Annotated in this window: 45 protein-coding genes; 23 read left to right on the top strand and 22 right to left on the bottom strand. The window is 50.6% G+C overall.

From position 1 onward, the window contains the following. Positions 1-570 (top strand): phospholipase D-like domain-containing protein (locus IQ256_RS14115; protein WP_193856178.1); only part of this gene is annotated, 570 nt, incomplete at its 5' end. A 164-nt stretch (positions 571-734) separates the two neighbouring features. Beyond that, positions 735-1,070 carry a diacylglycerol kinase gene (locus tag IQ256_RS14110; protein ID WP_193856177.1) on the top strand — a complete coding sequence of 112 codons (336 nt, stop codon included), beginning with the start codon at positions 735-737 and terminating at the stop codon, positions 1,068-1,070. 35 nt (positions 1,071-1,105) lie between these two features. On the opposite strand, the gene murG is transcribed toward IQ256_RS14110, so the two are convergent. After that, positions 1,106-2,233 (bottom strand): undecaprenyldiphospho-muramoylpentapeptide beta-N-acetylglucosaminyltransferase, encoded by a 1,128-nt coding sequence (murG, locus tag IQ256_RS14105; RefSeq protein ID WP_193856176.1) that lies wholly within the window; start codon positions 2,231-2,233, stop codon positions 1,106-1,108. A 187-nt stretch (positions 2,234-2,420) separates the two neighbouring features. Between murG and IQ256_RS14100 the strand changes: the two genes are divergently transcribed. Then, entirely contained in the window at positions 2,421-3,248 is an 828-nt protein-coding gene (locus IQ256_RS14100; protein WP_228024874.1) for a nuclear transport factor 2 family protein, read from the top strand. Positions 3,249-3,325: 77 nt separating this feature from the next. Here IQ256_RS14100 and IQ256_RS14095 read toward each other — a convergent pair whose 3' ends face one another. From IQ256_RS14095 to purS, 3 genes are all read right to left on the bottom strand, one after another. After that, positions 3,326-4,105 (bottom strand): hypothetical protein, encoded by a 780-nt coding sequence (locus tag IQ256_RS14095; RefSeq protein ID WP_193856175.1) that lies wholly within the window; start codon positions 4,103-4,105, stop codon positions 3,326-3,328. Positions 4,106-4,300: 195 nt separating this feature from the next. After that, entirely contained in the window at positions 4,301-4,999 is a 699-nt protein-coding gene (gene purQ / locus IQ256_RS14090) for a phosphoribosylformylglycinamidine synthase subunit PurQ (protein WP_193856174.1), read from the bottom strand. Between the two features lie 12 nt (positions 5,000-5,011). Next, a complete protein-coding gene (gene purS / locus IQ256_RS14085; RefSeq protein ID WP_193856173.1) occupies positions 5,012-5,287 on the bottom strand; it encodes a phosphoribosylformylglycinamidine synthase subunit PurS in 276 nt (91 codons plus the stop codon). A gap of 261 nt (positions 5,288-5,548) precedes the next feature. On the opposite strand from purS, the gene IQ256_RS14080 reads away from it, so the two are divergent. Then, positions 5,549-5,983 (top strand): Fur family transcriptional regulator, encoded by a 435-nt coding sequence (locus IQ256_RS14080; RefSeq protein WP_193856172.1) that lies wholly within the window; start codon positions 5,549-5,551, stop codon positions 5,981-5,983. Here the strand turns inward: IQ256_RS14080 and IQ256_RS14075 are convergent. Then, positions 5,929-6,534, bottom strand: coding sequence for a PadR family transcriptional regulator (locus tag IQ256_RS14075; protein ID WP_193856171.1), 606 nt, complete (start codon positions 6,532-6,534; stop codon positions 5,929-5,931). The genes IQ256_RS14080 and IQ256_RS14075 overlap by 55 nt on opposite strands. A gap of 195 nt (positions 6,535-6,729) precedes the next feature. Here IQ256_RS14075 and acs point away from each other — a divergent pair, with 195 nt between their 5' ends. The 5 genes from acs (at position 6,730) to IQ256_RS14050 (ending at position 11,553) form a co-directional block, all read left to right on the top strand. Then, entirely contained in the window at positions 6,730-8,700 is a 1,971-nt protein-coding gene (gene acs / locus IQ256_RS14070; protein WP_193856170.1) for an acetate--CoA ligase, read from the top strand. A gap of 145 nt (positions 8,701-8,845) precedes the next feature. Further along, the gene (locus IQ256_RS14065) at positions 8,846-9,217 is read left to right on the top strand and encodes a hypothetical protein (RefSeq protein WP_193856169.1); all 372 of its coding nucleotides are present in this window, start codon (positions 8,846-8,848) and stop codon (positions 9,215-9,217) included. A 164-nt stretch (positions 9,218-9,381) separates the two neighbouring features. Then, positions 9,382-10,539, top strand: a complete 1,158-nt coding sequence (locus IQ256_RS14060) for a DegT/DnrJ/EryC1/StrS family aminotransferase (protein ID WP_193856168.1) — start codon at positions 9,382-9,384, stop codon at positions 10,537-10,539. A 185-nt stretch (positions 10,540-10,724) separates the two neighbouring features. Next, a complete protein-coding gene (locus IQ256_RS14055; protein ID WP_193856167.1) occupies positions 10,725-11,114 on the top strand; it encodes a hypothetical protein in 390 nt (129 codons plus the stop codon). 94 nt (positions 11,115-11,208) lie between these two features. Next, complete coding sequence (locus IQ256_RS14050) at positions 11,209-11,553, top strand: histidine triad nucleotide-binding protein (protein ID WP_193856166.1); 345 nt, start codon at positions 11,209-11,211, stop codon at positions 11,551-11,553. 88 nt (positions 11,554-11,641) lie between these two features. Here the strand turns inward: IQ256_RS14050 and rnhA are convergent, their stop codons facing one another. The 4 genes from rnhA to cruF form a co-directional block, all read right to left on the bottom strand. Next, entirely contained in the window at positions 11,642-12,574 is a 933-nt protein-coding gene (gene rnhA, locus IQ256_RS14045; RefSeq protein ID WP_193856165.1) for a ribonuclease HI, read from the bottom strand. Between the two features lie 54 nt (positions 12,575-12,628). Beyond that, entirely contained in the window at positions 12,629-13,375 is a 747-nt protein-coding gene (locus tag IQ256_RS14040; RefSeq protein WP_193856164.1) for a succinate dehydrogenase/fumarate reductase iron-sulfur subunit, read from the bottom strand. A 361-nt stretch (positions 13,376-13,736) separates the two neighbouring features. Further along, a complete protein-coding gene (locus IQ256_RS14035; protein WP_370623448.1) occupies positions 13,737-14,987 on the bottom strand; it encodes a glycosyltransferase family 2 protein in 1,251 nt (416 codons plus the stop codon). Continuing rightward, complete coding sequence (cruF, locus tag IQ256_RS14030; protein WP_193856163.1) at positions 14,988-15,875, bottom strand: gamma-carotene 1'-hydroxylase CruF; 888 nt, start codon at positions 15,873-15,875, stop codon at positions 14,988-14,990. It lies immediately after the preceding gene. 599 nt (positions 15,876-16,474) lie between these two features. Here cruF and IQ256_RS14025 point away from each other — a divergent pair. Next, positions 16,475-16,975, top strand: coding sequence for an META domain-containing protein (locus IQ256_RS14025; protein ID WP_193856162.1), 501 nt, complete (start codon positions 16,475-16,477; stop codon positions 16,973-16,975). 65 nt (positions 16,976-17,040) lie between these two features. On the opposite strand, the gene IQ256_RS14020 is transcribed toward IQ256_RS14025, so the two are convergent. From IQ256_RS14020 to IQ256_RS14005, 4 genes are all read right to left on the bottom strand, one after another. Further along, positions 17,041-18,954 carry a fumarate reductase/succinate dehydrogenase flavoprotein subunit gene (locus IQ256_RS14020; protein WP_193856161.1) on the bottom strand — a complete coding sequence of 638 codons (1,914 nt, stop codon included), beginning with the start codon at positions 18,952-18,954 and terminating at the stop codon, positions 17,041-17,043. Then, positions 18,954-19,649 (bottom strand): succinate dehydrogenase cytochrome b subunit, encoded by a 696-nt coding sequence (locus IQ256_RS14015; protein ID WP_193856160.1) that lies wholly within the window; start codon positions 19,647-19,649, stop codon positions 18,954-18,956. The genes IQ256_RS14020 and IQ256_RS14015 overlap by 1 nt, the downstream gene beginning before the upstream one ends. A gap of 163 nt (positions 19,650-19,812) precedes the next feature. Next, positions 19,813-20,232: a peptidylprolyl isomerase gene (locus IQ256_RS14010; RefSeq protein ID WP_193856159.1), complete on the bottom strand. Its 420-nt coding sequence runs from the start codon at positions 20,230-20,232 to the stop codon at positions 19,813-19,815. 119 nt (positions 20,233-20,351) lie between these two features. Next, positions 20,352-20,678: a hypothetical protein gene (locus tag IQ256_RS14005; protein ID WP_193856158.1), complete on the bottom strand. Its 327-nt coding sequence runs from the start codon at positions 20,676-20,678 to the stop codon at positions 20,352-20,354. 289 nt (positions 20,679-20,967) lie between these two features. On the opposite strand from IQ256_RS14005, the gene rsfS reads away from it, so the two are divergent. The 4 genes from rsfS (at position 20,968) to IQ256_RS13985 (ending at position 24,291) form a co-directional block, all read left to right on the top strand. Beyond that, complete coding sequence (gene rsfS / locus IQ256_RS14000; RefSeq protein WP_193856157.1) at positions 20,968-21,453, top strand: ribosome silencing factor; 486 nt, start codon at positions 20,968-20,970, stop codon at positions 21,451-21,453. 253 nt (positions 21,454-21,706) lie between these two features. Further along, positions 21,707-22,222 (top strand): CGLD27 family protein, encoded by a 516-nt coding sequence (locus IQ256_RS13995; RefSeq protein WP_193856156.1) that lies wholly within the window; start codon positions 21,707-21,709, stop codon positions 22,220-22,222. An 80-nt stretch (positions 22,223-22,302) separates the two neighbouring features. Next, a complete protein-coding gene (locus tag IQ256_RS13990; protein ID WP_193856155.1) occupies positions 22,303-23,256 on the top strand; it encodes an asparaginase in 954 nt (317 codons plus the stop codon). Between the two features lie 459 nt (positions 23,257-23,715). Beyond that, positions 23,716-24,291, top strand: coding sequence for a group I intron-associated PD-(D/E)XK endonuclease (locus IQ256_RS13985; RefSeq protein ID WP_228024873.1), 576 nt, complete (start codon positions 23,716-23,718; stop codon positions 24,289-24,291). A 12-nt stretch (positions 24,292-24,303) separates the two neighbouring features. On the opposite strand, the gene IQ256_RS13980 is transcribed toward IQ256_RS13985, so the two are convergent. Then, on the bottom strand, positions 24,304-25,047 hold the full coding sequence (locus IQ256_RS13980) for a DUF554 domain-containing protein (protein ID WP_193856154.1): 744 nt from the start codon (positions 25,045-25,047) through the stop codon (positions 24,304-24,306). A gap of 68 nt (positions 25,048-25,115) precedes the next feature. Between IQ256_RS13980 and IQ256_RS13975 the strand changes: the two genes are divergently transcribed. Next, positions 25,116-26,075, top strand: coding sequence for a DUF362 domain-containing protein (locus IQ256_RS13975; protein WP_193856153.1), 960 nt, complete (start codon positions 25,116-25,118; stop codon positions 26,073-26,075). A 90-nt stretch (positions 26,076-26,165) separates the two neighbouring features. On the opposite strand, the gene IQ256_RS13970 is transcribed toward IQ256_RS13975, so the two are convergent. From IQ256_RS13970 to rimI, 3 genes are all read right to left on the bottom strand, one after another. Then, on the bottom strand, positions 26,166-26,822 hold the full coding sequence (locus tag IQ256_RS13970) for a hypothetical protein (RefSeq protein WP_193856152.1): 657 nt from the start codon (positions 26,820-26,822) through the stop codon (positions 26,166-26,168). 306 nt (positions 26,823-27,128) lie between these two features. Then, positions 27,129-29,609, bottom strand: a complete 2,481-nt coding sequence (locus tag IQ256_RS13965) for an ATP-dependent Clp protease ATP-binding subunit (RefSeq protein WP_193856151.1) — start codon at positions 29,607-29,609, stop codon at positions 27,129-27,131. Between the two features lie 293 nt (positions 29,610-29,902). Then, positions 29,903-30,703 (bottom strand): ribosomal protein S18-alanine N-acetyltransferase, encoded by an 801-nt coding sequence (gene rimI / locus IQ256_RS13960; RefSeq protein WP_228024872.1) that lies wholly within the window; start codon positions 30,701-30,703, stop codon positions 29,903-29,905. 185 nt (positions 30,704-30,888) lie between these two features. Between rimI and lysA the strand changes: the two genes are divergently transcribed. From lysA to IQ256_RS13945, 3 genes are read left to right on the top strand one after another with little or no spacing between them, the layout of a single operon-like run. Further along, positions 30,889-32,337, top strand: a complete 1,449-nt coding sequence (gene lysA / locus IQ256_RS13955; protein ID WP_193856150.1) for a diaminopimelate decarboxylase — start codon at positions 30,889-30,891, stop codon at positions 32,335-32,337. 59 nt (positions 32,338-32,396) lie between these two features. Continuing rightward, positions 32,397-33,293, top strand: a complete 897-nt coding sequence (cdaA, locus tag IQ256_RS13950; RefSeq protein WP_193856149.1) for a diadenylate cyclase CdaA — start codon at positions 32,397-32,399, stop codon at positions 33,291-33,293. Continuing rightward, complete coding sequence (locus tag IQ256_RS13945) at positions 33,290-34,042, top strand: isoprenyl transferase (protein WP_193856148.1); 753 nt, start codon at positions 33,290-33,292, stop codon at positions 34,040-34,042. Before cdaA ends, IQ256_RS13945 begins: the two co-directional genes overlap by 4 nt. 55 nt (positions 34,043-34,097) lie before the next feature. Here IQ256_RS13945 and IQ256_RS13940 read toward each other — a convergent pair whose 3' ends face one another. From IQ256_RS13940 to IQ256_RS13925, 4 genes are all read right to left on the bottom strand, one after another. After that, positions 34,098-34,286 carry a DUF2949 domain-containing protein gene (locus IQ256_RS13940; protein WP_193856147.1) on the bottom strand — a complete coding sequence of 63 codons (189 nt, stop codon included), beginning with the start codon at positions 34,284-34,286 and terminating at the stop codon, positions 34,098-34,100. Between the two features lie 209 nt (positions 34,287-34,495). Beyond that, positions 34,496-35,116, bottom strand: coding sequence for a DUF192 domain-containing protein (locus IQ256_RS13935; protein WP_228024871.1), 621 nt, complete (start codon positions 35,114-35,116; stop codon positions 34,496-34,498). Between the two features lie 152 nt (positions 35,117-35,268). Continuing rightward, positions 35,269-36,000 (bottom strand): response regulator transcription factor NblR, encoded by a 732-nt coding sequence (gene nblR / locus IQ256_RS13930; RefSeq protein WP_193856146.1) that lies wholly within the window; start codon positions 35,998-36,000, stop codon positions 35,269-35,271. Positions 36,001-36,109: 109 nt separating this feature from the next. After that, the gene (locus tag IQ256_RS13925; protein ID WP_193856145.1) at positions 36,110-37,027 is read right to left on the bottom strand and encodes an NAD(+) kinase; all 918 of its coding nucleotides are present in this window, start codon (positions 37,025-37,027) and stop codon (positions 36,110-36,112) included. A 277-nt stretch (positions 37,028-37,304) separates the two neighbouring features. Between IQ256_RS13925 and IQ256_RS13920 the strand changes: the two genes are divergently transcribed. Then, entirely contained in the window at positions 37,305-37,571 is a 267-nt protein-coding gene (locus IQ256_RS13920) for a DUF3146 family protein (protein WP_193856144.1), read from the top strand. A 17-nt stretch (positions 37,572-37,588) separates the two neighbouring features. Here the strand turns inward: IQ256_RS13920 and IQ256_RS13915 are convergent, their stop codons facing one another. Then, the gene (locus tag IQ256_RS13915; protein ID WP_193856143.1) at positions 37,589-38,035 is read right to left on the bottom strand and encodes a pre-16S rRNA-processing nuclease YqgF; all 447 of its coding nucleotides are present in this window, start codon (positions 38,033-38,035) and stop codon (positions 37,589-37,591) included. Positions 38,036-38,349: 314 nt separating this feature from the next. Between IQ256_RS13915 and smc the strand changes: the two genes are divergently transcribed. The 4 genes from smc (at position 38,350) to IQ256_RS13895 (ending at position 45,074) form a co-directional block, all read left to right on the top strand. Beyond that, on the top strand, positions 38,350-42,168 hold the full coding sequence (gene smc, locus IQ256_RS13910) for a chromosome segregation protein SMC (RefSeq protein WP_193856142.1): 3,819 nt from the start codon (positions 38,350-38,352) through the stop codon (positions 42,166-42,168). 220 nt (positions 42,169-42,388) lie between these two features. Next, entirely contained in the window at positions 42,389-43,357 is a 969-nt protein-coding gene (locus tag IQ256_RS13905; protein ID WP_193856141.1) for a PRC-barrel domain-containing protein, read from the top strand. A gap of 55 nt (positions 43,358-43,412) precedes the next feature. Then, a complete protein-coding gene (locus IQ256_RS13900; RefSeq protein WP_370623446.1) occupies positions 43,413-44,177 on the top strand; it encodes a WecB/TagA/CpsF family glycosyltransferase in 765 nt (254 codons plus the stop codon). 66 nt (positions 44,178-44,243) lie between these two features. Continuing rightward, positions 44,244-45,074 carry a transporter substrate-binding domain-containing protein gene (locus IQ256_RS13895; RefSeq protein ID WP_193856140.1) on the top strand — a complete coding sequence of 277 codons (831 nt, stop codon included), beginning with the start codon at positions 44,244-44,246 and terminating at the stop codon, positions 45,072-45,074. The last annotated feature ends 266 nt before the right edge of the window (positions 45,075-45,340 follow it).

Here is a 45,340-nt window from a genome sequence, read left to right as displayed (position 1 = left end):
GTCACTGTTCAATTCTCTCCGACCACTTCAAAATCGCCTTGGCAACAAAGCGTCAACGGACTTATCTCTCGTACTTTGGCCAGGGCCAATAGCAGCATCGACCTAGCCCTCTTTGTCTTTTCAGACCAGGGCATCGCCAACCAGTTAGAAACAGAAGTCAAAGCTGGCACCAAACTTCGCCTTTTAATTGATCCTGGGTTCGTCTATCGCAACTACAGCGAAGCCCTAGACATGCTAGGCATTACGCTACCCGACCACCGCTGCAAAATCGAAGCGCAAAATCGCCCCTGGCAAACGCCCATCCCATCAGTGGGCTCCCCACGGCTCCCAGCAGGCGACAAACTTCACCATAAATTTGCCGTTATTGACAATACCACCGTCATCGTCGGCTCCCAAAACTGGAGCCATGCTGCCAACACAAAAAATGATGAAACGCTCCTGGTCATTCGCAATCCCACCGTCGCGGCGCACTTCGATCGAGAATTCGAGCGACTTTACAGACAGCCCTACTTAGGAGACACCCCACTTCTGCAAAGAAAAATAGAAGAGAGCAAACAGAAATGCCCTTAACCTTGAGCGGAGGATAGGTTAGCTGATAATGATCGATGGAATGAGCGCCTTGATAAGGTAATGGAGAGAAAAAGCGATATCTGTCGCAAAGAGCCAGACGTAAAGAGCCAGACGTAAAGAGCAAGACCCTGTCCATGAACCCGTCCACAAGGTAGAGCGCCGATATGAAACGATTGTGGTCTGCTTTTCTTAATTCAGTTGATGGACTGGCTGCCGCATGGCGCGACGAAGCAGCTTTTCGGCAGGAAGCTATTGCTGCTGTTCTGCTTATTCCACTTGCAATATTGATTGCACCAGACACCGTATCGATGGCGCTGCTGATTAGTTCGGTACTGATTGTACTAGCTGTTGAACTGATTAATACGGCAGTCGAGTCGGCGATTGATCGCATTGGATTACACCGCGATGATTTAGCCAAGAAAGCAAAGGATACCGCCAGTGCTGCGGTGCTGGTGGCGCTGATTAATGCTTTGATAGTTTGGATTGTCGTTCTGCTCTGACACCGGCACGCTGCGTGACTAGACAGATAGTCGAATTAAGCGAAGAGTTGAGCTGAGATAATTTCAGCCATCTTGGCTGCACTGTCCACGGTCGACAGGCTGCGTGCTGCTTGAGACATATGCTCTAGTCTGCTAGGGGATGCTAATAGATCGAGTACTAAGCCCTGAAGCTTCTGCTCTTCTAGTTCTGATTGCTGATGGAGTTCTGCTGCTCCAGCTTTTTGAAAGGCGATCGCATTAAATGTCTGGTGATCCTCGGCTGCAAATGGATAAGGAATTAAAATCGAAGGCGTGCCCGTTACCGCTAGCTCAATCAAAGTTCCGGCTCCGGCTCGGCTGATCACCAGGTTCGCTCGGCTAAACAATGCCGCCATATTGCTGTAGAAAGGCCGGTGAACGTAGCACGCATGTTCAAAGCTATCTGCTTCTGGATCGTTTGTTCCGGTAATATGCACAATCCAAGCGCCAGAGTCTAACCAGGCAGGAGCAGCGTTTCGCACCAACTGATTGACCGCAACCGCTCCTTGACTGCCGCCGACGACGACAATCAACGGCACATCAGCCGGGATATCCAAATTGGCTAAGCTATCTGGTTCATTATCTAAAGCCGATAGGAACTGCGATCGCACTGGCGTCCCTACCACCACTGTCTGCGCCTTCGGCAAATGTGCCACCGCCTCCTCGAATCCTACGGCTACCGTTGTACACCAAGTGCTTAAGAACCGAGTCACCTTACCCGGCAGCGCATTCGACTCATGCAGTACGGCAGGTAATCCCAAAGACCGCGCTGCCAAAATTGCAGGTGCCGCAATGTATCCACCCGTTGTAAAGACGCCCTGAAACTGACCGCGCTTTAGCAGCCGCCGTACCTGCATCGTTGCCATTGCAAACCGCGCTAGCTGCTTAGCTGCATCGAGGCCTAATCCGCTTTGAACGCCGCCCATCTTCACCGTATGAAGTTTGTAATCAGCAGGCACTAGCTCTGTCTCTAGGCGATCGGGCACGCCTAGCCACTCAATCTCGCAGTCGGCAAGTTGCTGAGCCGTTGCGATCGCCGGAAATAAATGGCCGCCTGTGCCGCTAGCTGCAATCAAAAGCTTTGGCCTTCGCCTAGTCTTGCTAGTGGTCTCACTCGTCTTCTGTACCAGTAGCCCCTCGCTCATAAAACTGACCCCTTACAGCGGCACATGCTAGTCAAATACCGTATTAATACAATTTTCAGGTTACCTTGGTTTAAGGTACTATCTGCCAACCAATCCACCAATTTACTATTCACTTTTACTCCCTAGAATTAGTTTCTAAAAACATTAGCTGCTAGAAAAACTCTCAAAACGAAGGACACGCAAATTCATGGCCCTACGCCGCTCCTGGCCTCAACTTCGGTCTATCTCATTTCGGTTTAGATGTCAGCAGATAGTCGCTCCCCTAGTCATCGGCATAGCCAGTGGATTAGCTATCAGTATCGGCGCTGCCTCTGCTGCTAAAGCGGCTCCCGCCGAGAGCGCCCCGCCAGAGCTGACTGCCGCTATTGAAAATATGGAGACCGCTGCTTCTGAGCGAGATCTGACCGCTGTGATGGATGGCTACAGCCCCTCTTTTTCCAACGAAGACGGCTTTACCTACGAAACCCTAGAAACCGCCCTACAGACTTTCTGGGATCGCTATACCACCCTTTCATATCGGGTAGAGCTGCAGTCATGGGAGCCTACCTCAACCGGATTTTTGGCTGAAACGGTAACCTACGTCAGCGGCACCCAAATTGATAACGGTCAGAGTAGAGAACTAGAATCTATCATTCGTTCGCGGCAGGCTTACCAGGACGGCAAAATTATTTCCCAAGAGACTCTATCGGAGCGCAACCAGATGACATCAGGTGAAAAGCCGCCCTCTGTCTCTGTGATTTTAGCTGAGCAGGTAGAGAGTGGTGAGCAATATGACTTCGATGCAATTGTCCTAGAACCGCTTGGCAATCGCTACTTGCTCGGTGGGGTGATCGATGAGGGTGTGACCTCGACTGATTTCTTTGCTGGTCGCCCGGTTGAGCTAGAGCTGCTTTCCGCCGGGGGCCTGTTCAAGATTGGAGAAGCGCCTGATACGCCAGATAGTCGCTGGGTGTCGGCGCTGCTGGTGCGCGAAGACGGTGTCACTATTGTTACTAGAAGGTTGCAGGTCAACTAGTCGTCGATCGGCTAGTCCTAGATTCGGTTGACTGTGATCTTAGTCAAAGACAGTCGTGCGACAATGGTGTGCGATCGCTATCTGGATATTGCTCTGCTTCGCTTTTTAGCCACGCTGCTTTTGCCTTCTAAAACGATCTGCATTCCATCTAGGTAGGTGCTGATATAGAGCAGCAGCGCATGGATGAAAACAACAGTGCCGATTTTTTCTAGGGCTTCTTCGAGCGTAGTCAGCAGCGTGTAAGTCCAGGTTTGATCACCATTGAGATAGTGTTGATAGCCTGAGAGAGTTTCTAACCCCACCGCCCCCGACAGAAAAATGATAGCCGCCATGATGAACAGGGTTCTTACCTGCGGTGGCAGACGAGTGACAAAGCGAAGGTAGGCCAGAAAAAACAAGATCAGTAGCGGAATAGCGACAATAACCCAAGCATAGTTAAACACTTCTCTCTGGGTCGGGGCTAAACTTTCTAGGTCTGAGACTAGCCACTGGGCGATATTTTGACCTACTACAGCTCCCATCCGCTCGTGAATCTTGGCAATCTCATCAATAGAAAGCACGTAGAAAATAAGGCTAAGTACTGTCCAGTGCTTAGCGTATGTGTCATGCTGTCGCTGTTTGGCACGCGCGATCAGCGACAGTAAAATAGCGCTAAGCAGCAAAATACTCGCGGCGTACCAGGTTGGAAGACTGGACTCCGATCCCATTTTTAAGATAGACGTTCTGCCCACAAGGGATTCGATCAAACTAAGCCCGGTCAGAACGGCCACGACAACGAACAATAGGCGCGTGATTTGCTGTGGACGTAGCAAAACGCTATTCACCTGATCAAAACCTTCGTCGGAAGCTCTACGCACAAATCTAGCTCGTTGCAAGTGAGGACGTAACTGGTTGCCGCTGCACGTCTTTAGCCTGTCTGCCTCGTGTGCGATTGACTATAGCACTGGTTGCTTATCCCAGTACATTATCTCGCTACACTAGTAGCGCTAAAATCACTGACAACAGAGGCCCTAACGATAGCTGAGAGCCTCAATTTGGACTATTTGTCGCGCTCAGACTGCAGCCATCGCCGTTTGTAATAGCCCTTGAAACAAAGCAAGTCCATCGGTATTGCCAAGTGCTTTGTCTGCGGCTCTTTCGGGATGGGGCATCATGCCTAGGACGTTACCAGCCTGGTTACAGATGCCAGCGATGTTGTTGAGCGAGCCGTTAGGGTTAGCCGCTTCGTTGACTTCCCCTAGCGCGTCGCAATAGCGAAAAAGGATCTGGTTGTTGTCTTCTAGGGATTTGATAGTGTCGGCTTCTGCAAAGTAGCAGCCTTCACCATGCGCGATCGGCAGGGTAATGATGTGGCCTGGACTGTAGCCTTGAGTCCAAGGCAAATCGGTGCGTTCTACTCGCACAGGAGTGCGATCGCATACAAAGTGCAAATCCCGATTCCTAACTAGCGCCCCAGGTAATAGGCCCATCTCGGTCAGTACTTGAAAGCCGTTGCAGATGCCCATCACCTGTTTGCCCTGTTTGGCGTGGTCGACGGTAGCTCGCATCGCTGGGGAGAACTGGGCGATCGCCCCGCAGCGCAGATAATCGCCATAGCTAAATCCACCGGGTACGACGATCACATCTAGCTCAGAAAGATCGCTCTCTTCATGCCAGACCATACGGGTGGGCTGACCCAGGATGTCACGAAGGATATAGGCAATATCGCGATCACAATTTGCCCCCGGAAAAACGATGACGCCAAAATTCATAGAGTTACCTTCCTACGCTGCTTCAAAAACTTCCACGCAGTAATTTTCGATCACCGGATTCGCCAGTAGTTGATCGCAGATCTTGTCTAGCTGTTCCTGCGCCGACACCTTACTCTGAGCGGTCAAGTCGACCTCAATGTACTTGCCAATCCGCACTTTAGACACATTGTCGTGGCCCATATGGCTCAAGCCAGAGCGCACAGCCGTTCCCGCTGGGTCTAACACAGAAGGCCGCAAAGTCACATAGACCTTTGCTTGGTAGGATTGAACATCAGCAGATTGTGTCACCGCAACGGCCCCAAAAGAACACAAGTGATCCTACCTTATTTAATCTCACCCTCAATATTCTTCTATAGCGTCTGCCACGGCGCTGAATTCTCCGCTGCTGACTAAAGCTTTGCAGAATCACCGACCCAGCGATCGGTCGATACGTAGTCTTCAGCCTTCTTTTCGAGTCTGCAATCGCACGCTGCTATATAGCTTAAAGTGTAGTAAGACGCTCTCGCGTCAATCTTTTTGCAAAATCTCTTAAGGCTAAACAAAAGGCGAATGAAAAGCCGTCGTACCCGAAGCCAAACCCAAATTTTCGAGCTGATCAAGCGGCTTAAAGAAGCAGTCTCAGCTCAAGACCTCTATATTCATCTAAGGCAAGAAAAAAGCAGCATTGGCCTAGCCACCGTCTACCGTGCCCTAGAGTCTCTAAAACAAGAAGGCGTGATTCAAGTCCGCACGCTGCCCAGTGGCGAATCTCTCTATAGCCTTGTCCAGGCAGACACCCATCACCTTACCTGTGTTCGCTGCGGCCACTCCGCTGAAATGGCTGAATGTCCGGTTCATGGCTTAGAAACCCATCTTACCGAGTCTCACCACTTCCAAATTTTTTATCACACCTTAGAATTCTTTGGCCTGTGCGAACAGTGTCAGCAGCTTCAGCCAGATACAGAGGTCTCTCTACTCGACTCACCACGAACGGCTACTGGCTGAGTGATTGGCTGCTCTGCAGGTTGTCCTAAAAAGCTCATCACCTCTTCACACCAGGCCACCCAAGCTAGCTGCTGCCGAATGCCCGCTCGCAGTGCTAGGTACTGGAACTGACTTTCCCGAGACATTTGCGGCAGTTGTTCATACTGCCTAGCCACACTCTGATAGCTCTTCAGCCGTTCTCGGTGCTGTTGATAGTAGGCGTCTAGCATCGTTAATAGCGTTTCTGTCGGCACCGCGTGACCTACCGAAAGCTTCACCAGCAGCTCTGACTTCAGCGGCGCGATCTCTTCCTCTGTCTCACCAATCCACGCCTGTAGAAGCTGCCGTCCGCTCTCGGTGACGGTATACAGCTTCTTATTCGGTCGATTTTCCTGTTCAATTTTCTCAGAAGAAATATGCTCGTCTTCTTCTAGCTTGGCTAGTGCCTTATATATTTGCTGATGGCTAGCGCTCCAAAAGCACTCTACCGACTTATTGAAGCGTTTAACTAGGTCATAGCCGCTACAGGATTCGTTGAACAGCGCGGCCAAAATTGCGTGAGGAAGAGACATGTTTAAGGCCGAGAATATTCACCTATAGACATAGTAAATCAATTGATCCCCACTATGGTATGCGGTTGTAGTGGGCGATCGCCAAGCAAGGGAATGAGCCAAACTTTAAGAAACGAGACTTTGGCGGCGAAGCTGCAGGCAAACGCAGTATGGTTTTGAAAGATTTTCCAGCGCTGATAGTAGGCAAGCATCCACATGGCAGATTCCACCATCGAATCGATACTACAGGAGCAACGGGTATTCGAACCGCCCGCAGCGTTTTCTGCGGCAGCGCGGATACCGAGTATGGAGGCTTATCAGCAGCTCTATGACGAGGCGGCGGCTGATCCTGCTGCGTTCTGGGCGAAGCTCGCTGAAGAAGAGCTTGATTGGTTTGAGAAGTGGGATACCGTGTTGGACTGGCAGCCGCCGTTTGCGAAGTGGTTTGTCGGTGGCAAGATCAATATTTCGTATAACTGTTTGGACCGGCACCTGACGACAGATAAGCGGGACAAGACGGCGCTGATCTGGGAGGGTGAACCGGGTGATTCTCGGACGCTGACGTACGCTGAGCTGCATGCAGAAGTGTGTCAGATGGCAAATGTGCTCAAGGATATGGGCGTGCAGAAGGGCGATCGCGTTGGCCTATACATGCCGATGATTCCAGAAGCGGCGATGGCAATGCTGGCCTGTGCCCGAATTGGCGCAGCGCATACGGTGATATTTGGTGGGTTTAGTGCAGAGGCTCTGCGCGATCGCCTCAACGACGCCGAAGCGAAAGTCGTAATCACCGCAGATGGGGGCTTCCGCAAAGATAAACCGATGGGCCTCAAGCCCGCAGTGGACGCCGCCCTCGAAGATAATGCAGTGCCGTCGGTTACTAACGTTCTAGTCGTACAGCGCACCCAGCAAGCAATCGACTGGACAGAAGGCCGCGACGTGTGGTGGCACGATGTCAAGCCGTCGGCCTCTACCGACTGCCCAGCCGAGCCCATGGACAGCGAAGATCTGCTCTTTATCCTCTACACCAGCGGCACCACCGGCAAACCCAAAGGCGTCGTCCACACCACGGCTGGCTACAACCTCTATACCCACATGACCTTCAAGTGGACTTTTGATATCAAAGAAGAGGATATCTATTGGTGTACGGCAGACGTTGGCTGGATTACAGGCCATAGCTACATCGTGTATGGTCCGCTTTCTAATGGCGCAACCACGCTGATGTACGAAGGTGCGCCTAGGCCGTCTAACCCTGGGGCCTTTTGGGATGTAGTAGAAAAGTACAAAGTTTCTATCTTCTACACCGCGCCGACGGCAATTCGCGCCTTCATGAAGATGGGTAACAAGGAGCCAAATGCTCGCGATCTATCCTCTCTGCGGATCTTGGGCACGGTGGGCGAGCCGATCAACCCCGAAGCCTGGATGTGGTATCGCCAGGTAATTGGTGGCGATAACTGTCCGATTGTGGATACCTGGTGGCAAACCGAGACAGGCGGCTTTATGCTGACGCCGCTGCCAGGCGCAACGCCCACTAAACCTGGATCTGCGACTAAGCCCTTCCCTGGGATTGTGGCGGATGTGGTTGATGGCGAGGGGAACCCGGTGGGCGCAAACGAAGGCGGCTACCTGGTAGTGAAGTACCCCTGGCCGAGCATGATGCGTACGGTCTATGGGGACGATGCGCGCTTCCGGCGGACGTATTGGGAGCATATTCCCCCCAAAGATGGACAGTATTTATATTTTGCAGGCGATGGAGCACGAAAGGACGCCGATGGCTATTTTTGGGTGATGGGCCGGACGGATGATGTGCTCAATGTGTCGGGTCATCGACTGGGCACGATGGAGATTGAGTCGGCCTTGGTGTCGCATCCAGCGGTAGCTGAGGCGGCGGTAGTCGGTCGCAAGGATGAGATCAAAGGTGAAGACGTGTATGCGTTTGTGACCTTGGAGTCTACCTATTCGGCCAGCGATCAGCTAAATACTGAGCTGAAGCAGCACGTAGTCAAGGAGATTGGTGCGATCGCCCGCCCTGGTGAAATCCAATTTACCGACGCCCTACCCAAGACCCGATCTGGCAAAATCATTCGCCGCTTCTTACGCAACCTAGCTAGCGGCGAAGACGTTGTGGGTGACGCAACGACAATGGAAGATCAGAGCGTATTAGAAAAACTGCGCCAGGGTTCGTAACACGCTTGCCAAGATGCTCTAAATGAATAGTCGAGTCAATTGCACGCCTGGTACTGAGGAATTTTTCTTTAGGTAGACCCAGACTAAGGGGTCAGGCGGTAAGTTGGTACCAACACTGTCTTCACTGCTTTTATCCTAATCGACTATGCTAAGTCTCTTTAAATCGCAAAAAACGTCGGCTGTGGTTCGCGAACAGCAGATAGAAGACGATCGGATGCGAGATGTAGAGCTGTTGCTGGAAAGTCTTTTTTTGAGAGAGGAAGTGACACTGCGGCTGATAATGGACTGTCTGTATGATGTGGGCTCGATAAATCTGGTGAATCGGCGGGTGCGATCGCGCCCACTAAACCGAATTATGAAGCTGATTGCTCGCCATTCCAAGCCGGTATTTCGTCCGTTCATGCTGCGCTGGAGCCGTAAGAACTGCCCTCGTCTGATCACGGGATGGCTGCATTCGCAAGTTAGATTTAGACCCAAAGAAGTCGTTTTGCCAGAGGTCTACGAACCGCAGAAGTAGGCTAGTCAATTTTAGCTGCGGCTACTCAGATGAGCGTAGACGGGCATGATAGAGTTTGAGACGAATGATTGACAATTGTGTCAGGTACTCGTTGGTGAGATCACACCAATATTTATCTGGAATGTTTATCTGTTCTGACTGCCTACGAGAGAGAAAAAGCTAACGTGAGCTCAATCAAGATTCCGATCTTAGATCTCAAGCCTCAGTACCAAGCGATCAAATCAGAAATCCAAGCCGCTATCGATGCGGTGCTTGAGTCGGGCCAGTTTGTTCTAGGGCCGACGGTTGCAAACTTTGAAGCTGAAGCTGCCAGGTACTTAGGGGTCAAGCATGCTATCGGCGTAAACTCGGGCACGGATGCTTTGATCATTGGCCTTAGGGCCCTGGGTATAGAAGCTGGCGATGAGGTGATTACAACCTGCTTTAGTTTCTTTGCGACTGCGGAATCGATTAGTAACATTGGGGCAAAGCCGGTGTTCGTCGATATCCAGGCCGATAGCTTTAACATCAACCCTGACCTGATCGAGGCGGCAGTCACAGCCAAAACTAAGGCGATTATGCCGGTGCATCTGTATGGCAATCCGGCAGCGATGGCGAAAATCAGGGCGATCGCAGCAAAACACAATCTCAAAATTATCGAAGACTGTGCCCAATCTTTTGGGGCGGTCTACAAGGGTAATTGTGATGGCTGTGAAGATACCTGTGACGATGCAATTCGCCAGCCGCTGATGGGAAGGCGCGCCGGCAGTCTGGGTGATGTGGGTGCCTTCTCATTTTTTCCGACTAAAAATTTGGGGGCCTATGGCGATGGGGGCTTGATCACCACCGACGACGATCGGCTAGCAGAACTCGCCATCATGCTGAGAATGCACGGTTCTAAGCAGAAGTACTGCAATGAAATGCTGGGCTATAACTCCCGTCTTGACGCGATTCAAGCCGCTATTTTGCAGGTCAAGCTTCACTATATTGATCTGTGGAATCAGCAGCGCCGACAGGTTGCTAAGACGTATAGCCAGCTTTTAGAAGGTGTCGCTGATGTAATTACGCCAGCGCTAAGTGATGGCCATGTTTTTCATCAGTACACCATCCGCATCTTGGGTGGCAAACGAGACCATGTAAAGAAGTCACTGGCCGATGCGGGCGTTGGCAGTATGGTCTACTATCCTTTCCCTCAAGATCGCTTGCCGATCTATGACGGACAATATCCCGCTAATCCAGTGAGTGATGAGCTAGGTAAACAGGTTTTGAGTTTGCCAATATGGCCAGAGCTATCGGCTGAAACAAGCCAGTTTGTCGTGAAGACATTACGAGCAAGCTTGTAGGCTGGCGTAAAAGAGAATGCTGAGCGCCTTATGGTTCAATTCTTGGTGCTCAAATCTTGGTGTTCAAAGTCAGTAGATCGATCAGTGCTTTCTACTATCTAGATAGCTAAATCGGTAAATTCCGCCTGTTACACCGTGTTCCTGCTGAGTAGCCTATATCTATACAATATCTTCTCTTCATGCTTATGCTCTTCAAAGCGTCTGTTGGTCGTTTGATTTTGAGCTGTACTATCGGATTAGCTTGTCTGGTTACTGGGGTAAAGACAGCCTACGCAGAACCGCTATTGGCAGAGGTGATTTCTCTATCGCCGTCGGAGTCTAGTCAGTTTGAGACGCAGCGCTCAGAGCTTGGTTTGAGTGCGATCGCCCAGAATATCAATACGGGTGTCGAAGTTCGTCGCCAGCAAGCAGAAAACGCTGCTAAAGCAGGTACGCTTGATTTTGCCGATCTGCCGCTAATCGGTTCTCTCTTAGAAAATGGAGGCAAACTTAGTACGGGTGGCAATTCGCCGATGTCTTTTAGCGTGGGTAGCGTGATGGGTTCTTATGGCGTAGTAATGAATGCTGATTTCTGACAATATTTGAAGCGAAGTCGTAGATACGGATAGATACTATAAGATAAGGCTGCTCTGTCAAAGGTCGCTGCAGTGGCGACAGAAAGCTTGCCTTATGCCAGAAGATACTCTCTTCAGTAAGATTATTCGCAAAGAGATTCCCGCTGATATCGTCTACGAAGACGACCAGTGTTTAGCCTTTCGAGATATTGCGCCTCAAGCACCGACGCATATCTTAGTCATTCCTAAGAAGCCACTTCCCAAGCTGTCAGACGCTCAAGCAGAAGATAAGGCTCTGCTAGGTCATTTGCTGTTTGTTGTGAGCGATATCGCTAGAGAGCAGCAGCTAGAGAAGGGCTATCGAGTGGTTATTAATACGGGCGAAGACGGGGGCCAGACCGTGTTTCATCTACATTTACACCTGCTGGGTGGACGAGCGCTAGGCTGGCCGCCAGGTTAGCGGAAGGTGAAGCTGGCCGACAGTGCCCTGCTGACTATTCCTGAGGGATTAGACTTCCTATTAGATACTTACCTGGCTACTCATCTGGCTATTCATCAATTCGCTCTAGCTGCCAGAGGATTTGATTCCCTTCACGACGAATGCGAGAGACGGTCCAGTTACGCCAGGCCCAATAGTCACCTCGGCTGGTAACCGCGCTAGCATTGACGTCCATTAAATCAGCAAGCTCTGCGCTGGTAATGAGATAGCCTTGTTTAGCCAGCTCATCTGTGACTTGGAGCGTTTCTAATGTATTTTTGATGCGGGTGACTCTAGAAGTTTCTGAGAGACCGTTATCGAGCTGCTTTTTGGAGATGGCTGGAGCTGTCATGACACCTGATTCTTTCTGATTGTTTGTCTCGTCAAATGTTAGCGTCGGTGTGTGAGATGGATCACCTTCAGTGACAGTAATTTGAGCGGGTATATCAGATAGCACGTTTTTTAAGGTTGAGGCAGATTTTGCTGAGCTGGCTGATGCCTGGTGCTGTTTGAGCGAGATCGGCTGTGAGTGAGAGTAGGCTCTTGCTATTTCGTCGCAGCGTTCGTTTCCGGGATTACCAGTGTGACCTCGTACGTAACGCCAGTCGATATCAATCTGCTCAGTACTCAAGGTTTGACTAAGCTGATCGAGCTGCTGCCAAAGATCTTTGTTGAGCACAGGCTTACCTGATGAGGTTTTCCAGCCCTTGCGCTTCCACCCTTTTATCCATTTGGTAATGCCGTTTTTGAGATATTCGCTGTCGGTGTGTAGGATGACCGCGCTACTCTCGATACTCGCTGATGAAAGAAATTCTAGGGCTGCGATCGCAGCCTGCATTTCCATCCGGTTATTTGTGGTTTTGGTATCGCGGCCCCCTAGCTCTTGAACCTGGCCGTCGGCGAATTCTATCAGCGTTCCCCAGCCACCGGGGCCAGGGTTTCCTGAACAAGCGCCATCGGTGTATATTTCTTTAACTTGAGCAGTGGCTTGAGCAGTTGGCATGTCGTGGGTTAGTCCTTTTGAAGCGGGCCCTTCATGATAGATTCGATCGATGGGCTAGCCAAACGGTAGCTTAGCGCGAATGTATTCTCGGCGCATGCGGGCGATCGCATCGATCGAAATTCCCTGCGGGCACACCGACTGACACTCACCGTGATTTGAGCAATCGCCAAAGCCTTCTGCTGTCATTTGTTGCGTCATCTTCACCACCCGCTGCTTGCGCTCCGGCTTTCCTTGAGCCAGCAGCGCTAGATGAGAAATCTTAGCCGCTGTAAACAGAGAGGCCGACGCATTCGGGCAGGCCGCCACGCAAGCGCCACAGCCAATACAGGTAGCATAGTCAAAAGCTTGGTCGGCGTCGGGTTTGTTGACGAGCACTGCGTTAGCATCCGGCGCGGCCCCAGTTTTGATAGAGACATAGCCGCCAGCCGTAACAATGCGGTCCAAGGCCGATCGATCGACAACTAAATCTTTGACAACTGGAAAGGCAGTCGCTCGCCAGGGCTCGATCGTCACCGTATCGCCGTCTTTGAAGTTACGCATGTACAGTTGACAGACCGAAGTTCGCTGCTGAGGACCATGTGCCTGACCGTTGATCATCATGCCGCAAGAGCCACAGATTCCCTCTCGGCAGTCGTGATCGAATTCGACTGGAACTTCTCCCTGTAGCGTTAGATGTTCGTTCAGCATATCGAGCACTTCTAAGAAAGACAGATCCGGCTGAACGCCATCGACCGTATAGCGCCTAAAGCTACCTTCGGATTGAGTATCGGTCTGTCTCCAAACCTTCAGACTGATTCTCATAGTGGATTTGTCTGTGGCAACTGTTCTGTCTCCATCTATTTTAGATAAACAAGAGTAGCCCATGAGCGCACGCTATACTACTGTCCGCAAATAACCACTTTTGGAACTATCGGGCGAAACCTCAAAACAGTAGGTTTATGGGCCATATTCGTGTTTCAGAAACCGTGTCACAATCAAAGTGTCAAAAATAGAAACGCTTTACAAGCTTTGACATATGCGGATAGGCTACGCCCGAGTTTCGACCTAAAGAGGATAAATTGAAGCGAAGCTAGCGCTATGAGAAGTTAGCGAAAAGGCGTCGCCTCAGTCCTGCTGCTGCAAAATCCTTCTCAAATAACAATGCTACTTCGCCAGTTTGATCTTAGACTTTACGGTAGGTTTTACCGCGCCATTTAATAGAACGCTGGAAGGCTGAAAGAATTATTCTTAGCACTGCTGCAGGATCAGCTAATGGTGAAAACCAAAAGAACATCGCTTTGAACGGGTTTGCTTGAGTCCAGTCATAGGAGCCTGCAACAGCGGCTTGCATACCAATCCGGATAGTCAGCAATAGAATGTTGAGCATGACTGCGGCTACAACAACAACCGATCCAACGCTCTCCCACCCCCAAAACTTCACGCCGCTCCAGGCTAGCAACAACAGCGGTATCGGCAACGCCTGAGTACTCACCAGCAGCCACAAGTCGCTCCATAGCTGTCCGTGCGAAATAGAATCCTTCAGGTCAAGGGAGCGCCCCCACCCGCTCCAAGTTTCCGCTATTCCCTCATACATCCGCACGCTGATCACATCGGCTCCATCTAAGAAACCCACCCTGTAACCGCGCCGCGCCGCCTCACGCACTAGCGTGACATCATCACAAAAAGAACTCGCCGCACAGGTGTAGCCGTCTAGTTCTTTTAGCACCTTTCTTCGAGAAAGAAAACACTGACCGTTTGCCATCGCCCGTTCTGTGTCAGGGACCGTTACGCCCGCCGAATCAAAGCGATAAATCAACGTCATCAACATTGCAGGCTGCAACCACCATTCACCAGCCGACTCAAGAATAAAACGCGGCGATAGCGAAACAATATCGTAGCCCTGCGTTTCCGCTTCATATAGCAGACTAGCTGCCAACCCAGGCTGAGGTTGAGTATCGGCGTCTACGCCTAACACCCAGTCGCTATTAGCATCAGTGCTCAAAAAACCACTGTGCAATGCCCAGGGCCTGCCAACCCAGCCATCGGGCAGCGCTTCGTCCGTGACTAGCCGAATGCGACTATCTTTTTTTCCAAGCGCAGCTACCTTTGCTTGTGTCCCGTCCGTAGAACGGCTGTCGACCACCAAAATCTCTCGAACCACATCGGACTGAGCTGACAACCCTACTAGGCAAGGTTCTACCCTATGCGCTTCGTTTAAGGTCGGCACAACTACGCTGACCGCTGCCGCCTGTGAGCGAGTGGACGGCTTGGGCTGAAGGGGCTGCCGCCGCCTGACCCCCTTGAGCAGCCTAGAAAGCAACAACAACGTGGCAGGTAGCTGAACCAAAAGTAGAACCAGCGCAGTGGCCCCGACCGGAGCCGAAATATCTACAGCACCAGCCGACACTAGCTCTGCAATTGGCAAAAATCTCACCTAGGTTTCTCCTGACCCAGAGACAGCCAGCGTCTCAAAGTTGGCCACGCTCTCGCCATAGGTTTCCGTCGCAGAACGGTACAGCAGCAGCGCAGGCAGTACGCCTAACAACAGCCCAAGCAAGATAGGAAAATAGATTTTGCTGTCTATGCTGATGACCATGGCGAACGTAAAGTTGCTCAGGTATATGGACAGCGGCAAACCTAGCGGAACGTTGGATATTTCTAAGGATTTAGCTTTCCAGAGTACGGCTGCGATCGCCATAAACACTGCCCCTGTACCAAACCAGCCCGCAAAGTTTTGGTATGGCATCCCAAAAAATTCACCTGGCTGATCCCAAGCCCAAAATGGCATTGTGGTTTGGCTCATAGCTGGATCCAGCACGAAATCCCAGGAGGTGAGGAGCAGAGACCCGAAGGCGATCGCACTTGGCACTCGCAGCTTACCTAAACCCACCAAGCCCATATAAGCCAGCAGATACGCGCTGAAGCCCAGATAAAACCAGGACAGCGGAATGGTAAACGGCACCAGACCTGCCATCTTGTAGCCTAGGCCAGAAAGGTAGTGATATTCTCCAAAAGGAAAGCCTGTGCTGGTGCCTAGCAGCTCAGCGCCAGTAGAAACGACCAGCGCTGGCAGCATAAAGGTTAGCCAGTGCCATAAGCTCAGGTTGCGATAGGCATAAATAGAGACAGCTAGTGCCCCCGAAATCATGTACACCGCACCGCCACCTGCCATTGACCACTGAAATGCCTGCTGCCCAAACTCAGGCAGCGCCGCGATGAAAGCCGTGTTCGGCAACACGATTAAAAGCCCTGCTAATCCAAAAATCAGTGAAGCTACATGAACCGAAAAGAAAGTGCGCTGTGCGATCTCCAGTGCCTTCATACTTACGCCCTAGAATTAATTTTTCGTATCGGTAATATAACAAGGTTCACTGAAGTTAGCTGCTCACTTCTATACCAGGGTAAGCACAAGAAAAATGTGCTCAACCTCTGCTAAGAAGAAACTGAAAAGCCTAGAAAGAGCTTAGTCGTCCTTGCTGCGCTTCATTCCAAAGAACACAGTTCTTGGCAGGTAGTATTGAGCTAGGCGTGCTGCTAGACGTTGAGACATAGCCCAGAAAGCTTTGTTGCGTTCACGAATTCTATAATGGGACATAAAAAACGCTGTCTTAGCCCGAATCAAAAGGTCTAGATAATGAGAGGGCCAAATGTATGTAGAACATGTCACCTGCTCTGTGTCAGAGAACTGAAACTAAAACCATACGTACTACCCAAAATCGCTTTCAGCCTATGGCTAGATTTTGAAGTAGTCAGGGCCTTACCCCGGTCCGGGTCCAGAGCCATAGTAGATGTCTAGACAAACGAGCGCGACTCAGTAAATCGGGAGTAAGAAAGATAAGGAAGTACACAGACGGGTACTGACAGAGGTGTTACTCTTCACTCATTCTGGGACTGTTCCTAGAAGATTGAAGGTATGGTGTAATGACACAGCATCGGAGATTAGACCAGCGATTGAATGCGGTTTTTGTAGGGACTGTTGCATTTTTTCTGGTGCTGACGGGTAATACAGTTGCGATCGCTAACGGTGTCATCAGTAGCGAGATTGAGAATCTGCGACAGGGTTGGCGACTCACTCACTACAATCAGCAACCTGTGGAGTCAAATATCGAGTTCACTATCGAGTTTGATCTAGGAGGTGAAATCCATGGGTTTGACAGTTGCAACTATTACGATGGCAGATATCTACAGCGAGCTGGTGAACAGATGGTTGTCTCAGTTCTAGGCCGTACTTTGATGAGATGCACCTCTGTGTCTGAAACAATGTCGGACTATCAGTATGGGCAACTACTTTCCCAAGTGAATCGCTATATCCTCTCGAATAGTTCTTTGAGACTGGAAACACCTGACGGTAGTGAACTGGTGTATGAAGTACAACTCGATGACGATATGAACGATGAGGAAGTGAGTAGCTATCAGCATTAGTGTCAAAAGCCTTCGGTTTTGAGATCTTTATGATCTTGGATAAACGGTTTGTTTGGAAGAGTAGTCTACTTGTAAGAACGCTGTGTGAGCTTTACATTTTCAAAGTCGAGTTCTTCTTCAATCAGCGTATGCGCCCGCTCATCTCCCTCATATTGCCAAGCAGAAACGGTTGAATATTGCTGATCTCTTCTTTGGGCCTCGCCCTCAGAGGTTTGGTACTCGGTGCGAAAGTGACTGCCGCAGGATTCTTTTCTAGCGAGGGCGTCGTGGGCCATCAGCTCACCTAGCTCTATAAAATCTGCAACTCGTCCGGCAAACTCAAGGTTTTTATTCAAGGTGTTGGCTTCGCCGGGAACGCGCAAGTTTTGCCAGAATTCATGGCGGAGCGATCGCACACCCTCGATTGTCTCCTCCAACCCCAACTGACTCCGACTCATCCCCACCCCGTTCCACAGTAGCCGGCCTAGCTCGCGGTGAAACGCAAGTACTGTCTTTTCCCCTTTAATGCTCAATAGCTTCAGCGTTCTGGCCCGAGCGGATGCTTCCGCTTCTGCAAAGGCATCATCAGAGGTGTCTACTAGTTCTGTTGGATTCGTAGCGAGATAATCGCTTAGCGTGTACGGAATAATGAAGTAGCCGTCGGCTAATCCCTGCATCAAAGCGCTTGCGCCTAGACGATTTGCCCCGTGGTCTGAGAAGTTTGCTTCACCTAGTGCAAATAGTCCTGGAATAGTCGTCATCAGGTGATAGTCCACCCACAGTCCGCCCATGGTGTAATGCACTGCTGGGTAGATCCGCATGGGTAGGTTGTAGGGATCTTCGCCCGTGATTCGCTGATACATCTCGAATAGGTTGCCGTAGCGAGCGGCGATTGCCTCTTTTCCTTGGGCGGCGATCGCATCGCGAAAGTCTAGATATACAGCCAAGCCCGTCGAACCCACGCCCCGGCCTTGATCTATCACCTGTTTGGCATTGCGAGAAGCCACGTCCCTGGGCACCAGATTACCAAAAGTCGGATAGCGCGTTTCTAGATAGTAGTCGCGATCGCTTTCTGGAATATCTTTGGCGGCTCGCCGATCGCCCGCTTGCTTTGGCACCCACACCCGGCCATCATTTCGCAAGCTCTCACTCATCAGCGTCAGCTTTGATTGAAACTCACTGGCTACTGGAATGCAGGTCGGATGAATCTGGGTAAAGCAAGGATTTGCAAATAGTGCGCCTCTTTTGTGCGATCGCCAGGCCGCCGTCACGTTAGAATTCTTGCCATTCGTCGAAAGATAGTACACATTGCTATAGCCACCTGTGGCTAGTACTACCGCATCTCCGGCATACCGCTCAAATTCGCCAGTGAGCAGATTACGCACGACAATCCCTCTGGCTCGCCCTTCGATCACAACTAGATCTAGCAGCTCGCGCCGAGGAAACAGCGATATCTGCCCTGCAGCCACCTGCCGCATCATCGCGCCATAAGCACCAAGCAAAAGCTGCTGCCCCGTCTGCCCCCGTGCATAAAACGTTCTAGACACCTGCGCCCCGCCGAAAGATCGGTTAGCCAGTAAGCCGCTGTATTCTCTGGCAAACGGCACGCCTTGAGCCACGCACTGATCGATGATTTGATTGCTGATCTGTGCCAGCCTATAAACGTTTGCCTCGCGCGATCGATAATCGCCGCCTTTGATCGTGTCGTAGAACAGTCGCCAGATGCTATCGCCATCATTAGGATAGTTTTTGGCGGCGTTGATTCCTCCTTGGGCAGCGATACTGTGGGCCCGGCGGGGTGAGTCTTGAATGCAAAAGCTTTTGACCTGATAGCCCTGTTCTGCTAGGGTTGCCGCTGCTGATGCACCCGCTAGTCCGGTGCCTACGACCAGGATTGTGTGTTTTGCTTTGTTGGATGGATTAACTAGCTGAGACTGGTCTTTGAAAAGAGTCCACTTTTCGGCTAAAGGGCCCGTTGGAACACGCGCGTCTAACTGCATTACAGCCACCTGAAGTAGATAGCAATCGGCAAACTGATAAATCCTAGCGCGATCGCACTTCCCAATAGGCTACTAGCCGCGACCATTCCCGGTTTGGTGGCTATGCCCATTGATTGAAACGCACTCCAAAGTCCGTGACGCAAATGCAATCCTAGAAAGCTCAAGATCACTACGTAGCTGACTGCGTAAGTTGGCTGCTGAAATGTCTCAAGTACCAGTCGAGCCAAGTCGCGATCCGTTGAATTCGGCAGGCTGTATGCAGGACCAAATTTAAAGGTTGCTACATGCCAAACCAGAAATACAGCTAGCAGCCCACCCGAAAAAATCATCGTTCGAGAGGCTAGCGTCTGGCGACTAGGTCTACCTGCACTCTCATACTCTTCATATTGCTTTGGCCGAGCTTGTCGCTTACCAAGGTAGATGCCGATGCCGATAGCAGCATGCACACTTACTATGGCTAGTAGCCCAAGTTCGACTAGATAGAGTAGTGCTCCCAAACTATCGAGTCTGTGGGCTAACTGGTTGTAAGTCGATACTCCTAAGAACAAGGTGAGGTTGCCAAGTAGATGCCCAACGACAAAAGTAGTCAAACCTAACCCGGTGACGCCAGTGAGAATCTTCTTTCCAATCGGCGAGCTGTAGACGCTATCTTTGTCAGCTTTAGCCTGAGCATTCTGTGCTGGTGTAAGAACCATCGACTGATCTCAAAGAATCATTTCGGGCTCACCATTTTAAACTGAATCCACCTGAAAATGCTGTGCGAAGTGCATCTTCAGGTGGACAAGAAATATCAGACCGTCTTTCTTAAAGTATCTTCTTCAAAGATATCTCTTGCAAAAGACTGTCTTTCTCTAGGGACTACTCTTCAATGGTGACGGACTTAATCTTGTCGCCCTTTTTAATCGCGTTGACGACATCCATATCTTCAGTCTTACCGAAGACGGTGTGAATCCCGTCTAGATGGCCTTGAGCTTCATGGCAAATGAAGAACTGGCTACCACCGGTATTCTTGCCAGCATGGGCCATAGAAAGGCTGCCGGCCTCGTGTTTGTTAGGATTGATCTCACAGTCGATTTTGTAGCCAGGACCGCCTGTCCCAGTGCCGTTGGGGCATCCTCCTTGGACCATGAAATTGGGAATTACGCGGTGAAAGTTAAGGTCGTCATAAAAGCCATCTTTTGAGAGCTTTACGAAGTTGGCAACGGTGTTAGGGGCATCTTGCTCAAACAGCTCAAGGTTGATAGTCCCTTTGTCTGTCTCCATGATTGCGCGGGTCATACGGTCTTCCTTTAGCGGGTAATAGACTCAAGTATTTTATAGTGCATTGCCCTGAGTAAGGAGGGCTACTTCCGGGTGGAATACCGCCCAAGCCGATCTCAATAAGCTGATAGAAGCTGCTAGCGCTGCATCTCTAGCTCACGATCGTAGGCTGTTTCAATCACGCTCAGGCGCGTTTCAAACTCTAGTGCTTGCAGCTCAGCCTGTATAATCTGCTCATCTTGGTAGTATTCAATTTTGTCTGTTAGCTGCTGTTCGTAGTCGAGTCGGAGCTGATCAGTGGCTGCCTTTAGGCGAGCTGCATGCTCATTTTCCAGCCGTTCTAATTGTGATCGCCTGTCTTTCAATGAAGCGAGTAGCTCGTTGATGCGCCGCACTAGCAGCCAATAGACAATTGCCGCTGCAAGACAGCCTACAGCTAAGCCAATAAAAAGACCCAGAATCAAAGCACTATGCTCCTAACTATTTAGTCAGTTTTAGATCCAACCGAACTTTAGGTAGATCGAATAGTGTGGATTATGCCCTATCAGTGTCGGGTCTATGACAGAAGCCGCAATAATTTTTCCCATTAATAATTTTCCATGCTTTACAGGCTGCAAGCTTAAGAAGCAGGATGCTGAGGCAATGTAACTAAAGCTAAGGCTCCTGACATAGATAGATAAGGTATTCAGTAAGATAGAAAAGTAAGCAGTACGCAAGGAAGGATAGGCCCTTTTGAATGATCCCCTAAAAGTTATGGCTGATAAGACAGTTAGTACAGTGAGTGACGCTCCCGAGTCGGCAGCATCTATTGACGCCACGCCTGAGACTGAAGTTTTGCCTAGTGTTGATAGCGAATTCAAGACGCCTATCGATGAAGAGGCCAAGGCGCTGGCACTGGCGATCGCAGAAGCAGCAGACGATCGTAAGGCGGGTAATATCACAATTTTGCAAACGGGTGATGTTTCTTATCTAGCTGATTACTTTGTGATTGTCACTGGCTTTTCTAATGTGCAGGTGCGAGCGATCGCAAACACCATAGAAGGCACGGTCGAAGATAGCTTTAATCGGCAGCCGCTTCGCACCGAAGGCATGAGTGAGGGCCGTTGGGTGCTCAAAGACTATGGCGATGTCATTGTTCATATTTTTATGCCAACCGATCGCGAATACTACGATCTAGAAGCCTTTTGGGGGCATGCCGAACGGATCGAATTCCAGCCGACCTCACCACTCAATCGTTAGCTTGCTCTAGGTAGGTAGCCTCACTTGAAGCGGGTTCAGCTCAGATAGATTCGGCTGCTTTCGCCAAGGAATCTTTGTGAATGCGCTTTTGTGAGTGGCTTTGTCAGTAGGCTTTACGAAAGGCAGCTTTGTTAGTTTGTGCCTGATGTCAGTCAGTCTTCGCTAGTCAATCTTCGAAGGCGGTTTGGCCTTACCGTTATCCAGAGAAAACCGTAAAATAAGACACTTTCAAAGGAGCTTTTGTGTAATACCGATGAACGGCGATACTAAGAAGAGTTCCATCAGCGCTCGCTGTCCGGTTCCTGTCGATCAAATTCCAATCAAGGAGTACGAAAGCATGAGCGAATCCTGGTTTTATTGCTGGGGCGCGCGATCACTAAAAGGCTATTTGATACCAGTTATCAGCCTTTGGCTGTTGAGCTGGCTAGTCGTTGGCCCGATGGCAGCGGTGAGTTTTTCACCTGCCAAGTTGCCGCTTCAGTTTATGATTAGTGCCTCTTTGGGCGCGCTGATTTTGCCTGTGCTGGCGCTAGTACAGCTATATATCGGCTGGAACCACGTGTGCGATCGCCTTTCTGGGCAGTCTGTTTTCTACGAAGAATCCGGCTGGTATGACGGTCAAGTATGGGACAAGCCAGAAGAGGTGTTTAATCGTGATCGTCTGATTGCTGACTATCAGGTAAAGCCGATTTTGCTGCGCCTACAGAAGACCTTTGCCGCGATCTGTGGCATTCTGGCATTTAGTCTAGTGACTTGGCAGTTCATTTAATTGCAGTTCATTTGATTATAGTAATTTGACTGTGATTATCTGAGCGTTATACCAACGTCTACATACGAAAACGAGATCCTATGAATAGGACGAATCGCCACGCTTCCTCGCTTCTAAAAGTTCAGCTTCTAAGAGAAGGGATTGTCGAATCTACGCATGAGGTTCACGCAGTTGCCTGTGATGCTAGGGGCCGCGTCTTAGCGAGTGCTGGCGATCCAGAGCTGGGCACGTTCATTCGCTCTTCGCTCAAGCCGTTTCAGGCAATGTCTGTGACGGGCACAGGTACGCTAGACCACTTCAACTTGACCGACAGAGACCTCGCAATTATCTGCAGCTCTCACCATGGCAGCATCGAGCAGACTCGTCAGGCTTTTAATATTCTGTGGCGCTGCGATGTCGATCCAGCCGCCTTGCAATGTCCGGTTCCCCCCGGTAAGACAACGCCCCTAGCGCATAACTGTTCGGGCAAGCATGCTGGAATGCTAGCGGTGTGCAAGCAGAAGGGCTGGTCCTTGGATGGGTATATGCAGCGATCGCACCCCGTTCAGAAGCTAGTCGCCTCTCGCATTGCCGAACTTTTGGGTATGCCTGCCGACGAATTTATCTGCGCTCACGATAGCTGCGGCGTTCCCACCTATCTGATGCAGCTCAGCCAGATGGCGACCCTGTTCGCCAAGCTCACCTCCGGTAAGAGTTTGGAAATGGAGCGCATTGTCCGCGCTATGACCCATCACCCAGAGATGATCTCAGGTCCAGAAGGGTTCGACACTTTGCTCATGCAGCTAACCGAAGGCGAGCTAGTCAGCAAGGCAGGGGCCGAAGGCGTGCAGTGTATTGGCCGAGTTAGAGAAGGGATGGGGATTGCCGTCAAGTCTGTAGATGGCTCCAAGCGGGCAAAATATGCAACTGCTGTGTATTTGCTCAAGCAGTTTGGCTGGATTACGCCTGACGTTTCTGAAACCCTATCCGACAAATTTATGATGCCAGGTCGCTATACCCGCATCGAAGTAGTCGGTGAGATGTCAATGATATAGCGGGTTCTAGCGACTTCTCAAAATAGTTTCAAAGAAAGTTCCACATTTTTGAAGGTAACCCGCTATACTTGTTAAGCGCTCAAGAGGGCGTCCCCATCGCGGGGTAGAGCAGTCTGGTAGCTCGTCGGGCTCAATGGTTCAACATCACTATGTGCTTAACAGTGAGTTGAACAGGGCAGCATAGAGAGAAATTTCTATGTGTAATCTGTCAAATTCGGGGAAGCCATTAGCACGGTAATCCCGAGCCAAGCCAAAGCTTCGTTTAGAGGCTACGGAAGGTGTAGAGACTGGATGGCAGACACCCTAACGAAATAGGTTTGATACCTAGACGAGGGTGAAGGGACAGTCCAGACCAGCAAACGACTCAATAGCTGTAAAAAGCATACTGTTAAAGGTAATTGAGTGCGGCAGTGAAAGCTGTAGTGGTAAGCATAACCCGAAGGTCCATGGTTCAAATCCATGCCCCGCCACCAAATAGGTGTAAAAGCCCGATACTCATTGAGTATCGGGCTTTTAGTTTTTGATATTAAACGGACTGCTGTACAAAGCGAGCAACGACAGCTTCAAATTTTTGAATTTATTACTTTGCTACAGCCACAAACAATGGATACCAAGCTGAAAGGCGATATTGCAGAGCAATGCACCATTGTTCAAGCGCTCAAGTATGGATGGGGTGTGCTTCGACCTATCGGAGACAGGCTACCCTATGACCTTGTCTTTGATATTGGCGAGCGATTGGTCAAGATTCAGGTAAAGGCAGCTTGGTTCGATCAAAAAGCGCAAAATTACGTTGTCGATAACCGTCGCACCAAAACTAATCGCAGAACTATGGTGCGATCGCCCTACGAGGCTTCTGACTTTGACTTTGCGATCGCCTATATCAGTGAAGAGGATGTGTTCTACATCTTTCCAGCCGCTGTATTCATCAGCTATGGCAGCGAAATCCACCTAGTGGAAGCAGAAAAACGCCAGCGAAAGCCTCGTTCAGCAGGCTACCGAGAACAGTGGACGCTAATTGAACAAGCCATCGCTTAATTACAAATCCAATTACAAGCTGAGAGATTGAACGAGCCAGCTAATGAATGGACCTGTCGCTAAGGCTGGCAAGAAAGAAGCAACGTGAATCCTTCCGACTTCTAGTAGGTTTAGTCCTAAGCCTAGAAGCATGATGCCACCAATGCCGGTGACTAGTAAGACGCTAGGAGCCGTAGCTGGATCGGGAATCACCTGGCCGAACCCGCTAGCTAAAAGAGAAAGCCCACCCTGATAAAAGATAATCGGCAATATCGAAAAGCCAACACCGATACCGTAAGTTCCTGTGAGAGCGATTGAAACCAGTCCATCCATTGTGCTCTTGACCACCAGAATGGTGCTGTCTCCTAGCAGACCGTTGTTCAAGCTGCCCAGGATTGTCATTGGCCCGACGCAAAACAGCAGACTAGAGGCAACAAAGCCCTCGGTAAAACGACTCCCCCCTTTGAACCGAGCCTTTAGCCAGTTCCCTAAGCCTGTGAGCCGATTCTCTATCTGCCACCACTCACCGAGCAATCCACCGATAGCTAGTGATATCAACGCCAAGATGACGCCTGCAATGCTACCTACTTGAGCTTTAGATAGATCTTGAGCCATAGATATGCCGATAAAAATAGTCGTCAGACCCATAGCTTGGGTAATGATGGCTCGCATTCTAGGCGATAGCTGATTGCGTAGTAGTAGACCGCTGCCTGTTCCTAGCAACACCAGCGCTACGTTGATCCAGGTGCCGCTTGTCTTTGCCCAAAAGGTTAGCATTAAGAAATATGTGTGAGAATTATTGCAATCGATTTAATGCGATCGCCCAAACGTAAGGAAAAAGTATTATGCCATCGGTTAGTCTCATCCGTGCTCAGAGCTACGAGATTGAAGCCTTATCTGAACGTTTGGAAGCGCTGCTGGCACCGATGGGTGGTATAGCGCAGTATGTGAAGCCAGGCGATCGCGTCTTATTAAAGCCCAACATGCTAACTGGCTCGCGCCCTACCAAAGAATGTACGACTCGCCCAGAGATAGTGTACTGCGTTGCCAAAATGGTACAGGCAGCAGGTGGCAATCCTTTCATCGGAGACAGTCCGGCTTTTGGCAGTGCGCGTGGCGTGGCCGAAGCGAATGGCTTGCTAGAGTGGGCAAACAAAATCGATCTGCCTGTCGTAGAAATGCACGGTAAGCGCTACGCCGTTGAAAATCAGGACTTTGGTAATTTCTTGCTGTCTAAAGAAGCGATGGAAGCGGATGTGGTGATTAACCTGCCAAAGGTGAAATCTCACGTTCAGCTAACCGTCACGCTTGGCGTGAAAAATTTGTTTGGCTGTGTCCCTGGCAAGATGAAAGCCTGGTGGCATATGGAAGCGGGACAGGATCGACAGCGATTTGGCACTATGCTAGTCGAGACCGCTCGGGCGATTTCACCCCAGCTAACGATCATTGACGGCATTGTCGGACATGAAGGAAATGGCCCCAGCGGCGGCGAACCTAGAGAGCTAGGCGTCTTGGGTGCTTCTGACGATGTGTTTGCATTAGATCGAGCTATGGCTGAGGTCTTAGGCGTCGATCCAAACCAGCTACCTACTATCGTAGAATCGACTCGGCTGGGCCTGTGTCCGAAGCTCTCAGAAATAGACTTTCTCGCTCATCAACCCAGTGAGCTGAGCATTGACGACTGGAAGCTTCCAGACAAAATGATGCCGATCGACTTTGGTGCGCCTAGAGTTTTGCGATCTACCTTTAAGCATCTCTATATTCGATTTATTAGAGAGCCGCTCTCGGCATACGCCACTCGATAGGTAGCCTTTCTAGGAAAACAAAAGCCGCAGGAAGAACTTTCTCCCTGCGGCTTATTTAATCAGATCAGATTGTTAGACCTGGCTTAAGCGCTAGCTCTTGAGCCTAGGATTAACCTCATTTGCCATGCCCTTGAAAGGCGACAGGCTAGGGCCGGGGCGACGACGTCTCGCTCGACTTGGGGTCATCAGATAGTCAGTAGAGAAGGTTTTAACCTCGTCTAAAGTGTTGCCGTTATTGTCGGTTTGTTGCTTGGGCGCGGTGGATGCGATCGCGTTCAAAATCAAATCTTCCGCCGTCGTTCTAGCTGGGGCTACTGCCTGATTAGCTGCTTCAGCACCTGCATCTGCCGCCCCTTGTGCCGCTTGCTTTCCCTTAGCAGCTACCTGCTTCCCTTTAGCAACTGTTTTATCAGTGGCTTCATCAGCTGCCTTAGCCGTTTTCTTTACCTGTTTTTGGGCCTGATCTGCCGCGTCACCAGCTGCTGACTTTGCCTTCTTCGCCGCAGTCTTCGCCGTTGCTTCCGCCTGGTCTTCAGTATCCGAAACGAGTTCCTGCGCTTTCTCGGCAACCTCTACAGTGGCCTCTTTAGCAGACTCCACCGCCGCCTTAGCCGCTTTTGTGGCAGAAGCCGTAGACTTCTTCAGACCCTTTGCCGCATCTTCGGCAGCATCATCTAGCTCTAAAAAGTATTTTTCTTTGCCAACCCCCAGCGTCTTACCAATCGTCTCGAATATTCCACCAATCATGGCAACTCCACCATTTACGTCTTAAAAATTCCTTAGCCAAGCCGCAAAGTAAGTCATCGCTCTCGGGCTCTTTCTAATTATTGATTTTGGTTGCTGAGGAGCGCAAGACAGCGTTACGTCTATTTACAAAACTTCTTGAAAAGGCTCAAAATAATTACCTAACTCAAATCTCAGTCCTCAACTGCCGTTTCCTTACAGTAGCTCGCTATATCTTCGAGCCGTCAGTCTAGAATCTTTACCTAAAAAAGGGGACTGAAATAAATTTTTCAGTCCCCCTATACCCTCTAAACTCGCTATCAGACGACCTTAGTCAGCCGCAGAGATCAGCTCGCGAGTCTCTGTCTTAGAAGAATTGACCACAATCTTGCCGTCTTCTCCGACATCAACCACAGCAGTATCACCATCTTGAATGCGTCCAGACAGAATCTCTTCTGCCAGACTATCTTCTAACAGTCTCATAATGGCCCGACGCAATGGCCTTGCCCCGTAGCTAGGGTTGTAGCCTTCCTCTACCAGCCTGTCTTTGAAATTGTCGGTCACCTCCAAGGTGATGCCCTGTTCTTCTAATCGACCGAACACTTCTTTGAGCAAGATGACGGAGATCTCTTTGACTTCGTCTTTGGTCAACTGACGGAAGACGATAATCTCATCTAGGCGATTTAAGAATTCAGGCCGGAAGTACTGCTTCAGCTCTTCGTTGACCAAAGAGCGAATCCGATTGTACTGAGATTCGGCCTGATCGGCTTCTAGCTCGAAACCAAGACCGCCGCCACCTTTTTCAATGACTTTAGAACCGATATTGCTAGTTAAGATCAATAGCGTGTTCTTGAAGTCTACTGTGCGACCTTTGGCATCGGTCAATCGACCGTCTTCTAGGATTTGCAGCAGCATGTTAAAGACATCTGGGTGCGCTTTTTCGATCTCGTCAAAAAGAACCACGGTGTAGGGACGACGACGAACGGCTTCGGTAAGCTGACCGCCTTCGTTGTAGCCAACGTAGCCCGGTGGCGAACCGATTAGCTTAGAAACGGTGTGGCGTTCCATAAACTCAGACATATCAAGGCGAATCATTGCCTCTTCTGCGCCAAAGAAGTAAGTAGCTAACGATTTTGCTAGCTCAGTTTTACCTACTCCAGTTGGGCCAGAGAAGACAAAGCTGGCAATCGGACGGTCTGGACTCTTCAGCCCAACGCGAGCGCGGCGAATAGCCCGAGAGATGGCTCTAACTGCTTCGTCTTGGCCGATCAAACGCTGGTGCAGAACGTCTTCCATGTGCAGCAGTTTTTCAGATTCACTCTCGGTCAGCTTGTTCACGGGTACGCCCGTCCAAGATGCCACAATGTGAGCGATATCCTCTTCGGTGACTTTCGGCGAGTCTGCCTTGGCCTCTTCGGCGTCTTCTTCCTTCTTCGTTTGGGCGATGGTGCGAATCTCGGTTTTGATTTCCATCTCGCGATCGCGCAGTTCCCCAGCCTTATCAAAGTCCTGAGAGCGAACCGCGTTATCTTTGTCTTTGAGCACCTGACGCAGCTCTTTATCTAGCTCCTTTGCCGCTGGCGGTAGCTGCGAGTTCAACAGACGAACGCGGGAGCCCGCTTCATCGATCAAATCAATGGCTTTGTCTGGCAAATAGCGGTCGGAGATATAGCGATCGGAAAGCTTAGCCGCAGCATCTAGCGCTTCGTCTAGAATCTTGAGCTTGTGGTGCTGCTCATAGCGATCACGCAAACCATGCAAGATCTCAATGGTCTCATCGACGCTAGGCTCGCCCACCATTACTGGCTGAAAGCGCCGCTCTAACGCGGCATCCCGTTCGATGTGCTTGCGATACTCATCTAGCGTGGTAGCACCAATACACTGCAGTTCGCCCCTGGCCAGGGCTGGCTTAAGAATATTAGCCGCATCGATTGCGCCTTCTGCCGCGCCCGCACCAATCAGCGTATGAACTTCATCGATCACTAGAATCACATTCGCAGCGGCGCGAATCTCTTCCATAATCTTCTTGAGTCTTTCTTCAAACTCACCTCGGTACTTAGTACCGGCTACGAGCAGGCCGATATCAAGCGTGACGACGCGCTTGTCTTCTAAGATATCTGGAATATCATTGTTGCCGATACGCTGAGCAAGTCCTTCTGCGATTGCGGTTTTACCCACACCTGGCTCACCAATCAATACCGGATTGTTTTTGGTTCTGCGTCCCAAAATCTGGATCACGCGCTCGATTTCTTTCTGACGACCCACCACTGGATCGAGCTTGCCATCTGCTGCCATCTGGGTCAGGTTTGCGCCAAACTCATCGAGCGTAGGTGTTTTAGTTCTACCCTGACTGCCGCTGCTTCCAGAGACCTCGGCGGTTTCGCCTAGCATCCGAATCACCTGAGTACGAACCTTAGAAAGATCGACGCCCAAGTTCTCTAAAACGCGAGCCGCAACGCCTTCGCCTTCGCGGATGAGTCCAAGCAATAAGTGCTCTGTGCCAATGTAGTTGTGACCAAGCTGTCTAGCTTCCTCAAGCGATAGCTCAAGCACGCGCTTGGCTCTGGGCGTAAACGGAATTTCAACCGCAACAAATCCAGAGCCGCGACCAATAATTTTTTCGACTTCGATGCGAGCGTCTTTGAGATTAACCCCCATGGATTTAAGAACTTTTGCGGCCACACCGGTTCCTTCGCCGATGAGTCCCAAAAGTATTTGCTCAGTACCCACAAAGTTGTGGCCGAGGCGACGGGCCTCTTCTTGAGCGAGCATGATGACCTTAATGGCCTTTTCTGTAAAGCGTTCAAACATGGCGGTTTTCCATCACCTGCTACGGGCTGGTTATGGAGATTCTAGCACAGCAAAATTTCGTAGAGAGAGGGCGGTGTTCACTACTTCTATACAAAAAAGATCCTTTTTTTGAAAGGAAAATAGGAGTTTTCAAAACTTAACGGTAAAAGCACCTAATAACTAACCATAAAGATGCGAAAGAAGCAGAAAATATTTGACATTTCTGCTAGCAGATATTGATAAGGGTTGTTGAATCTATCTAGTAAGTTTTACCTATTGATATCTATATCCAAGCCTCATTTGGGCCATCTCGTTTAAACCTTCTGTTCTAGACTTTGGATCAGGTGAAGATCCTCAGGATAGAAGCGGTAGTTTTGTTTCTGTTTTAGCTGTCTCATTGATTGCGTTTGATGACGATTTATCTGAGCTATGCAGTCCGCGCTCTGTAGTCCACTTCGCCACAGAATTCGAGCATCTTCTCCGTCGGCGTAATAGCGTTTTCGGCGGCCTGCTTCTTCAAAGCCAAACTTTTGATAGAGCGATAGGGCTGGGTGGTTTGAGGCGCGCACTTCTAGGGTGGCATGGGTCAAGCTGCGATCGCATGCCTTTTGTAGTAGATGGGACAGCAGCCACAGACCTAGTCTTTCTCCTTGATAGCTTGGATCGATGGCCAGCGTCGTAATATGCGCTTCTTCTAGAATTGCCCACAGACAGCCTACGCCTAGAAGCTCTATTTTCTGCTCTCTCCTGATAGGGCTAGGCTTACTTGGAGCACCAGAGTCGATTTGAGTATTGGCAGTAAATCGAGCATTCCTATTGATAGGATTGCGATCGCCGTCAGAATTCGTCGCGGCTCCTAGCTGAGTAGACGCTTGGGTCAGTCGGCAGTTGAGCAGTTCTAGGCTGTTTGATTTTAGGATCACCAACAAGTCGCTATGCTCACTATCTAGCTCACGCTCATATCCTGAGCGGGTCCATAGTCCTCCAAGACATCGCTGGTCTAGTGTGAGCACGGCTGGGATGTCTGCTGTCACCATAGGCAGACATCCCAAGACAGCCGCCGACTGTGGCCCCGAGCGAAGAGAAGTGCAGCCGTCATCCGCGATCATGTCCATCACCTAGAACTAGAAGCATAAGAGCTGAAGGCATAAAGCTAGAGGCTATAGAGCGATGGCGATAGAGTAACGGCAAAGCAATATCGACGCTACCGTTAACTGCCCTTTCTAAAACAGTGTTTATCTACCTAGCTGCCAACTGTACACTGATTAAATAGTCTTTAAACCCTTCTTCTTCCTCTCCCATGGTCTCCACGATTTCAGCAGCCCCTACTCCTTCAAGCCTTCCTGCTTCTAGCCGGCAATATCTGACAGAGGTTTCTGATGATACGTCGCCCAATCAAACCCTGTTACCCCTAACTGCAACGGTGAATGACAAGGACCATCTGACGGTCGGCAGTTGTGATGTCGTAGAGCTGCTCGAAGAATTTGGCTCGCCTCTCTATATATTAGATGAGCAGACACTGCGGACGGCCTGCGATCAGTACAAACAATCTTTTGGGACGCACTATCCTGGCGAGTCCTTGATCGTCTATGCATCCAAAGCCTGGAACTGCTTAGCGGTGTGTGCGCTTATGGCCCAAGAAGGTATTGCTATAGATGTCGTCTCTGGTGGAGAAATCAGCACTGCGATCGCCGCTGGAGCTACTGGCAAAATGCTCTACTTTCACGGCAACAACAAATCCACAGAAGAACTTCAGCTCGGGCTAAGCGCTGATGCTCGTATTGTGGTCGATAACTGGCACGAGCTAAAAACGCTTGACCAAATCGCTAAAAACGCTCAGAAAACGGCCACAATTCTGCTGCGCCTGACTCCGGGCATTGAGTGCCACACCCACGAGTATATTCAGACTGGTCATATTGACAGCAAGTTCGGCTTTGATCCCGATCAGCTAGAAGAAGTTTTTGAGTTTATCGCCAATAAAACTGAGCACATCAGCTGCATTGGTTTACATGCTCATATTGGCTCACAGATCTTTGAGCTGCAGCCGCATCGTGATTTGGCTGAGGTGATGATGCGCTGGTTTCAGAGCGCTAGTCGATACGGCCTTTCAATCGAAGAAATCGATATCGGCGGCGGGTTGGGTATTCGCTACACAGAGTCTGACGATCCCCCTAGCATTGATGAATGGGCTCAAACCGTTTGTCAAGGGATGGTAGCGGCCTGCGAGGCTAGCGGCCTGCCCTATCCTAAACTGCTGTGTGAGCCGGGGCGATCGCTAATCGGATCGGCCTGTGTGACTGCCTATACAGTGGGCGGACAGAAGAGCGTCCCAGGTATCCGCAGCTATGTTTCCGTTGATGGCGGCATGTCTGATAATCCCCGACCGATTACCTACCAGTCGGTGTATCGTGTTCTAGCAGCTAGTAAAATGTCCGCACCTTTGAGTGAAACAGTTACGCTAGCAGGGAAGCACTGTGAATCTGGGGATGTGGTCATTCACTCAGCTAGCCTGCCCCCGCTCGAATCGGGTGACATTCTAGTAGTGCCAGCAACGGGCGCTTACAACTACAGCATGTCGTCTAACTACAACCGGGTTCCTCGTCCGGCGGCTGTGATGGTTAATCAGGGTAGAGCAGACCTGATCTTGCGCCGGGAAACGTACACGGATCTGATGAGCCATGACTGTTTGCCAGATGCGCTCAAGCCTGCTGCGCTTAACCCCACCGCGTCTAACCCCACCGCACAGTAATCCCTTCACACAGTAGTATACGAGGATTGAACAGCAACCCGGTGAACTCGGTCTGACTCTTGTATATCACCCTCATTGATATTGTTTTAGTCTTTGTGCTGGTCTACACGGTGCTGTCGGTGATTCGCGATCGCCGCACGATGTGGATGGTACAAGGGCTAATGCTTCTAATGGCAGCCACGCTACTCAGCAGAGTGGTGGGGCTAAGGGTGCTGAGCTTTTTGATGGACAAGATTTTGCTAGGGGCCTCTGTTTCGCTAGCGGTGATGTTAGTCGCTGATTTTCGGCGGCTGCTAGAGTCTATCGGCAAAGGCGAATTTGCTCAGCTTTTTACCGGACAAGAAGGTCATCTTTCTACCGCGAACAGTGTGATTGATGAGCTAGTAGAAGCAGTCAAGGGACTTTCTCAGAACCGCACGGGGGCGTTGATGATTCTAGAAACTGACGAACCGATCGAAGAAAGTGATTTTTCGGTGCCAGGGGTCAGACTTAACGCTGAACTTTCTAGAGAGCTACTGCAAACTATCTTTCAGACAACGACGCTGCTACACGATGGAGCTGTCTTGATTCGCGGCTCGCGGATACTGGCAGCAGGCGTTATTTTACCGATTTCTGAACGAGATGCTTCCAGGCAGCTAGGCACTCGCCACCGAGCAGCGATGGGCATTACTGAGCGGGTAGAGCAGTGCTTGTGTGTAGTGGTTTCTGAAGAAACCGGATCCATTTCAGTTGCTGAAAAAGGAACGCTCAATCGTCCCCTGACCAGCAGTAAACTGAAAGAATTGTTAACAGAAAGGTTTTCGCCTTCAGCGGATGCCGATACGGTTGCACCGCAGCTTCGCAGCCTTGGCAAACGGTTGAGTATCAAAGGTCTCCGCTTTTTGAATGCGATCGGGCGCAAGCTCAAACGTAAGCCTGAGCGAAAACTGCCAAGCCCCACTCAGGAAAAGAAATGACGGCTAAAGCCTTGGATTCTTCACGGTTGCCCGCAGACCTAGAGCAGGGCCGGATGCCTGCCCATGTGGCGGTGATTATGGATGGCAACGGTCGCTGGGCAAAAAGCAGAGGGCTGCCTAGGATTATGGGCCATCGAAAAGGGGTTGATACGCTAAAGAAGCTGCTGCGCTGCTGCCGTGACTGGGGCGTGGAGGCGCTGACGGCCTATGCATTTTCTACAGAGAACTGGGGACGCCCTACTAAGGAAGTTGATTTTTTGATGACGCTATTTGAGCGAGTGCTGCGTCAAGAGCTGAAGGAAATGATGGAGGAAAATGTCCGCATTGAGTTTGTGGGTGATTTGCTAGCGCTGCCTGAAACCCTCCAGAAGGAGATCGATCGGGCGGTGATGCTCACTAGAGAAAATCACGGCATTCGCTTTTCGGTAGCGACAAACTATGGGGGCAGACAGGAAATTTTGCAGGCTTGTCGGGCGATCGCAGCCCAGGTAAAACAGGGACATCTCAGTCCAGAAGACATAGACGAGTCGCTTTTTAGCCGTCATTTGTATACTTCTGGCATTAGCGACCCTGATTTGCTGATTCGCACCAGTGGCGAGATGCGTATCAGTAACTTTTTGCTGTGGCAGCTCGCCTATTCAGAGTTCTACATTACTGATACGCTATGGCCTGATTTCGACACAGCGGAATTTCATCAGGCCATGAAGGCGTTTCAGCAGCGCGATCGCCGCTTTGGCAAAGTCAACTAGCCTTGAAAGTCAACTGTCCTCAAAAGCCAATTATCATCCGCGCTTCGCTATAGCTCTACGCCATTTCCATCCAGTCAAATATTCTTTCCAACTGCTGTAGCGTTAATACGCCCTGCTGCCACAGCACCATCGGTAGCGGCGCAGAATCTTGCTTGCACTGCTGTAGCGCCTGCCTAATGGAAGTAGAAGGAATCGCGAGTTCTTCTTGCAAGAACTGCACTAATGAGGTGTAATCTCTCGACATAGATGGGTAGAAGCTAGGTTACTTACGGCTTATTAATCCCTTTTCCTCGATCTCTAAATTTGGTTAAGAAAAAAAGATCTTTTGTTTAGTTCAGTAATCCTACGGTAGATCGAACATAAAACACCTCTTCCTATAGCATTGCTTAAGCCTTTCTTTATAATTATTTCTGGAATAAGGGGATCAACCGGTAAAAGCGCAGTCGTATATCGCTAGAGGCTGTAGCCTGGCAGTGCTTCGATAGACACAGTATCACCCACTTGCAAATCGATCTCGGCGGCGCGACCGCTACGGAGTTCTAATACCTGATCGACAATCTGGTCGTCGGGCCCATACGAAGAGCAGGGTAAAGCCGGACAGGGGGGAACTTCAGGCGCGATCGCCACGACCTCTCCCTCTCTCAAAAACACCATATCCAGTGCTACTGGCACGTCTTTCATCCAAAAGCTCACCCGCCTAGGTGGGCTAAAGGGGAAGAGCATTCCTCTGTTGTCGGGTAAGGCTGAGCGAAACATCAGTCCCAAAGCCTGCTCGCTAGAAGTTTTGGCCACTTCTATCTCGAAAGTTTCTCCTTTCATCTGGGCTAGTGCAGTGACTGGCAGCAACTGCCCTGGGCCGTTGAGCGTGATGACTTGCTCGCTTGAAGGTGAGCTAGAGACCTCGTTAGCTGTCTGATCTGGCGACTCATCAGGCATAGAACAGCTAAGTAAGACGGTTTGGCACAAGGCAAATGCGGTGATGAGCATAGCCCATCGAGTATAGAGCTGCAGTGAAATCTGAGGCGGCTGAAGATTGCGTCGCCTATCGTTTTGACCCATACCGTTTTGACTCATACCAGGTTAGCTCTCTCTACTGTTAGCGCTCTCTCTACTGTTGTTAGCTCGTTAGCTCTCTATTGATTGATTCCTGGGGTTTGATCCCTTAGCTGATCTCTTGGGCTGATCTCTTGGGCTGATCTCTTGGGCTGATCTCTTGGATTGATCTCTTAGGTTTCTCGCAGAACATAGCCTACACCACGCACTGTTTGAATGAGGCGTTTCTCGTCTTCGCCATCTATCTTGAGCCGTAGATAGCGAATGTAGACCTCAATCACGTTCGACTCGCCAATAAAGTCGTAGCCCCACACGCTCTCTAGAATTTGCTTGCGAGTGAGCACTTCGCGCGGATGCTCCATCAAATATTTCAGCAGCTCAAATTCCTTCATAGTCAGCTCGATCAATCGATTGCCTCGAACAACCTGACGCTGACTGACATCCAAGACCATATCTGCAAACCTGAGCTGTTCGCTGCTGTTAACCTCTGGCTTTAGATAAGTATTGACAAGGCGAATAAAATCATCGCTGCGATAGGGCGCTAGAAAATAATCATCTGCGCCAGATTCTAGACAGGCGACGCGATCGCTCAGCTCGTCGTAGGTCATCATCAGCAAAATCGGCACGCGGTTTTGCTCATTACGCAACTGCCGACACAGTTCGAGCCCAGACTCATCTTTTAGCCGTCTAGCTACCACAATCAGGGCAGGCATCGCCGTTCTCGCTTGGGCTAACCCTGTCCTGAGGCTGTATACCTCAATTGGCGTATAGCCTGCCTCATGTAGATCGACGCTGATTTTATGCGCGAGGGTTTCGTCGCTTTCGAGTACTAACACGGTGTGTGAATGAGGCGTAGGTCTCGAAGACTCCGGCGGTAAGTTGGGTAGAGCAGGCGGCAGGCTCATAGGACAAAAAAGTAGCTAGGTTGGAAAAAGACGGCTAGCAGAGAAATCGCGTAAAGAGATCACAGCAGTGGCAAAGAAAGAAAAAATGTAAAACGAACAGGGACAGCGTTCAGGGCAGCTCTACCGAAGTCGGCTTGGCAATATGAGGAAGGCCCCAGCCTAGCTTTTCTCTGAGCACGCGGAAGAACTCAGGCGGCTTTAGGCGAACAAATCTGGCAGTGTAAGGCGATCGCACCAAAGTCACCTGATCAGTCGGTCCTACATAGCAGCCCGCATTGCCATCGACGACCATCACCAGCGTCTCTGGATTGGCTGATGTGATGGTGACTGGCTCATGATCAGGAAAAACCAACCCACGCGAAGCCAGTGAATGGGGGCAAATAGGAATGAGCTGTAGTACAGAGACTCCTGGCGCAATCACGGGCCCACCGGCAGACAAAGAATAGGCCGTAGATCCGGTCGGGGTAGAAATAATAATTCCATCTGCAGCGACATCAACCGGGGCATGCTGACCGACTTTTACCTCAAAATGGCACATACTCGTCAGCGGTTGACGCTGCATTACCGTCTCATTGAGGCACAATGCTTCCCAGCTTAGCTTCCCCTGGCTATATAGGTTTACCAGCACCATTGCCCGCTCTTCGATGTGGCAATTCCCTGCGACTACCTGATCGAATGCCTCGTTTAGCTGGTTGAGATATATCTCGGTCAAAAACCCCATATGACCGGTGTTCACTGCCAGTAGTGGAATGCCGTTGGGGGCAATCTGGCGAAAAGCCGAGAGCACCGTGCCGTCCCCACCAAATACCACAGCAAGATCCATCTCTTGGTCGAATCCTTCTGGTACTAAGCTTTCAATCGGCGTATGGCAAACCGGATTACCCGGCTGAGAATAGCCTAATATACCGGCGATGCCAGTTGTTAGACATACCTCGTAGCCGCGATCTTTCAGACGCTGAGCAAGCTGCCTAGCGGCTGTCGTAGCTACCGGCTTGATATCGTTGTAGATAATGCCAATCTTAGGCACGATAAGTTCAAGATAGGGCGAAGGGGTTAGCCTCTAGGCTACCGTCTTTGGCGAGCCTTTTGGCGACCGACAGAGGCGATTCACTGAATAGAAAGATTAAGTAGAGAGAAAGCTGATATCAGCAGCAGGCTCTGCAAAAATCTTCATGCCTGGTTAGTTATTAAGGTAGATGGAAATTAAAGTAAGTACAAATGCTTGACCAAAAAAGCGCTGTAGTATTTTAGAGAAAGCTGCAAGCAAGAACAATTGGTTTGCCGTATGGAGGATTGCTAGCTGCGTGAGTTCGAGTCAACATTTACCCGCTACCACCGCTTATGTCCGCATCACTCATCAGTCCTGGCAGAATGGCAGGATTGAAGGCGAAGTGAGTGCCAATGAATTTGAATGGCGTTTCCGATGGCGTTTCCGAATGGGACAGCTAACTGTCGAGCCTTCTTTAGGCAGGGCCTTGATTCAGGAGCCGCTTGGTCGCTTTCTAGAGCAGTTTGACTATCAGCTAGAGCCGGGCGGAGATTATTCGTTTACGATTCGAGCAGAGCTTTGACGAGTGTGATTGGCCGCCTAATCTTCACCAGAAAGCCTCTTCAAGTACCGCTCTACTAGCAGGATGGCGACAATATCGTCGATCGGGCGAGGGATGCTGCGTAGACTCTGAGGCAATAGCTTGGCGATGCCTTCGGGCGGATACATTTCCCAGTAGCGATCGCGCGCTTCCAAAGAGCTGTACCGCTCGTCTATCAGCACAATTCTGGGCGCATTAGGCAAACTGCCGAGCTGCTTTTTCCACTGCTTAGAGCGAGTCTGATCGCCCATCACAATCGAAGAGATCGAGTAGGTCTCTCGCAGATTTTGGATCGTTACCGATACGCTTGGCGACGAAATTACCTGGTGGTAGTGCAGAGTCTTGTCTAGCCCTACGACTGCCACTCCACACTTGTCGCGTCCTGGGTCAAAGCCTAGTAGTGTTGGCGTTAGCAGGGTCGGCACAGGCAATCTGGAGAAAGACACGTCAAAAGCACACCCACGCAGGATGCATGAGCGAGAGATGCATAAGCGAATCGGCATCTTCAATAGCCTAGGCTATCGAGGTATTGAAAAAGAGTACAAGTCAAGCGACTCAGCCAAAAATTGTTGCTGGTGTAACATTTTTGTTTGATTGACTTATCTTTATTTGACTGACTTATGTAGCTAAGAATGAGCCCCGATGTTTGAGACGTTGTGTAAAAAGAGATGATTTTTTTACCATTCTTTGCTAAGAATACGACTTATTCAATGCTATTTTTGATGGTACATACGTACGCACTGCTTAGTGCGCCGCTTGAGTGCACGTAAAAAGAGTTGAGCTCTCGAATTTCAAGTCCTTCGGGGGAACGACAGACGTTCCTCTGCTGCCGGGATTTACAGTCATTTCCGGGCCTAACGGCTCTGGCAAGTCAAACATCCTAGATTCGCTCTTATTTTGTTTGGGGTTGGCTAGTTCTCGCGGCATGCGAGCAGAGCGACTGCCTGATCTGGTGAATCAAAATCAGGCCAAGCGCCGATCTACGGTAGAGACAATTGTCACTGCTACTTTTGATATCAGCGATGTCGCAGACAGGCTGATTAGCAAAGACGATGAGGCCAAGAACGCTACGCTAGGGCCTCTAGAAGCTGGCTCAATCATCGAATCTGATACGGCTGGAGACTTTCAGCCCTTGGAGTCGTCAGCAGAACTACCAGAAGAACACTTGCGACTAGACGCTATCACGGCTCCGGGTGCTACGAACGGCACTGCGAACGGCGCGAACGGTGCTGCTAAAGATAGTCATAACGGCCACAGCAACGGCAACGGCAATGGCCAAGTCGCGCCTCCTCAAGAATGGAAAGTTACTCGGCGACTGCGAGTGACGGCGCAGGGTACCTACACCTCGAACTATTACATCAACGGTGAGCCTTGTACGCTCAACGATCTGCACGAGCAACTACAGCGCTTTCGGATCTATCCAGAAGGCTACAACGTCGTGTTACAAGGCGATGTTACTAGCATCATTTCGATGAATGCTCGCGAGCGCCGAGAGATTATCGATGAAATGGCAGGCGTGGCTTCTTTTGATCGCAAGATCAATCAGGCCAAATCGAAGCTAGATGTGGTCAAAGAGCGAGAAGAGCGCTTTCGGATTGTAGAGACGGAGCTGATCGCTCAGCTAGAGCGGCTAGACCAAGACCGAAAAAAAGCGGAGAAATATAAACAGATCAAAGCGACCCTGCAAGAAAAGCAGCAGTGGGAAGGAGTGATGCAGTGGCGATCGCGCCAAAAGCAGGCCGAACAGCTCGCCAGTCAGATCGCAAAGGGTCATCAAGAAGGCGAGTCGATCGAGCAAAAGATCGCTGCTCTAACTGAAAAAATGGAAGCCACTGCGGCTGAACTAGCGCTGCTTAATGCCAAAGTCAAGGCGCTAGGCGAAGAAGAATATTTGGCTTTGCAATCGCAGCTGGCTACCCAAGAAGCTGAGCTAAGACAGCTTGTGAGGCAGTCGGACTCGTTAGGCACTTCTACTAGCGATATATCCGCTCAGATAGCGGCAACTCAGGCCGCGATGCAAGACCAAGAGACGGAACTAACGACGGTTGGCCAGCGGCTGCGAACGGTGAGAGATCAAGAGCTAGCCCAGATCAAAGCGGATAGAGATAGCGCGATCGCCCAGCTAGAAGCCAAACGATCAGAAACGAATGCGATCGCCGATAAATCGCAAGCCTGGGTGCAACAGCAGAGCGATCTGCGCCGTCAGCTAGAATCACTGCTCGATCAGCTAGAGCCTCAGCGAGCAGAGCAGGTGCGGCTGCAAGAGCGCATAAGCCGGTTAGAGACCCAGCGAGAAGGGCAGCAAGAGGCTTTGACCGCACTGGAAAATGAGGCTTCGGCTACGCTCAGCCTCCGGCTATGTGGAGAAGACAAGAACAAAGACGGGGCGAATGCTTCGACTGACGGATTGAGCGAGGCAGAAGCTCAAATTCAGCGATTGGCTCAGAAGGTGGCTGAGGTTGAGGCTGACCTGCAGACGCAGACGCAGACTTTGAATCGGCTATTGCAAGAGCAGCGGGAAAAGCAGCGAGCGCTAGACAAGCTAGAAGCGCAAGAGCAGGCGATCAAAGAATCGCAGGGGACGCAGGCGACTGAAGTGCTAAAGCGCAGCGGTATCCAGGGGCTGTGTGGCATTGTGGCGGAGCTAGGTCAGGTGGATGCGGCCTATCAGCTGGCACTAGAGATTGCGGCGGGTGGCCGGATGGGCTTTATGGTGGTTGAGGATGACCGCGTGGGGGCCAGAGCGATTGATCTGCTAAAGCAGCGGCGAGCGGGCCGGGCGACTTTCTTGCCGTTGAACAAGATTCGGGTGCCGAACTTCAAACCGTTAGACAAGTGGAATCGGCCCGATGGATTTGTGGACTATGCGGTTAATCTAATTAGCTGTGACGATAAGTATGCCGACGTGTTTGCGTTTGTGTTTGGCTCTACGGTGGTATTTGAGACGCTGGCTGCCGCTCGCCAAAATATGGGCAGATATCGGATTGTGACGTTAGACGGTGAAATTCTAGAGTCTAGCGGGGCGATGACGGGGGGAAGTTTGCGATCGCGCGGACGCCTGCATTTTGGCACGGTCTCGGCGGGCGAGTCTAAGGAGGCTCAGGCACTGCGCGATCGCCTCGCTGAAATCGACAATATCTTGATCCGCTGCGAGCAGAAAGTGAATCAGCTGACGCTTCAGGCCAAAGAAAAATCAAAAGCGCTGATCGAAGCTCGGCAGCAGTATCGTGAGAATCAGCTGAAGGCTGACCAGGTAGAGAACCAGCGGCGAGCGATCGCCCAGCGAATTGCCAAAGCCAAAGCTCAGCTAGAAAGATCAGATAGTGAACACAAACAGGCAAATGCCCGGCTAGATCAGCTAGCGCAGACGCTGCCCCTTCAAGAACAGGCGCTAGCTGAAAAACGACAGGCGATCGCAGCGCTAGAAAACTCGCAAACGCATAGCCAATGGCAAGCTGCTCAGGGCGCTGTCCGCAGCCTGGAAGCGCAGCTAAACGAGCAGCAGCAAAGGCTCAGCGCCGCCGAAAAGCAGCAGCAAGATCTGCTCACACAGCAGCAAAGACTGCAAGAGAAACTGCAGTCTGGTCGAGACAAAATTGTCGCGGCGCGAATTCAACAGCAGGCTCAGATCAATCAGCAGTCAGATATTGCTCAGCAGCAGCAGCTTTTGCAAGAGACTATCGCCCAGACAAAAAGTGCGATCGCTATCCTCGAAGACAAACTCAAGCAAGAGAAAACCGCTCGTGATACCGTTGAGCGCCAATACAAAATTGAGCAAAACGAACAGCAGCAAAATCACTGGCAGCTCCAAAAGCTGCAAGAAACTCAAACCCTGCGCCAGCAGCAGCTTCACGACTTGCAGCAGACCATTGAGCAGCAGGCGCTAGAACTGCCCAACCCGCTGCCCGAAATTCCCGAAGACCTCACCCTAGAAGCGCTAAATAAGTCTCTCAAGTCACTGCAACGGCGACTCGAAGCGCTAGAGCCTGTCAATATGCTCGCCCTAGAAGAATACGAAAGAACCCTAGAGCGCTTAGAAGAACTCACCGCCAAACTCACTACCCTCGAAGAAGAGCGCACCGAGCTGCTGCTGCGAATTGAAAACTTCACTACCCTACGCAAGCAAGCCTTCAAAGAAGCCTTCGACGCCGTCAACATCAACTTCCAGTCCATTTTCGCCGAACTTTCCGACGGCGATGGCCATCTTCAGTTAGACGACGCGGTCAACCCCTTCAACGGTGGCCTCACCCTTGTAGCCCATCCCAAAGGTAAACAAGTCCGCCGCCTAGCCTCTATGTCCGGTGGCGAAAAATCTCTCACCGCCCTCAGCTTCATCTTTGCCTTACAGCGCTATCGTCCTTCGCCGTTCTACGCCTTTGACGAAGTGGATATGTTCCTAGATGGAGCCAACGTAGAGCGTCTGTCAAAAATGATCCAGCAGCAGGCCAAGCTCGCCCAGTTCATCGTTGTCAGCCTACGCCGACCCATGATCGAATCCGCCGAACGCACCATCGGTGTCACCCAGGCACGCGGTGCCTATACCCAAGTACTAGGAATCAACCTGGCTAAAGCAACCTGACTTCGGCTCCGCTCAGTCAGCGGGTTCGAGACATACAGATCGGTGCAGCAGCATATCCGCCAGGGACTAAGCGAAGTCGTAGAGCTTTGCTCTTCTCGTGAGAGTAGGCCATTCGGCATTCCCTCCACGGTAAACGGAAACCAGTCAGATACAATAGACACCTAATAAGGTATAGTCCCTCAAGCTCCGCGCTGCCGTTTTGAGGCATTTTTGATAAGTCATGACTTTTGAACAAAGCCGACTCCGTTCTGACATCGTAGGCACACAGGTAATCACCCGCAGCACAGGCCGTCGCCTCGGCGTTGTCAGTCAGCTTTGGGTGGATATGGATCGGCTAGAAGTTTTGGCAGTTGGCTTGCAAGAAAATGTCCTCTCAAAAGTGATCGCTAGTAACGAGAAAGTGATGTTGCTGAGTGATATTCGACAGATGGGCGATGTCATCCTCGTCGATGACGACACGGTGTTAGATGGCGATATCAACGTGTCTCCTTTTAGCAGCATGGTCAATAGTGAGGTGATTACCGAATCGGGTGAAGTGCTAGGCCGGGTGCGCGGCTTTAAGTTTGACGTGATTACCGGCAAGCTAGAAACGGTTGTTGTCGCTTCTTTGGGACTGCCTCAGATTCCTGACCAGGTAGTCAGCACTTATGAGCTGCCTGTCGAAGAGATTGTCAGTACCGGGCCCGATCGAATTATTGTATTCGAAGGTAGCGAAGAAAAGCTGGTGCAGCTCAGTGTGGGCTTGCTCGAACGGCTAGGTCTAGCGAGTCCCGCGTGGGATAGGGGATTAAGCGACGGCTATGTGATGCCGACCTCAGCCTCTAATCAATTGCCTTCTGGGATGAGGAACGAAGTGCGTAGAAAGATGCAGCGCGATCGCTCTGTTGAAATGCAGGGCGAAAGGCAGATGGAAAGACCGCGTGAAGAACAGCGCTGGCAAGAAGAAGCGCCTCCCCAAAGAGAAGCCCAAAGAGAAGCCCAAAGAGAGCCGCAGGGAGAGCCACAAAGATCGCAGCAGCGTCCAGCCCAGCCAGATATTGTCGATGTCCCCCCCGCAGACGTTGATATTACAGGAGACGTATGGGATGAGCCGACTAGCCCAGAAAAAGAAGAAGAGCTAATCGAAGCCAAACCTCTCAATCTTCCTAAGAAGAAGGTCATGGAATATGAAGAGGAATCAGACTACTAGGCACTCAAGCTACTAAAGATTAGGACTATCAGGAACTAAACAGGGGACCCGTCAGGTGAGTGCCAAGCAAGCAGATATCAAAGCCCTATCGGTGATGGGCTTACCCGTTCATCAAAGTCAAGCATATGTCAGCTGGCTCAACCGTCGAATTCAAGAAAACGAAGGCACTCACGTCATTACGATCAATGCTGAGATGTGTATGCAGGCACAGCAAGATCAGTCTTTGAGGCAGTTCATCCAAGAAGCAGATCTAGTTGTGCCAGACGGGTCTGGTATTGAGCTGTATTTTCGATTGCTAAAAAGGCAGCAGCTATATCGCTATCCAGGGATTGAACTCGCAGCGGATTTACTCAAAAGCTTAGATAGTCATAAGAAGGTAGCCTTTTATGGGGGAAAGCCAGAGGTTGTAGAAGCCGCTGCCGCCTATTGGCGATCGCAAAACCCACAGCTCAATATCGCTATTGTTCAGCACGGCTACGTTAAAGGTGCGGCGTTTGAAGCGTTCTTGCAGCAGCTCGCCGACGTTCAGCCCAAATTAATCTTTGTTGGACTAGGCGTCCCTAGACAGGAATTTTGGATAGCTGACCACCGACATTTGTGCCCTGATGCCGTCTGGATCGGGGTAGGCGGCAGCTACGATATCTGGTCTGGAAGTAAAGTTCGAGCCCCGCTGTGGATGCGTAAGATTCATCTAGAGTGGCTATATCGGCTTTACCAAGAGCCCTGGCGCTGGCGGCGCATGACAGCGCTTCCTCAGTTTGCCTGGTCATCTTTCTGGTATGGCATCCAAGAACAAAAGTCGTTGAAACAAAATCTTTGACTTTATAGTCTTAGGGCATAGAGTCTTAGAGTATAGAGTCCTGAAGATGGTTGGAAGAAAGGCGCTATGAAGCGACGCTGGTTTTTAGCTGGACTTACTTTATCGGTTGTTAGTACTAGCTGTAGAGGCGCTGAGCCGTCTGATTCTGCGGCGAATTCTGCGACATCAGATTCTGAAGATAGAAACAATCAGGTAGCTAGAGGTAGCAGCATACTGGTGATGGCGACTACGCCTAACTATCCGCCTTACCAGCAAATCGTGGCCAGAGACGCAGAGAATGGAAACGGCCCAGAAGAGCCAGACATTGTCGGCTTCGATATTGACCTGGCGGGTCTGATTGCGGCTCGACTAGACAGGCAGTTGAGCATAATTGATTTGCCCTTTGATGATTTGCTCCCGGCGTTAGCTGAAGGTGAAGCAGATATCGCGATGGCGGCGCTAGCACCTAGCCGCAGCCGTCAGCAGCTAGTAGATTTTTCCGACATTTACTATCGCTCCAGGCACGCGCTGGTTTCTATTGATGGATATTTGCGATCGCGTGATCTTGGCTACCAGTCGATCGGCGTCCACAGCGGTAGCGTTCAGGCCCGATTTGCCCAGCGCCTTACCGATCGACTGCCCGGTCTGTACATCGAATATTACGACAGCCTTACTCAACTTTTCGATGCCATAGACACTGGTGAGATTGCTGGCGCTATTGTCGAAGCCAACATCGCTGACGACTACACAGATCGCTATGCTGACATTTCAGCTAGAGTCATGCCAGCAGAAGAGCCGACAGGTAGCGCGATCGCCCTGCCTCAAAACTCTCCTCTACGGCGTGATATCAACGCGGCCCTTTCAGATATCAAAGCCAGTGGTGAAATGGACCGGCTAATCACTCGCTGGTTTGGCTAGGCTTTCTTTGCGACTCTAGGTTTTTCCAAAGTGCTGTTTGGGAAGTGAAAGTGAAGGCAGTGCCCCAGAGGATTACTTTAGAAGATTGCTTTAGAGTGTGGTTTCTTGAACGCTGTCATCAACAATTAGTGATTTAAGGGGAATCTTAGCCTAGTGCATTGGCGTAGCTGCTCTTTCGAGCTTAAGGCTCGCCCCCTTTACCTGGTTGGTATCCCCTTCATGACTTCGCTTCTCACCCCTCAAGCCCAACGTCAGACCCCTCAAGC

This window comes from cf. Phormidesmis sp. LEGE 11477 (genome assembly GCF_015207105.1).
Taxonomy (GTDB): domain Bacteria; phylum Cyanobacteriota; class Cyanobacteriia; order Phormidesmidales; family Phormidesmidaceae; genus Phormidesmis.
Note: the sequence above shows the minus strand (reverse complement) of the source record. Positions and strands in the feature narration are given on the sequence as shown.

What these genes read in the sequence shown, in the direction of transcription:
- IQ256_RS14110 (WP_193856177.1), top strand. Translation starts at nt 735, where the DNA reads ATGAAACGATTGTGGTCTGCTTTTCTTAATTCAGTTGATGGACTGGCT.
- murG (WP_193856176.1), bottom strand. Translation starts at nt 2,233, where the DNA reads ATGAGCGAGGGGCTACTGGTACAGAAGACGAGTGAGACCACTAGCAAG.
- IQ256_RS14100 (WP_228024874.1), top strand. Translation starts at nt 2,421, where the DNA reads ATGGCCCTACGCCGCTCCTGGCCTCAACTTCGGTCTATCTCATTTCGG.
- purQ (WP_193856174.1), bottom strand. Translation starts at nt 4,999, where the DNA reads ATGAATTTTGGCGTCATCGTTTTTCCGGGGGCAAATTGTGATCGCGAT.
- IQ256_RS14080 (WP_193856172.1), top strand. Translation starts at nt 5,549, where the DNA reads ATGAAAAGCCGTCGTACCCGAAGCCAAACCCAAATTTTCGAGCTGATC.
- IQ256_RS14075 (WP_193856171.1), bottom strand. Translation starts at nt 6,534, where the DNA reads ATGTCTCTTCCTCACGCAATTTTGGCCGCGCTGTTCAACGAATCCTGT.
- acs (WP_193856170.1), top strand. Translation starts at nt 6,730, where the DNA reads ATGGCAGATTCCACCATCGAATCGATACTACAGGAGCAACGGGTATTC.
- IQ256_RS14065 (WP_193856169.1), top strand. Translation starts at nt 8,846, where the DNA reads ATGCTAAGTCTCTTTAAATCGCAAAAAACGTCGGCTGTGGTTCGCGAA.
- IQ256_RS14055 (WP_193856167.1), top strand. Translation starts at nt 10,725, where the DNA reads ATGCTCTTCAAAGCGTCTGTTGGTCGTTTGATTTTGAGCTGTACTATC.
- IQ256_RS14050 (WP_193856166.1), top strand. Translation starts at nt 11,209, where the DNA reads ATGCCAGAAGATACTCTCTTCAGTAAGATTATTCGCAAAGAGATTCCC.
- rnhA (WP_193856165.1), bottom strand. Translation starts at nt 12,574, where the DNA reads ATGCCAACTGCTCAAGCCACTGCTCAAGTTAAAGAAATATACACCGAT.
- IQ256_RS14040 (WP_193856164.1), bottom strand. Translation starts at nt 13,375, where the DNA reads ATGAGAATCAGTCTGAAGGTTTGGAGACAGACCGATACTCAATCCGAA.
- cruF (WP_193856163.1), bottom strand. Translation starts at nt 15,875, where the DNA reads ATGAAGGCACTGGAGATCGCACAGCGCACTTTCTTTTCGGTTCATGTA.
- IQ256_RS14025 (WP_193856162.1), top strand. Translation starts at nt 16,475, where the DNA reads ATGACACAGCATCGGAGATTAGACCAGCGATTGAATGCGGTTTTTGTA.
- IQ256_RS14020 (WP_193856161.1), bottom strand. Translation starts at nt 18,954, where the DNA reads ATGCAGTTAGACGCGCGTGTTCCAACGGGCCCTTTAGCCGAAAAGTGG.
- IQ256_RS14015 (WP_193856160.1), bottom strand. Translation starts at nt 19,649, where the DNA reads ATGGTTCTTACACCAGCACAGAATGCTCAGGCTAAAGCTGACAAAGAT.
- IQ256_RS14010 (WP_193856159.1), bottom strand. Translation starts at nt 20,232, where the DNA reads ATGACCCGCGCAATCATGGAGACAGACAAAGGGACTATCAACCTTGAG.
- rsfS (WP_193856157.1), top strand. Translation starts at nt 20,968, where the DNA reads ATGGCTGATAAGACAGTTAGTACAGTGAGTGACGCTCCCGAGTCGGCA.
- IQ256_RS13995 (WP_193856156.1), top strand. Translation starts at nt 21,707, where the DNA reads ATGAACGGCGATACTAAGAAGAGTTCCATCAGCGCTCGCTGTCCGGTT.
- IQ256_RS13990 (WP_193856155.1), top strand. Translation starts at nt 22,303, where the DNA reads ATGAATAGGACGAATCGCCACGCTTCCTCGCTTCTAAAAGTTCAGCTT.
- IQ256_RS13985 (WP_228024873.1), top strand. Translation starts at nt 23,716, where the DNA reads ATGCCCCGCCACCAAATAGGTGTAAAAGCCCGATACTCATTGAGTATC.
- IQ256_RS13980 (WP_193856154.1), bottom strand. Translation starts at nt 25,047, where the DNA reads ATGCTAACCTTTTGGGCAAAGACAAGCGGCACCTGGATCAACGTAGCG.
- IQ256_RS13975 (WP_193856153.1), top strand. Translation starts at nt 25,116, where the DNA reads ATGCCATCGGTTAGTCTCATCCGTGCTCAGAGCTACGAGATTGAAGCC.
- IQ256_RS13970 (WP_193856152.1), bottom strand. Translation starts at nt 26,822, where the DNA reads ATGATTGGTGGAATATTCGAGACGATTGGTAAGACGCTGGGGGTTGGC.
- IQ256_RS13965 (WP_193856151.1), bottom strand. Translation starts at nt 29,609, where the DNA reads ATGTTTGAACGCTTTACAGAAAAGGCCATTAAGGTCATCATGCTCGCT.
- rimI (WP_228024872.1), bottom strand. Translation starts at nt 30,703, where the DNA reads ATGGACATGATCGCGGATGACGGCTGCACTTCTCTTCGCTCGGGGCCA.
- lysA (WP_193856150.1), top strand. Translation starts at nt 30,889, where the DNA reads ATGGTCTCCACGATTTCAGCAGCCCCTACTCCTTCAAGCCTTCCTGCT.
- IQ256_RS13945 (WP_193856148.1), top strand. Translation starts at nt 33,290, where the DNA reads ATGACGGCTAAAGCCTTGGATTCTTCACGGTTGCCCGCAGACCTAGAG.
- IQ256_RS13940 (WP_193856147.1), bottom strand. Translation starts at nt 34,286, where the DNA reads ATGTCGAGAGATTACACCTCATTAGTGCAGTTCTTGCAAGAAGAACTC.
- IQ256_RS13935 (WP_228024871.1), bottom strand. Translation starts at nt 35,116, where the DNA reads ATGAGTCAAAACGGTATGGGTCAAAACGATAGGCGACGCAATCTTCAG.
- nblR (WP_193856146.1), bottom strand. Translation starts at nt 36,000, where the DNA reads ATGAGCCTGCCGCCTGCTCTACCCAACTTACCGCCGGAGTCTTCGAGA.
- IQ256_RS13905 (WP_193856141.1), top strand. Translation starts at nt 42,389, where the DNA reads ATGACTTTTGAACAAAGCCGACTCCGTTCTGACATCGTAGGCACACAG.
- IQ256_RS13895 (WP_193856140.1), top strand. Translation starts at nt 44,244, where the DNA reads ATGAAGCGACGCTGGTTTTTAGCTGGACTTACTTTATCGGTTGTTAGT.